This window comes from Streptomyces sp. Act143, assembly GCF_003143935.1.
GTDB lineage: Bacteria > Actinomycetota > Actinomycetes > Streptomycetales > Streptomycetaceae > Streptomyces.
On record NZ_QFRX01000001.1, the window covers coordinates 5,312,724 to 5,368,692 of the forward strand.

Here is a 55,969-nt window from a genome sequence, read left to right on the forward strand (position 1 = left end):
CCGCTCAACCAGGTCTCCCACGAAGCATTCAACGACCCGCAGGTACCAAAAGAAACGGCGTCTTAGAGAGGGAAGCCGCGTCGGCGCCACTCCTGCGTCCCGGCTCGGCTCCCCGTCCGGCCGGCCGCCGACGAGAGGCTGCCGACCGTCCTTGCGTCCGCGTTCCTCGTCCTCCGGGTCGGCAGGCCCGTGCCGCGCCGTGTGCCTCGTACGTCCGTACAGGCGCCAGCGCGCCGCGCCATGGCCGACCCGTGCCGAAAGGTGTCACAGTTCCCGTGTCCCAGCACCAGGTCACCGAAGCCCACCGCGCGTCGGCACCGCCGTACGCCTCACACCCGACGCGCCGGCCGGAAGACCGGCACCTGTCCGACCGGGGCCGCACCGGATCGGCACCGCACCGCGGGGAAGGAGCGCCCGAGAACAGGCCCGGTGGCCGACGCGGGCGGCGCCGGGCACCCAAGCGCGCCCCGCTGCTCGGCGACTACCTGGGCTACGCGGCGACCTTCGTCGGGGCGGGCCTGATCAGCGGCGCGATCGTGCACCACCCGCTCGACCCGGCCCGCTACACCCTCATCGCCGTCATAGGCGCGGCGGTCTTCCTCTGCGCCACGGTCCTCAACGAATTCGTCCTCACCCGCAGCCGCCCCGGCGCCGCGAAGGTCTGCGGCGTCGTGGCCGCCTCGCTCGCGCTGTCGTTCGGCATCGGCATGCTCAGCGGCGGGCTCCAGCACTTCGAGGACTTCCCCGAACGGGCGGCCATGCTCATCCCCTTCGGCCTCGCCCTCTCCTTCGTCGCCTATGTGCTGCGCCACCAGCCCGCGCGGTGGCGCGGCATCGCCGGCCCCGCCGGGATCGTGGTCGCGGTTACTGCGGCCGTCGCCTTCGTGGGACTGAAGGGCATCGCCCAGGAGATGGCGGCCCAGCCCGCCGGCGACGGCCATGGCCACAGCCACGGCGCGGAGCCCGCCACCGAAACGGGGCCGGCGACCGACGCCCCGAAGGACCACGAGCACGAGCACGGGTCCTCCCCTTCCGAAAGCGCGGAGTCGCCGACCGACCCCACCCCGGCCGCCGAGGAGCACGGCGAAGCGGGACACGACCACTGACGGCGGACGGGTGCGCTCAGTGCCCTTCGGTGGAGGACACGGGCAGGCGTTCGGTGAACGTCCGGCCGCCGTCGCGGGACTCGTACACCCCGTCCTGTGTGGCGGCCAGGACGCGCCGGGCGTCTACCGCGGTCAGAGCCTGGGGCTGACCGCCCGGCACGGTGCCCGTCCGCTGCCAGGTGGTGCCGCCGTCGGTGCTGCGGTGCAGACCGCCGCCGAGGTCGAGGCCGTACAGGGCGTCGGCGGCGGGCCAGGACAGGAAGGCGAGCACCCGGCCGGAACCGGCGCCGAAGGTGCGGCCGCCGTCGGTGCTCGCGGCGAGGCCGTCCTCGGTGGTCGCCAGCACCACGTCACGGTCCTTCGGGCTGACGGCGATGTCCAGGGCGGCGAGCTCGGCGCGGTTGTCCCAGGTGGTGCGGTCGGTGCTGACGCGCAGGACGCCGTGGGCGCTGTCGTAGCCGTAGACGGTGCCGTGCGCGTACTTCAGGGCATGGAAGTCGCTGGTGCCGTCGAGGGAGAGAGGCTTCCAGGTCCTGCCGGAATCGGTGGACCGGATCAGTCCGCGGTTGCCGTGACCGCCGCTGCCCTCGGCCGGGTGGCCGCTGCCGAGGAAGGTCTTCGGGCCGATGACGGTGAAGCCCATGTAGTCGGCTCTGTCACCCACCCGCCGCGCGGTGCCGTCGTCGGCCACGGCGATCACGCCTTCGTGGGTGGCGACGTACAGGCGCCCGTCGGCCGGGTCGACACCCAGGCCGTGGACGTGGCTGACGGCTCGGCCGCCGGAGCTGCCCGCCGAGCCCGTGCCGGACGGCGAATCGGCTGGGGAGGTGCATGCGGCCAGTACGGCGGCGAGCAGGGCCACCGGCGCGACGGTGGCCGCGCGGGAACGAATCTTCATACCGAGGTCTTTCGGAGGGCGCGAGGAGAACGGGCAAGGGGGCGACGGGATGTGAGGGCACACCCCGTCGCCGGTGGGACCGGACGGGTCAGCTCTTGCCGAGGAGCTTGTTCATCTCCTCGATCTCGGCGGTCTGCGCGGTGATGATGTCGCCGGCCAGCTTCTTGGCCGGACCGTACTGACCCTTGTCCTTCTCCGTGGTCGCCATCTTCACGGCGCCCTCGTGGTGCTCGACCATCATGGTCAGGAACATGGTGTCGAAGTCCTTGCCGGACGCGTCCATGAGCTTGTCCATGTCCTCGGTGCCCATCATTCCGGGCATGTCGGAGGAGCCGTCGCCGTGGTCCATGCCGGGCATGGAGGAGGGCACGTCCTCGCCCCACGTCTCCAGCCATCCGGACATCGTCTCGATCTCCGGGTCCTGGGCCTTCTCGATGCGGGCGGCGAGGTCCTTGACCTCGGCGGAGGACGCCTGGCTCCTGGCCATCTTCGCCATCTGCAGGGCCTGCTGGTGGTGGGGAATCATGCCCTGGGCGAAGTCGACGTCCTGGTCGTTGTGGGCGCCGGCGGTGTCCTCGGCGCCCGCCGAGGCCGAGGTCTGCGTACCGGAGCCGGTGTCGGAGGAGCCGTCGTCGCTGCCGCACGCGGCGAGAACGAGGGCGGCGGCCACGGCCGTGGTGCCCAGCGCGGCACGGCGGATGAGGGAACGGGTGCTGTTCATGGGTGTTCTCCTGCGATGTGCGGGGGAGGGGGCGCCGATCGGCGCGGGACATGACTGAGTGCCGTAGCCGCCCTCGACGACGGGGCAGGCACGGCTCGGTCTTGTCCTAGATCCGCAGGAGTTGCAGTTCGGCCAGGGTGGGCGGGGCGCGGCCGCCTTCGGACGCGGCGGCGAAGGCACCAAGCAGACGGTCGGCGGGAGAGGCCGGGCCGACGGGAGCGGGCAGCGGCGCGTGCAGTACCGGTCCCGCGCCGAGAGCGGCGGAGGCACATGCCGCATCGGCGTGCTGCGCGTGCCCGCCACTGCCGCTGTCATCACCGGGACAGACGAACTCGACGCCACCCGGTCCCATGTTCATCGCTGCCGAGGCGGCGGAGGAGTGAGAGGCGTGAGCGGAGTGATGGGAAGCATGGCCGACTGTTGCGACCGCTCCGGCGGGAGCGAGGACGTGCATGGCGAACAGCCCGGCCAGCAGCCCGAGCAGCAGCAACCCGCGCCGCCTCGCAAGGGGCGATCGCGCACGGCGCAGCTGTGTACGGGCTGTCACATCCCTCATGCTACGGAATCCCGCCTGCCGCAGGTGAGCGGACCGCTGCGAAAGCACCGACGGAATGCGATCACCGCTGGTGAGGGAACCATGGAAGAAGCACCCCCGGACGGCGCGGCCCCCTTTCCTCACTACCGGACGGTGTCGCGCGCCGCGCCGCGCGGTGTCGATGGGTAACCCATCGATTGCGGTGCGAGTGATTCCGTGCGACGGCCGGCATCCGCACCCGGCGCCACCGCCGTGCTCATCGGCCTCATCCATGTGGTCGCCGCCCCCGAACTGGACCAGACAAAAAACAACCCCCGGGCCGACGGCCTGGGGGTTCGAAGTGGAGCGGGTGACGAGAATCGAACTCGCGCTCTCAGCTTGGGAAGCTCGGGTCTTCCGGGGGCAGGCTCCGCACTGACCTGCGGCGGAGCGGTGTTTCGTCCCTGGTGGTCCGTGGCTGAGACCCCACTGTTCCCCGGGAGTCCCCGCAGGATCTGGCACGCAACTGGCACGCCTCGAAGCACCCTGGGGCGAGAGGCTGACCGTGGGGTCGTCTGAGCCTCAGCCGACGACAGTCAGCCACGGTGGCGGTGCGCCGACCGATCAGGTGCGCGTGTGCCTCGCTGCACCCCCGCTGGCCTCAGCCACGCTGCTGGTGCTGTCGAAGAGAGCAAGCCACGACGGCCTGCCCGTGATGACCTTGCTTCGGCCTTCAGTTTGGTTCGTACGACGGAACAGCCACGGGCCTCGGTGAACTGCTGAACTGATCCCCGTTAATACCCATTGCCCGCCTGGCTAATTGAAGCGCTTTGACGCGGCAAGCGCCTCATTAGTCTTCATTTTGCGAAGGTCCTCGCCATCGCGCACATAGTACTCTTCATCGAAGCTGGATAGCTCTGCCTGGGCTGGAATTCTAATAATCACATATGACCTCCCAGAATAAGTAACGGTGTCCACGTTTGCCAAAACGGCACTCTTTAGCGGCTCGCTCATAGGAGAACCTTGAATGGCTCCCAATATTTTCCGCGTGTAATCGCTAAGCTGGATTCCTAGAACTCGGCATTCTCGGTCCACGCCGACGAGAAGTTGACGTCCCATGCGAAGAGCCATGACGGAATCAAGCTGCTCAACTCGTTCCGCATCCTTGTCGGTATCTGCTACACCGAAGACGATGTAACCATCCGCTTCGGGTCCTACATTTGCAATGGCTGAGATGATTTTTGGCATCTTTTCGAGAAAGGTCTGATTGATTTCTCGTTTGCCGTACAGTGACGCTATTCCTTGTTTAAATTCATAGCGCGCACTCTCTATTGGGGCTCGCCTAATGATGTTAGGGAACTCAATCTCCATGGCGGGACCGTGAGTGAGCGCTGGTCGCGGTGCACTGGCGAAATGCTTCTCCAAGAGGCCGCGAACAATGTCAATATTCTCCTGGCGCTGCTGCTCGGTCGTTGTATTTCTGCTGGGAGTCAGCCTAGCGGATACCTTTCGAATAGAAGCAAATGCGGATTTAGGGTCTGCGAGCTGCTTCTGTTGCCTGATCATCAGATCGTAGAACGCCATAAATATTGCATAGAAGGGAGTTTTGGCGGAGGTGAAGCTACTAGTGCTGACGTGCGATCGGAAGGCTCCGCTGACGCCTGGCCGCTCGGACTCCACCATGGTTTTCATGGCGCCAAGCACGTCCTTGACATCGCTGGCTAGAGTCTCGGTGCCATAGGTGTTCAGGTCAATGGCAAGCGAGTAGCTCTCAGGGGTAGTTGGATCGAAATATTTATCAAGCACATCAGAGCTGACGCTAAACGTGTTGCCCCTGACAACTGAAATGCAGATATCCGCTAGAAGCTGCTCATCTTCGCTTTGCTGTAGCTGGCGTGGATTCAGGACGCCCAAACTGCACCAAAATGTCTCCTCTGCCGCGATTCCATACCCGAGTCTTTCACGTGCAGAATCGATGGAGACGACCGGCATCTTGGTGAGCGGAAGTATGTCGGGTGAGCCGTCGTATCGAAAATCGGAGGCAAGCTTCCTAACCATCCGAACGAAGTCGCTGACGACACCTGCCTGCCGTTTCTCCTGCGCGCTAAGTTGGCGGCCTCCTGAGTTGATGCGCCGGAATACTTCGGTGACTTGCGTTTCCTCTTTCGAATCGAAGATGGTTACCGCTAGCTGGTAATCAAGCAAGTCGGCGCACTTGCTTGCTGGAAGAAGGTCAGGGTTTTCGGTTTCGGCTTCGAATGCTCCAGCCTCTGCGAATTGTCGCGCTCGCGAAAATTCTTTCAGATCGAAGAACTGTCTTGCGTCACCCTCTTGAATGGCGTACTTGTGTTCAATGAACCCGAAGATCGCATCTAGCCGCTGCATGCCATCGATGATTTCAAAGTCGCCGTCCGCTGTTTCGGCAAAGAGAAACAGCGGGATCGGGAAGCCCTTTAAGATGCTGTCAATCAAGTGGACCTTTTCATCTACCCCCCAGACGAGTTTTCTTTGATAGTTGCGATTCACGATAAGCTTTTCACCTCGATAAAGGCTGTAGGCTTCTTGGATCGACATTCCTCGGGGGGTAATGGACATTGATGGGCCTCCTGCCGGTCAACTCTGGTAACACGTTAGGTGCAATTTCTACCTACTGCTCATCGATCAAGAGGTAGGTGTTGGATCTTGTCGGAATTTGTAGGAGTATGCTTGATGGAGTCGACCGCCCCAGCCTCGACATACCCCTTCTCTGGCATCAGGCGACTGATTGCCATGAGCGCGGCACGGGCGCCGGCCGGGCTGGAGCGGGGCGGAGACAGGAGCGCAGGCCCGGCCGGGGGCCGGGCAGCGCGCGGGGAGCGGAGCGAGCCGCCTTGAACTAGTAGAGAAAGTTGTAACTCAGTCGGGCGTGTGGGGCTTGAAGTCGTGTGCGCAGGCTGGGAGTTCGGTGCCCTGGCGGTGGGCGAGTGGTAGGAAGATCGCTGGTCGGATCGTCCAGGTGATGCGGGTCTGGTCCTGGGTGATCGTGACCGTGCAGGGCTCGGAGCGTAAGAGGGGTGTGTCAAGTTAACAGCTGATCTTGGTTGTTGAGTTATCGCTGGTCGGTGGGGGTCAGGCGGCCATCGAAGGCGATCTGGAAGGCGTTCAGGGGTGCCTTCCAGCGCATCGTCCAGCGGCGCCGGCCCTTGCCCGTCGGGTCCAGGCTCATCAGCGCCATGCAGACGCACTTCAACGCGGCGGCCTCCGAGGGGAAGTGCCCGCGGGCCCGAACCGCCTTTCCGTCGACCTCTACGAAGATCTCCTGCGGCTCCACATCCTCCCGGCCTTCGGTGACCTCGACCTGGACGAGATCACCGTGCCCCGTGTTCGCGAATGGCGCGCCGAACGACTCCGCACCACCAAAGCCAAGACGACCATCGCTAAGGCGTACCGCCTCCTCAAGGGCATCCTGGAGACAGCGGTCGACGACGACCTGATCAGTCGCAACCCGTGCCGAATCAAGGGCGCGGGCAAGGAGTCAGCCGCCGAACGTCGTATCGCCACCGTCGCCCAGGTCGACGCTCTCGCCGAAGCGATCGGCATCCGCTGGCGCCTCATGGTCTACCTCGGCGCGTACGGTCCGATGCGCCCCGAGGAGCTGGCTGGCCTCCGCCGCCGGGACGTCGACGTCGACAACCTCGTGATCCGAGTCCGTGTCGCTGAGCCTGAGCGGACCAACGGCAAGCGGGCTCCCGGCGAGACCAAGTCCGAGGCGGGCGTCCGTGTCGTCGTCCTCCCGCCGTTCCTTCACAAGGAGGTGAAACAGCACCTCGCCTGGTTCGCCGAGAAGGGACCCGACGGGCTCGTCTTCGTCGGGGAGAAGGGAGCGCCCTTTCGGCGCACGTCGTTCGGCCGGAAGTGGCGGCGCGCCCGTATCGCTGCCGACCTTCCGGACGGCTTCCGCTTCTACGATCTTCGCCACACCGGCCACACCCTCTCGACTCGCTCGGGTGCGACCCTCAAGGACACGATGGTTCGCGCCGGGCAGTCCTCGGAGAAGGCCGCGCTGATCTATCAGCACTCCGACGAGGAGCGTCAGCGCGAGGTGGCCGCCGGACTCGACGACCTGGTCCGCGCCGAGCGTGCGAAGCACCACAAGAACCATCCCGCGCACCACAGCGAGGAGGTCGCCGAGGGCTAATGGTGCGCTTGTGGTGCGCACCCCTCGCACCGGTCTAGACAACAAAGAACCCCCGGGCCCATGGCCTGGGGGTTTCACATGGAGCGGGTGACGAGAATCGAACTCGCGCTCTCAGCTTGGGAAGCGACGGCGCTTGCGGAGGCGAAGGACTTCTGACCTGGGCGTATGTGCTCTGGCGTGTCGGCTGAGCGAACTGGATGGCACCGGTGTTGACCGTGGTTCGCCGGTCTTATGGGCACGCTATGGGCACGCGGTTCGCTCGGAGGCGCGGGCAGCCCTTTCGGGCGTCTGACCGCTGGCCGGTGGCGGAAACGACTGGCGGCGGGAAGGGGCGCCGTTGCAGGAGCACATTGACTTGGATGCCTATGTCCGGCCCGTCAGCCTGGGTTCATGCGCGGAAGGGCAGCCGTTCCTGATCAGCCCGGAGGGCGAGCACGGCATCTTGCAGGACGCGCTCGGTGGTCCGGCTGCGGCACACATCAAGATCGAGCGGTCAATCCGCGCGAACTCGTCGGCGAACTGTGCGCTCTCAGCGGCGAGTTCCGCACTATGCGGGCCACCCACGACGTACGCACACACCACGGCGGCACCCAGCGGATCGAACACCCCGAGGTCGGCACCCCGGAACTGGCCTATCAGTCCATGGCACCCAGTCGGTGAGGAAGTGGAGGCGAACGAAGTTGGCGTGAGCGCGTGCAGGGCGGTGGTGTCGCTGGTGAACAGCGACGCGTGCAGGGCGGTCGCCGTCCGTCACGTCCTCTCGCCTCGGAGAACAGTCATGTCCCGCAGACGACTTGACGCATCAGCGCCCGATGCCGGTGCAGGTCCTGCTGAATCCGTCCCCCGAGCGGGCGTTGCGGCGGAGTCGTACGAAGCGGGCCCGGCGCCCCCCGACGCCCGCAATCGGGCCGGACGACAACGCTCGCGCGGGTCGGACTGCGCTGCTGTTGACCATGGTTGTCCGCTCCGCCCGCGGGTGCTGCCGCGCCGTACAGGACGTAGGCAGGCCGTCGTCGCGGCGCTGGCTCCGGGCGTCGCGACGACGGTGATCACGTGCCGGCCGCCGTCCGTGGAACATTGCCGACGGCCTGGCGGCCGTTGCTGAGGGTCTGTCATGCGATGGCAACTGCCTGTGGCATGCATCTGGATCGGACGTGCGGAGTTGCGACGCGTCCGGCTGTCGCTGCCGCCCGGTATTGGGGAGTTTTCGACCGGTTCGTTGGTGGGCCCGCCCGGCGTTCCGGGGGCGGGCTAGTTTGGGCGGTCATGACCGGCCGTCCTGGCCGGTCATGCGGACCGTCTTCCCGGTGCGGTCGTTCGGGCGGAACGGCGCGGCGGATCTATGCGGTAGTGCGCGGTGGTGTGGCAGTGACGGGACGGGAGCAGCGCGGCGGATCCGGGCAGGCGGGCGAGCTGAGGCCGGCGCGTCGGCCGCACGGCGGTGCGGCGGAGCCGTTGGAAGAGGAGGACATGCCCTTTCGGGCCTGGACCGTCGAAGCCGGACTGAGGGCAGGGCGGGGGGCAGCGCTGCTCGCTGGGGCTCTGGCGGTGACCGGTCTGGCGGGGTGGGTGCTCGGCAGCGAGGCGCTCAAGAGCGTGCTCCCGGGACAGAGTTCCTCCATGAAACCGAACACCGCGGTCGCTCTGCTGTTCGGGGCGGGAGCACTGATGATCAGGCTGTCGCGGGCGGTTTCGCCCCGCACTCTCACGGCGGCGCGGGCCGGGGCCGCAGGTGCGGCCGGGATCGGCGCACTCACCTTGTTCGAGTACGCCGCCGGAATGGATCTGGGTGTCGATCAGCTCCTGTTTCGCGACACGGCCCGACCACCGCACACGGTGGCGCCGGGACGGATGGCACCGAACACGGCGCTGGCGCTGACCCTGACAGGGCTGGCCGCTCTCACCCCCCGACCGCGGCGGCGGGGAGCCTGGGCGGGGCAGCTCGCGGCCCTGGCTGTGGTGTTGCTGGGCATGCTGCGTCTGTACGGTTTCGCCTTCGGTGTGCCGGATCTGGGCGCACCGCGTGAGTACACCGGGATGGCCCTGCACACCGCGCTGGCCCTGGTGCTGTTGGGCGGTGCGGCATTCCTGATCCGGCCGCGGGAGGGGCTGGCCGGGCTGCTGGTCAATTCGGGTACCACCGGGGTGCTGGGCCGCCGGATGGTGGCCACCGTCGTGTTCGTGCCGCCGGTACTGGGCCGGTTGACGCTGGCCGGGCAGGACGCCGGCTGGTACGGGACCCGGATGGGGGTGGCGCTGCTGGTGTGCGGGCACGTCCTGGTCTTCCTGGTGCTGACGTTCATCGCGCTGGGCACCGGACAGCGTGCGGAAGTCGCCCGCGACCGTGCCGAGTCGCAGTTGCGTCGGCACCGGTGGCTGCAGGCGTTCATGGACCACACCCCGGCGATGATCTTCGTCAAGGACCGCCGGGGACGCTACCTGAACGTCAACAGCGGCTTCGAGCAGTGCACGGGCAAGAGCCGCGAGCAGGTCGTGGGGCGTCGCGCCGAGGACGTGCTGCCCGGGCCGCTCGCCCGCCGGGTCTGGGCCGACCAGCGTCGGGTGCTGGCCGACGGCGTATCCCGCCAGCGTGAGGACATCCTCCCCGTGGGCGGGGTCGAACACTCCTATCTGACCACCCTGTTCGCCCTGCCCGATGACGAGGGCGGGCCGGTCGCGGTGTGCGGTGTGGCCACCGATGTCACCGAGAAGGCCGCGGCGCAGCGGGAGACAGAGCGGGCCCGCCGACTGTTCTCCGCGTTGCTGGAGTCCGCTCCCGAGGCCACCGTCATCACCGACCGTCACGGCATCATCGTCATGGTCAACGACCAGGCCAAGCACCTGTTCGGCAACCCCCGCCGTCCCCTGATAGGCAGCGACCTCGCCCAGTTGGCCCCCGTGGACCGCCGCCGACACCAGGCCGCTCTGCTGCGGGCCTACCTGCACCGTCTGCCTCGCAGGCCGACAAGTTTCGACACCGACCTGTGGGCCGTGCGCGGCGACGGCGGGGCCTTCCCGGCCGAGGTCAGCCTCAGCGCCTTGCAGGAAGAAGAGCAGGTGCTGGTGGTCGTCACGGTCCGTGACATCACCGACCGGCGGCGGGCCGAGGCCGACCGCGCGGCGCGCTACGAGCAGCAGCGTCGCATCGCCTATACCCTCCAGCGCAGCCTGATGGGCGAACCACCGCAGTTACCCCATCTGCCCACTGCCCGCCGTTACGTGGCCTCGGCCCAGGACGCCGGGGTCGGCGGCGACTGGTTCGACATCATCGCCCTGGACGCCGATCACACCGGCGTCGTCATCGGCGACGTCATGGGTCGCGGCATCGATGCCGCCGCCGTCATGGGCCAGCTGCGCGCTGCCGCCCACGCCCTGGCCCGCACCGGCACTGAACCCGTCGACCTGATCACCGGCCTGGACGCCTTCGTCGCCGACCTCGACAACCAGCTCGTCACCTGCTGCTACCTCGTCATCGACCACATCGCCCGCGAGATCACGCTCTGCTCCGCAGGCCACCTTCCCCTGCTGGCCGCCACCCCCGGCCGGCCACCCCACCGCATCGACGCACCCGTCAGCGTGCCCCTCGGCATCGGCGGCATCCCCCACCACCAGACCCGCATCCCGCTGCCTGCCGGCGCCACCCTCGCCCTCTACACCGACGGACTCATCGAACGCCCCGGCACCGACCTCGACACCCAGATCGACCACCTGGCCGACACCCTGCGCATAGCCCTCAAGAACGGCCCCACCTGCCTCGAACAGGCCGCCGACCACATCCTGGGCACCCTCATTCCGGACCCCGCCGCCCACGATGACGACGTCACCCTGCTCCTGCTTCATCTGCCGGCGGACGACACCGCACACCTCATCCTGGACGCCCGCCCCCAATCCGTCGCCGAGGGCCGCCGCTTCGTCACCTCCACGCTCCGCGACTGGGGCTGTCCCGACCAGCTCATCGACATCTGTTGCCTGCTCGCCAGCGAACTGCTCACCAACTCCGTCCGCCATGCCCAGGGCCCGATGACCCTCACCCTCAGTACCACCGAGGCCACTCTCACCCTGCATGTCAGCGATCAGGACGCCACCCGGCCCCAGCCCCGGGACGCCGCTCCGGACGACGAGAGCGGCCGTGGCCTCACCCTTCTGTCCGCTCTCGCCGACCAGTGGGGCACCAGCCCCCACCCCGGTGGCAAGACCGCCTGGTGCACCCTGCGCCGCACAGGCCCACACCCCGGGCACACTCGTACTCACCACGATGAGCGATAAGGAATTCCGGTATCGTCGATCGCCCCTCGAAGTCTCCGTTCACGGAAGGCCCAGGGATGGCTGCCGAGGCGACAAACCGCTGGGACCAGCGGTAAATTTTTCTGACAAGTCACGCGCGGATGGTACGAACCATTGCGCAAGATCCAGCCGCTCTGCTGCGGGACATCGCCGTCACCTGCCAGCGGATCAGCTATGCCCTTGAACTCTGATGACCCCCTGCGGCATCCGATGGAAGCCCCCTAACGCTGCGCGCCCTCGTCGAACTCGCCCCACAACACGGCGGCACTCAGCCACCGGACACGGTTTCCGCAGCAGTGACGACGGCCCTGGCTCCCAGGGCCTGAGCCGCGCGGTCAGCGAGAACCCGCAATGGCTCGGCATACGGCGTGGGCGGTCTGCTGGAGACGGCGGTGCGATGAGGGGCCTTCTGGTCTGCTCCACAGCCGGCGTTCGGGCCCAGTGCCCTGTGTCAGACCGACATGTTCGACTGCGACCGGCCCCCTTGGGCCCGCAGCTCATCGTTGATCCGCTGAGCTTCTTCGAGCTGGTCTTCGAGGATGACGATCCGGCAGGCGGCCTCGATGGGGGTGCCCTGGTCGACGAGTTCGCGGGCGCGGGCGGCGATGCGCAGCTGGTAGCGGGAATAGCGGCGGTGGCCACCGTCAGAGCGCAAAGGGGTGATCAGGCGGTGCTCGCCCAGCGCACGCAGGAAAGCGGGGGTGACGCCGAGCATCTCGGCGGCCCGGCCCATGGTGTAGGCGGGGTAGTCGTCATCGTCGAGATTGTCGACGGGGCGGGTACGGGCAGGGGGCATAGACCTCTTCTTCCGGGACATGTCGGGGGGCCCGGAACGCCGTACTGGCGCCCGGGCCCCGAGCTTTCCACACCATCTACATGCCGATCATGTCGGCCTTCTATGTCCGCAACGTCTGCCCGGGAGGGGCGGGCTGCGGGGATCGCGGATGCGTGACCGGGGACCACCTTCCAATCCGGGGTCTTGCGGTACCCGGGCCGACGCACTCCTCGCCCGGGCGATCCTGATGGCGCTCTGCTCCTCACCTTCAGTTACTTGCTTGTGCTGCTGGATATCGCGGGTACTGCGCACGACCCCTAGGGCCGTGTCCTTCTAGACCTGATCGCGTGCAGTTCATGTCTGCCGCGCTTGCTTCGACTTTCTGGGTACGACACGACGATAGCTCCACGGAAGACGAATGTCTATCGTCAGTGCGATAGTTTTTCTTCCTCGACGCTGTCATGACTTCTGCTCCGAATACCCTCATAAGAGTGATGCGCCTGGTTGGGTTCGGGCGCGGCGGGCAGACGCTGAACCCGGCGGTACAACCGAGCGAAGCGGGGTGCAGCGCATGACCGACCTGGAGATGGCTCGCACGACGGCCTCGGCCGCAGCTCAGGTAGTGGTGCACGGCGACGGCCCCGCCGACATAGCGCGGGCCCGCGCCGCGGCTCGCGACTTCATCGACAGCCTGGAGCCGGCCCCGGCCCCGCAGACGGCACAGACCCTCGCCCTGGTGGTGTCCGAGCTCACCACCAACGCCCTGCGCCACGGCGGCGGCCGGTACACCCTTGAGCTCGGGGCCACCCCCGACGCCGTGGCCGTCGCCGTCAGCGACCTCAGCTCCGAACCCCCGCACGAACGCGCCCCCGACCTCGACGGCGGCACCGGAGGGTTCGGCTGGCCCATGGTGCGCCGCCTCTGCGAGACAGCCGTCACCCGGGGCCCAGGGCGGAGGAAGACCGTTCACGCCCGCCTCCCCCGGTAGACACACTGAGAGCCGTCGGTCAGCCGTGCGGCCACTGAGGCTGAAGTGACGGCAGCCCCCGCCCACGGCGGATGTCGGGTCGGTACGGTGCCCGGAAACGGCTCTCTCAGTGGTGACCGTGGTGTCCGCGGGGCTGCGGTCGGGGGTGTTGGCGTGAGTATCCGCGGCGCGGTGCTCTTCCCGACACGGCGGGGAGCACGCGCCGGGCGGGTCTCCGCCTTCCCGTGTCGGGCGCCGGGGGCGGCACGGGTACGTGGCGCTGTTTTCAGGGCCGGTGGTCGCCCGCAGGCGGGTGGTTGAGGGGCAGGAGCAGCTCGCGGGCGAGGATGGCGCGGGCGGTCTCCAGCAGCGGCCGACCGGTGTGGAAGGCGTGGGCGCGGATGCGGATGAGGGCCTCGGCGGGGCTGACGCTGAGCTGCACGGCCACCATGCCGGTGGCCTGGTGGACCTCGGCGCGGTGCAGGTGGCTGGTCTCGGTCAGCCAGGCGGAGGGGTCCTTCGGGGAGGAGGCTTGGTCGAGCAGCATCAGCGTCAGAATCTGCGCCAGGGCGCGGGCGTCCACGTCCTGCTCGACGGAGAGGGCGCCGGCCATGGTGCGGTAGCCGGTGAGGACGCCCAGGCGGACGGTGCCCAGAGCCAGCGGGTAGGCGAAGACGGCGCGGACGCCGAGGCCGAGGAGTTCGGGAACGAGGCCGGGCCAGCGCCCGGAGTGGTTCGTGCTCAGGTCGGGTTCGGCGACCGGCAGGCCGGTGCGTGCGGCCTCCGGCCCTGGGCCCTGGCCTTGGGTGAACTGGATGTCCTCCAGCTGAGCCGCACGGGCTCCGGTGTGCCGCAGCAGTTCGGTGGAGTCGCCCGGCCGGGCGACGGACACGGCGAGGCCGTCCAGGCCCAGCACACTGGCGCAGGCCCGCAACAAGACGGGAGATACGGGCAGACCCGGCTCACGCTCGGTGGTGAGGTCGTGCAGGAGCAGAGCCATTTGCCGGCTGACCATGGTTCCTCCCCTCTTCCCCGCGCCGGTGCTCGGCGTGCCTCGTGCGGTGGTCACTGGTCCTGCGCGGGCAGACGTACGTCGATGCCACCGTCCATCACTTCCCGGGCGACGTCGGTCAGCCGCCGCCGGTGGTGGCGGGCGTACCGGCGCAACTGGTGGAAGGCTTCCTCCGCGTTGATCCCGTGCATGTGGGCGAGGGCGCCCTTGGCCTGTTCGATGATGATCCGGGAGTCGAGGGCGGTCTGCAGCTGGCTGGTCACGGTGGCGTGTTCGTGAACGGCGCGCTGCTGCAGGATGCCGATGGTCGCGACGTCAGCCAGCGCTTGGCCAAGGCGCATCTGAGCGGGTTCCAGGTGGCCTGGCTCCTCCCGGAAGAGGTTGAGCGAGCCGATGGTCTGTTCACGCAGCCGCATGGGTGCCGCGGCGACCGAGACGAAGCCCAGCTCCTGGGCCCTGTGGGCGAAGCGTGGCCACTTGACGTGGGCCTGGGGGTGACTCAAGGGGGTGTCGGGGACCGGATTGCCGCTGCGGTAGCAGTCCAGGCAGGGGCCTTCGCCCCAGTCGAGGCTGTCGGTCTCCAGCGCACGGGTGCGTTCGTCGGAGGCGGAGGCGTCGAGGATGTCGCCGTCGGGGGTGGCCAGCATGACGCCGGCGGCGGTGACGTCGAGCAGGTCGACACAGTGGTCGGCGAGGGTGTGCAGAAACGCGATGATGTCGAAGTCGCCTACCAGGGTGTCGGCCAGCTCGACGAACGCGGCGGCCAGCCGTTCCTCACGTGACTGCTCTGACATGGGGGTTCACCTCGATTCGGGGTGGGCCGCCAGCCGTTCGACCGGCCACCGGCGCTCGTGGGTCATGGGCGAACCCTGCCCACTGGTAGCCGACCCGTGCAGCTCTGGGGAAAGCTTTTCGGCCGCCACTTCACATCGGGGCTGTATGTCCGTCGCACGAACGGGACGATAGCGCGTGCAAGGCCCCGGCCGAACGGAAGGCCACGTTCTGCGCCGGGCCGTGACTCGTATCGATTCCGCCCGTGGCGAGCAAGGGAGCGACACGGTCGTAGAACGGCGAGCCGTGCCCGCCCGGCGTGACCAAGTCGGTGTACGGACGGGCGCCACGTCAGGAAGAGGAATCATGGTTTCCCCTTCTGGTCCGTGCCCATCCGTCCGACTGACCTCACGGCGGGAATGCCAGGGCTTACGACTCCTTGCCACATGCGTGACCCCGGCATCGCGGGGCGGGGGAGCTGAGCGCCCCCGAGATCCACGCGGGTGGCCAGTTTCCGCGAACCGGGCACCGGCGGTACCGGTGCTGCGCGACACGGCTGGCGGGAACGGCTCGTCGCTCCGGTGAGGGCCTTGCAGGGCAGCGCGTGCGAAGCCCGGGGCACCGCGCGGGCCGTGCAGCCGACCCGCGCGATGGTGATCGTGGCCGTACCGAAGGCCGAGTGACCGTGGCGGCGTCGGCCGAACAGACGGGCCGCCCGGGCCAAGGCGACGATCAGGAAATGCCGGGCGAGGACATCGAACACGTTGCAGCGGCAGGGCGCCACGGTTGCTGGCGAGTCCAGATGACCGGCAACGACGGACCGGAGGCTGGTTCCGCCATCCGCGGTAACCGTCAGGGCGCCTTCCACGGGCATCTCCTCCCCTGCGCGCCCCGCCAGGTGGCTGCCCTCGGGGCCAGATCAACGCTAGGGACGACACGGAGGCACACGGGAGAGGACAAGCGGACCGCGCTGAGGGGCCGTACGGCCCCTCAGCCTCATGATCCTGCGTCGTGGCGCGTTGACGTGGAGCGCTTTCTCTCCGCCCAGGGCGGCACTCCTGTCCCGCCGATACTCTCTGACCGCGTCACGGCACCTGGCGGCCCTGGCAGTCAACGCCGATCGGGGCCCATCGCCGGTGATGCCCCACGGCCACTCCGGCTGGCTGCTGATCGCGGTCCGGCAGAAGATCGACCCGCCCGCCGAACCGCATCTCGGCCCTCCTCCGCGCCGCGCTGTCCGCCCTGGAGCAAAGGCAACCCTGGCCGACCCGCGGCACACCGCCGATCCAGGTGTCGGCGGCGTTGGAAATGTTCCGGGCATGCACGCCCTGCCCTGGCGGCAACCGTCGTCCCGGCCGGACGCGGTCTCGGACTCCGGGCAGTCACCGCACGGCGACCGAGCGGCAGGCGACTCGAGGCCCATCCCCGAGCGGTGAAGCACCGTCGAGCTCGGACCGGGCCGGCTCAGTCGGAGACGTCCCCAGGGCCGGAGGCGATGCCGTCCTCCAGCCCCGGAATCATGGTGAGTTGCCTGCTCAGGCCCGAAACGCGCAGGATCTTCAGGATCAGCGGGTGCGGGCAGACCAGCAGCAGTCGTCCACCCCGCTCCCTCACCCGTCGCGTGGCTCGGTGCAGCAGCCTCAGCGCATAGCAGTCGAAGAACTCCGTGGGGGTGAGGTCGACCACCACCGTCCGCCCCGCCACCGCGGTGGCGGCGTCCAACTCGGGCCCGATCGACGGAGCGGCGGCGATATCGATCTCACCATGGAATTCGATCACGATCAGCCCATGGACCTCGTGAACCCGGATGTGCCCGACGGGCCATGCGTCAGCCCACCGCATGGCGGCCCCCCTGATGAACCGGACTCTCCGGTGTTCCCTCCGGAGAGCAGCGATTGGTACGGGTCACCGGGGACTGGGGTGACGGCAGGCGGCCAGCCTAGAACTGGACCGGTCACCTGCGGAAAGAAGGAATGATTCTTCGAGTTCGATTCCCTAAAACGGACTGTTTTTAACGTATTTCCTTTACACTCGCGCCCCAGCGAATCGATGTATGTGCACGTCATTGGGCCGACCCGCCCGCAGTCCGGGGAAGAGCGGCCCTCGTCAGGGCGAGTGACCCGCCGTAGACTCTCTGACCGAGCCCCGGACCCCGGCCGACGCAGCATGAGTGCAGTCGCGGAGGCGTTGAACTGGCCCCGTCTCCCGAGGACCTCTCTCCACCGCGCAAGACGTCAGCCGGGAGGCCACCGATGAGGCAGATCTCCTCTCCACTTCCCGCCGCTGCACGACAGCCAATGGGCGGTTGAGGCCGGCTGAACCATCCCCGCTCGCGATCATCCCGCGTGGCGGGCGGGGAATCCGGTGCCCGGCCGACGGGAAGGGGGGGCGACGGCCGGGCACAACCACCTTTCTGCGCCCACCAGCAGTTCCGGTACCACCCGATCCGGTACGCCGAGCAGCTCTACGGCGGCGACGCGCACGGTGGTGGCGTGGCGGTGGCGCAGGGACGGGGCGATACGACGGCCTCAGCCACGGCGACCAGGAGGCAAGATTCCTTGGTGCGGCATTAGCCGTCAAACTCCAGTGATGCGGCTTTGATAGGTTTTTCGAGTCGCCCCCCGGCACCCGCCCGGGCGTCTACACGGCGGCCGACCGCCAAGTACCCGTGAACAGCCCAGCGGGTCTAGGTCGTTCAGGGGCCCTGGTAGTACGTTCCAGGGAAGGGCCAAAGGGCATGGTCCGCGGCTGCCGTAAGGAACGGTCACGCACGACCGCCGCGAGCGCGGGGACAGCGCGGTCGCTCCCCAATCTTTGCCGCGCTGTCCCCGCGCAGTGCCGTCCCAGCGGGCCCGGGCGCGCGGGAGTGCCGGGGCTGGAAGACCGCGAGGACGGAGGGCAGGGCCGGGCCGCTGTGAGTCGGCGCACGGCGGCCCGGGCCACCTTCGGATGTGGTCCTCATCGAGACCCGGGGGCCGGGGGCCTGCCGCAAGCCCGCAACGGCACGCGCACAAGCACGGCAGGGGCTTCGACAACTGACAGCCTAGGCTCCCCGGCGCACGGCACAAGCCTGCGAACCGGACGTTTTTGCAAGGTCAGGCGGACGTCGAAGGCTTCTCGGCCGAAGGTGGGTCGTCCTCGTGCCGCGCGCAGCGCAAGCATGCGCGGGATTGCCCTCAGCCGTGGCGGATTCGTTCAGCGGTCAGTCGAGAGTGCGGTGGGTGAGAACGTGATCAGCCGTCTGCACCAGGGGCACGTTGTGGGCGAAGGCATGGGCTCGAAGCCGGGCCAGAGCATCTTCCGGGACGAGGTTGTCCACCTCTGCGAGGACGCCTGCGGCCATGTGGATGCTGGGTGGGTAGCCCTGAGGGCCGGGACGGGGCGAGCGGGGGGCACTGGTCGCCAGGTGCGGGTGCTCATCGAGGGCGAGGACCGCCAGGATCCGGGCGTAGGCGCGTGCCCGGTTTCTCTCACGAGCAGTGAGCAGGCCGGGCTCTGTGCGGTAGACATCCGCCACGCCGATGGCCAGAGTGCCGAGGACGAGGGGAAAGGCCATCACGCTGCGTATGTTCTGTTCGGCAGCGGCCTGCGTGAAGGCCGGCCACCGGTCGAAAGCTCTGTAGAGGTCCGCTTCCTCGACGAGTCCGCGGTAGCGGTAGGCGTCAGTGCAGGGGCCCTCGCCCGCCACCAGCTGGGCATCTTCCATGCGTTCGGCGCGCTCGTCCGTGGCACAGCCCAGCAGACGTACCTCCCCGGCGACGATCAGGGACACGCCGAGACAGTCCGCGTCCAGGTCCGTGGCGCACGCCTGGCAGGCCACGGCGAGCGAAAGCTCATCACCCGCGGCAGCGACGCGCCTCCAGGCGGCGGTGCGGTCGTCGTCGTGCATGATCATCCCAATCAGTAGGGGACAGCGTGGAAGAAGACGACGTGGTCAAGGGCGAGGAAACTCGTCTGTGTCGACTTCTCCGGCGATGATCTGCCTGCAGAGCCCGGTGAGCCCCAGCTGGCGGGAGCGGGCGTATCGACGCAGGGCGTCGAACGCGTCGTCGACGTCCACGTGCCAGCGTTCGGCAAGGATGCCCTTGGTCTGCTCGATGACGATGCGGCTCGACAGCGCGGCCCGCAACTGAGCACGCTCCTGATTGCCGTACATGATGGTGCGCTGCTGCAGAATGGCGATGGTCGCCACACTCGCCAGGGCCTGTGCCACCCGTGCGTCGGCGACGGTGAGGTCCTGCTTGCGCGTGTCGAAGAGATTCAGAGCCCCGATCACGTTGTCCCGCAGATGCATCGGCAGTGCGTGCGTCACGGCGAACCCGGCCTCGCGGGCGAGCTCGGCGAAGCGCGCGAAGGCGGCAGTCTCGACAGGTGAGCCGAGGTCGATGTTGAGCCGTACCAGGCCGTCCCGGTGGCTCTCCACGCAGGGCCCCTCGGAGTGCTGGAACGCGAAGAGTTCCAGCAACCGCGTGTGTTCGTCCGAGGCCGCGATGACCTGTAGCTCGCCGCTCGGATCGGCAAGCATGACCCCCACCGCCGACACGTCCAGCAGCTCGGTGCAGCGAGCACACAATGTGTGCAGAAAATCGATCAGGTCGAAGTCGTCGACCAGCGTATCGACGGCGTCGATGACGGCCCCAAGCAGCCGCTCCTCGCGAGTCATGTTCCTTCAGTCCCTTCACCGGTCGGCGTGCCTGGCCGATCCAGCTCGTTGCGAAACTGCACCCGTCGGCCCACCACGTCCTCGGCGACCTCCATTACTGGCCGACTGTGCCGAAAGGCATAGGCCCGCAACCGCAACAGTGCCTGTGCCAGGCTCACCCCTGCCTGCACGCTGATCATCCCGACAGCCTGGTGCACCCTCGCCCGGTACAGGCCCGTATCTTGTTCCAGATCGACGGAGGCATCCCAGCGCTCCGCGTTCTCCGCGATCACCGCGGTCAGTGCGTCCGCGATGATCCAGGCGTCCATCAGACGCGCGTCCTCCAGCGGGCCAGGGGACGAACGCTGCAGTGTCAGAGTGCCCAGGCAAGCGCCCCCCAGAAGCAACGGGAAGCAGAAAACCGCTTCGACACCGAGCGCCATGACCTCGGGCAGCAGCGCCGGCCACCGCTCACCCGGAACCCGTGCCAGGTCGGGCTCCAGCACAGCCACACATGATTCAGCCGCCTCCAGTCCTGGCCCGTGGCCCAGCGTGAACTGCAAGTCCTCCAGTTGCGCGCTGACGCCGGGAGAGGACCACACCAACTCCCACAGCCCGCCCTCCCCCGCCATCGACACCGCGACCCCGTCGGCGCCGAGAGCGCGCGCGCACGCTGCCGCGTCGGCATCGGCGAAGCCCCCCTCAACAGTCGCGGAACGCAGATACCCCAGGACGACGGCCAAGTCGCCTTTGGAGGCCACGGCTCTTACCTCCTGCCCGCCCAGACGTATAAGGGTTCGACCAGTTTAGTCGAGTGCCCGCCCAGCGCTCTGCGACAACGACGAGAAAACAGCAGTGGGAACCCCTGCCGACCTGCAGACAACAGGCTGCGGACGCGGAGCCCCAGACTTGCAGTCGCGCAGAGAGGCGCGAGCGGAGTGATGGGAAGCATGGCCGACTGCTGCGACCGCTCCGGCAGGAGCGAGGGCGTGCATGGCGAACAGCCCGGCCAGCAGCCCGAGCAGCAGCAACCCCCGCCGCCTCGCAGGGGGCGATCGCGCACGGCGCAGCTGTGTACGAGAGGACCGCTGCGAAAGCCCCGACGGAATGCGATCACTGCTGGTGAGGGAACGATGGAAGAAGCGCCCCCGGACGGCGCTGCCCCCTTTCCTCGCTTCCGTACGGTGTTGCGAGCCGCGCCGCGCGGTGATGATGGGTAACCAATCGATTGCGGTGTGCGAGTGATTCGTGTGATGGTCGGCAGCCGCACCCCGCGCCATCCGCCGTGCTCATCGGCCTCGTCCTCATGGTCGCCGCCCGCGAGCTGGACCAGACAACAAACAACCCCCGGGCGCACGACCTGGGGGTTCGAGTTGGAGCGGGTGACGAGAATCGAACTCGCGCTCTCAGCTTGGGCAGCGACGGCGCTTGAAGCGGCGCAGAGCATCTGACCTGCGCATACGTACTCGGGCCGACTGTGCGGAGTCATCGCGTGTGCACATGGATGGCTGGCCCTTCCTGGGGTGTCGCCTGCCCTCACCCGTGAGGTGGCGCTCTGGATCACCGACCGTCGCGCAGCTTCGTTTCTGTTCCGCCGAACAGGCCCCAGGGCACTCCATGGCAGCCCCCGGCCCGAGCTCCCCTGCTGTCGCAGGGGATCGACCGCGCTTGAGCTTGCACCAGGAAACCGATCGGTTTACAGTCTCTAGAAACCGATCGGTTTCTCGTTCTCCTGGAGAGAGTCATGACCGTTGTGAAGGGCGCGAACGTTTTTGTCACCGGCGGCAGCCGGGGCATCGGCAAGGCGCTGGTGGAGGACCTGTACGCGCGCGGCGCCCGCAAGGTCTACGCCACGGCCCGCGACCCGCGCAGCGTGACGCACCCCGACGCCGTCCCCGTGGCCCTGGAGGTCACCGACCCCGCCTCGGTCGCGGCCGCCGCCGCACAGGCGCAGGACGTGACCGTGCTGATCAACAATGCCGGTGCCTCGGTCGGCGCGTCCTTCCTCGACTCCCCGGTCGACGACATACGCCGGGAGTTCGAGACCAACTTCTACGGCCCGCTCCTGGTCGCCCGCGCCTTCGCGCCGGTCATCGAGGCCAACGGCGGCGGCCACATCCTCAACGTGCACTCCGTGCTGTCCTGGCTCGCGCTCGGCGGCTCCTACAGCGCCTCCAAGGCCGCCCTGTGGTCGCAGACCAACTCCCTGCGTCTGGAGCTCCAGCCGCGCGGCATCGCCGTCACCGGCCTCCACGTCGGCTACGTCGACACAGACCTCACGTCCGGCATCGACGCCCCCAAGTCCGACCCGCGCGACGTCGCCTCCCTCGCCCTCGACGGCATCGAGGCCGGCGCGTACGAGGTGCTCGCCGACGACATCTCCCGACAGGTCAAGGCGGGCCTGGCCGGCGACCTGGCGGGGCTGTACCCCCAACTCGCCGAGTAGGCAGGTTTTCTGAGACCGGAAAGGGCATTGCGATGAGTGCGAGTTCAGAGACGAAGAAGTTCTACGCCCTGAACATGTTCGACGTGGTTGACCTGGAGAAATACCTTGCGTATTTCAGCCGCTTGCCCGAAGCGGCCCCGCAGTACGGTGGTCGAATGGTGGCGTTCGGCCGCTTCCGGGACAACGTGGCCGGTGGCCTCACGCCACGGCAGGTGCTGTTCCTCGTTGAATGGGAGTCCGAGGAGGCGTTCAACCGCTTCCGGGACGATCCGGAACTGGCCGACCTGCATCCGCTGCGGGAGAGCGGGACGGCGTCCTACATCTGGCAGACGTTCGATGGTTCCGACATGAGTGACCCCACAGGCGTTTCGCTCGATGATGTCCTGGCGGTGCTCAAGCCTTAGCCTCGATCCTTTGTGAGGGCCCACCGGCGGAGTCGGTGGGCCCTTTCGCATCCCGGAGCGCAGGGGGGTGGGCCGGCGGCCCGGTGCCGACGGCGTCAGCCGGCCAGCTGGTTCATCTTGCGGATCTGCTTGTCGAAGACCGTGGCGGGAGCGAGGCGGCGCAGTACGCGTGCGCGTCCGGCCAGGGGGCCGGCGGTGTAGCGCGGCCTCGGCTTCGGGTCGGTCGCGGCCGCCACGATCGCCCTGGCGACGACGGCGGGGGCGTCGCCGCTCCTGACCGTTTCCGCCATCACGCGGTCGACGGTCTGCCGCTGCTTCGCGTACGCGTGCAGGGGCGTGTCGGGCTTCGCGCTGTTGGCCTCGAACCCCGTCCTTGTGTAGGCGGGCTCGACGATGAGAGCCCGGACGCCGTGGTCACGGATCTCGTGGTCCAGGGACTCGGTGTAGCCCTCGATCGCGTGCTTGGAGGCGGCGTAGGCGGCCATGTAGGGCTGGGGCAGGAACCCGAGCACGGACGAGATGTTGATGATGCGCCCGCGTCGCTGGGGGCGCATGTGCGGCAGGACCTCGTTCACCATGCGCATGACCCCGAAGACGTTGGTGTCGAAGAGGGACTGAGCTTGTTCGACGGAGGTTTCCTCCGCTGCTCCCACCGAGCCGACGCCGGCGTTGTTGACCAGGACGTCGATCCGCCCGAACCGCTCGGTGACCTCCTGGACCAAGGCGGTGACCGAGGCGTCACTGGCGACGTCGAGTCCGAGGAACGTCACGCCGTCGAGCGGGGTGACGCGTGAGGCGTCACGGCTTGTGCCGACCACGTTGAATCCGGCTGCGACGAGGGCGAGCGCGGTTTCCTTCCCGATACCGGAGGAGGCGCCCGTCACGAGGGCCACCGGCCGACCTGTCGTCATCATGGACTCCTGCATTCACTCGAAACCGATCGTTTTCCGCTACAGTAAACCGATCGGTTTCCGTGTGCAAGGTCAAGCAGGAGATGGAGCCATGGGCGGGATCAGTGCGCAGGGGCGACGTGAAGACGTCATTCGTGCGGCGATCGCCGAGTTCGCGCGCGCCGGGTATCGCGGCACCACCACCGCGGCGATCGCCGAACGCGTCGGCGTCACGCAGCCCTATCTCTTCCGGCTTTTCCCGGACAAGAAGGCGATCTTCGTCGCCGCTCTGGTGCGAAGCGCGGAAGACACTCGCCTGGCTTTCGAGAGGGCGGCCGACGGGGCGGAGGGAAGTGAGCGAGCTCGGCAGGCGATGGCGGACGCCTATGCGCAGCTGATCTCGACGCGCCCCGAAACGCTCCTGATGCAGATGCAGGGATACGCCACCGTGGCGGCCGCCGAGGCCCGTGGCGACGACCTGATCGGTCAGGTCGTCCGGGCCGGCTGGATGAAGATCTGGGACACCGTGCACCAGTCGCTGGGCGCCGATGCCGACAAGACCGCAAGCTTCTTCGCCTGCGGCATGCTCGGCAACACGCTTGCGGTCATCGGGCTGCCCTCGGCTGCCGGGCGGTGAGTGAAGAGCCCTGGACGGTGGTGCGTCAGCGCACGCCCGCCGCGTCGAGCAGCGTGGTGACCGTGGGTGCGACGAGCCCGGTCAGGTTGTCGGCCTGAATCCCCGCGCGGGCGCTTGCGCCGTCGAAGACCAGGATCAGCTGCCGGGCCAGCAGATCTGGATCGCCCGCCCCGCCCTGCTCGGCCTCAACGCGGAAGAAGGCCGTCAGGTTCGCCTTGACCTGGTGGGCCACGCGGCTCGCCGGATGGCTCTGGTCCTTGAGCTCGACCTGCACGGCCAGATACCGGCAGCCCCGGAACTCGGGCGCCCCTGCCTGCGATTCCACCTGCTCGAAGACATGCAGGATCCGCTCGCGGGGTGACCGGCCGTCGTCTGTGGCGGGCAGGAGAGTCGCCGCGTAGGCGGAGGTGCGCTCATTCAGGCTTGCTGCCAGGAGTTCGTCCTTGCTGTCGAACAGTTGGTACATGGAGCGCTTCGACACCCCCGCCGCCTTGCACAGCGCCTCTACGCCGATGCTGACGCCGTCTCGGTAGGTGAGCGTGGCCGCCGCCTCCAGTAGGCGCTCCCTGGGGCTCAGTTTCATTTCGGTGGTCATGCCGTGAGGTTAACCCGGAGTGGACGAAATGAAAACCGATCGGTTTCCGAAGGTCCTCGGAAGAAGCTCGGCGACGGCCAGGGGGAAGGGCCGTCGCCGAGCCGTGATGGTGTGCGCGCCTGCCGTCCCCGTGGGCGACGCACACCGGGGCCGCTCCGAGTAGTGGCCCGTCTTGGGAAACCTGCCGTTATGCCGGTACGGCGGTCTTCTCCGGCTTTGTCTCCGCTGGGATGTGGTGCAGTCTCTTGCGGTCGTAGAAGGGGTGACTGTCGCTCATGACGTATGTGTCTCTCGGCCGGTGGACGCGCCGCGTTTCGCCGGGGGATGCCAGCCACCGGTGACTTCCTTGACGGGTTTGTGCGGGAAGCGGCGCCGGGCGTACTCCTGCGCGTGGGAGCCCGGCAGGACGTACAGGGTCTCCTTCTTGTCCTGGAGCGGCCGCAGCACCGTGTCCATGAAGCTCTTGCGGTCGTCCAGGTACGGTCCCAGGACGTCCTCGCCGGCCGGGCAGACGGCGAGGCAGTAGCCGGACTTGTAGCCGGGCGGAGAGGACAGGCTCTGCCACATGGAGGCGTTCTCGGAGTCGCTGACCCGGGAGCGGTAGTCTGCGGCGTCCTCGCTGTCGGCCACGGTCTGCGCCCAGTCGGTGAACCCGCTCATGAACTCGCGGTAGTTGTGCGTGGTGCAGGCCAGGGCGTCGAAGGAGCCGTCCTTGGCGATGGCGCCGACCGGGCAGGCGGCGACGCACAACTTGCAGTCGATGCAGGGGTTGTAGTCCAGCGGCTGCCCGTACTCGCTCACCTCCGCGTCCACCAGGACGGTGACCAGCAGGACGAAGCTGCCGAACTTCGGGTGGATGACGTTGCGGTGCAGGCCCATCACGCCGAGTCCGGCGGCCACCGCGACCGTCTTGTGCGCCACCACCCAGATCCGTTCGCTGGGGAAGCGGTCCATCTCCTGGGGGAAGCCGACGGAGGGATTGAGTGCGCGGTATCCGGCGTCCTGGAGTGCCTGGGTGACGCTGCGGGCGGCGTGGTTGGCCTGTTCGTCGGTCTGGTGGAACTCCTGGTTGGCCACGCTGCGGGCGGGGGAGCGGCAGTTGTCGCGGTTCATCCGGACGGCCATTGCGATCAGGCTGCGGGTGCCGGGCAACGCGGACAGCGCGTGCTCGCGCTCACCGGCCAGGTCCGGGTGGTCGAGGCTGACGGCGGCGACGTCGTCAGCCCCGGCCGCCAGGCAGAGCTCGCGCAGCCAGGCCGCGTCGATCACCGCGGGCGGGCTGTCCGCGGCATCGACCCCGCGCCGAGCGAGTACGGCCCGTACCGACGGGTGGGCGGCCAGCTTCGCCGGAAGCCTGGGGGGCGGCGCTGTCGTCCGCTCGTCGGCGTCACGCGCGGCAGTCATCCGTACTCCTGAGGACTCGGGTGCGAGACTCGCCTGCACGGCGAGAAACCGATCAGTTTCACCACCGTAAACCGATCGGTTTCCGTGCGCAAGTCCCAGCGGCGGGCTGCTGGATGCCTGTGAGGCGGTGCGCCTGCGGCTGGGGCTTTTGGTGATGAGGTCGCGACCCTCGCGGTGGTTGGTGACGCCGGCGGATTTTCTCGGGTCGCCGGGGGTCGGCTGTGACTCGCCGGGTGCGTCGGTCGCCGCGGTTGTTCGTGAAACGCGATGCGTCAGTGCATGTGCGCCGCATCGAGCAGGGCGGCCACGGTGGGGGCGACGAGCCCGCCCTGCGTGTCGGCCTTGATCCCCGCGCGGGCGCTCGCGCCGTCGAAGACCAGGATGAGCTGTCGGGCCAGCAGGCCCGGGTCGCTCGCCCCGCCCTGTTCCGCCTCGGCGCGGAAGAAGGCCGTCAGGTTCTCCTTGACCCGACGGGCCACCTGGCTCGCGGGGTGGCTCGGGTCCTTGAGCTCGATCTGCACGACGAGGTACCGGCAGCCCTGGAAGTCGGGTGCGCCCGCCTGCGCCTCCGCCTGTTCGAAGACGTGCAGGATCCGCTCGCGGGGTGGACGGTTGTCGTCCGCCGTGGGAAGGAGTGCCGTCACGTAGGCGGAGGCGCGTTCCTCCAGGCTCGCCGCCAGCAGTTCGTCCTTGCTCTCGAACAGCTTGTACATGGAGCGCTTGGACACTCCCGCCGCCTTGCAGAGCGCGTCCACGCCGATGTGGACGCCGTCCTGATAGGTGAGCGTGGCCGCCGCCTCCAGCAGTCGCTCTCGGGAGCTTGGCATTGCTTCGGTGGTCATATGGCGAGGTTAACTCGATTCCGATGCATTGGAAACCGATCGGTTTACGATGGGTGTCGCGAGGAAGCGGGAGAAGCCGGGCGGCGCCTTGATGGGGGTGCGTCCGGACGTCGGCACCCCCATCGTGGTCCCCGGCTCAGTGAGCGAGCACAGGCTCGCCCTCCGACGGCGCCAGAGCCGAGTTCGGCATCAGAAACGCTGTGAGCACCGCACCGACCACGAAGATCCCGGCGCCCCACGCCAGGGTCGCCGTGTAGCCCTCGACCCCGGCCTGCGCTGCCGTCAACGCGCTCGGCTTGTGCGAGGACAGATAGTCGGTCGCGGCCGACGAGGCGACGGTGGTCAGCAGCGCCGTGCTGATCGAACCGCCCACCTGCTGGCTCGTGTTGATCAGCGCCGAGGCAACACCCGCGTCCTCGTGGTGGACGCCGGAGGTCGCACCCTGGAACGAGGTGGTCATCACCGCACCGATCCCGAGGCCCAGCAGGATCATGCCCGGCATGATGTTGACGACGTAGGCGCTGTCCAGCGTCAGCCGGGTCAGCAGGGCCATGCCGGACGCGGAGACCAGGAAGCCGGCGACTACCACGACCTTCGGGCCGACCCTGGGCAGCAGCAGCGAGGGCACCGTGGTCGACGAGGCGACGATGCCGCCGACCATCGGCAGGAAGGACAGCCCGGCCTCGATCGGCGAGTAACCGATGCTGGCCTCCAGGTAATAGGTCAGGAACAGGAAGATCGAGAACATCCCCATCCCCAGCACGAACACGGCCAGGAACGAACCACCCCGGGTCCGGTCCAGCACGACCCGCAGCGGCAGCAGCGGATGCGCGACCCGGAGCTCCAGCCAGGCGAACACCGCGAGCAGCACCACACCGCTGATCATGGAGCCGAGCGCGACCGGGTCGGTCCAGCTGGTGGATTCGACGTGCGCGAAGCCGTAGACGATGCCGAACAGCGCGGCGCTCACCACCACGGTGCCGGGAATGTCGATCTTGGGGCGCTCGGAGTGCGCGGGCTTGGCCAGCAACAGCAACGCACCGACCAGCGCGACGCCCGCGAAGACGACGTTCACGTACATCACCCAACGCCACGACGCCCATTCGGTCAGCATGCCGCCGAGCAGCAGTCCGACCGCGGCGCCCGCCCCGGACAGCGCGCTGAAGATGCCGAAGGCCTTCGGCCTTTCCGCCGGGTCCGTGAAGGTCACGCTCAGCAGGGAGAGGGCCGCGGGCGCGAGCAGCGCGGCGAACAGACCCTGCGCCACGCGGGCCGCGACGAGTATCTCGAAGCTGCCGGCCGCGCCGCCGACCACGGAGGCGGCCGCGAAACCGATCAGACCGGTCACGAAGGTCGTACGGCGGCCGAACAGGTCACCGAGCCGGCCCCCGAGGAGCAGCAGGCTGCCGAACGCCAGGGCGTACCCCGTGATCACCCACTGCCGGCTGCCGTCACTGAAACCGAGGTCGTGCTGCGCTTCAGGCAGCGCGATGTTCACGACGGTCGCATCGAGCGTGACCATCAGCTGCGCCACGCCCAGCACGACGAGCACCCACCAGCGCACGGCATGTGAGCCGCGGCGGCCCGATTCTGTTGTGCCGGAGGTGGGTGCTCCGCGGTCGAAGGTCGTAGTCATGTCTTCCCTTTGCTGCTGGTCGAGAGCAGGGCACCGGTCGGAAACCGATCTGTTTCCACCTAGGGAAACAGATCGGTTTCCTGTGTGCAAGTGAACGGGTTGCTTCTGGCCTGGGTGTGGCCCGTCAGGGTCGGGAGTCCGTGCAGGTCGACGCCGCCTCGACAAGTCATTGGCTGCTCCGCGTCGCGACACGGCTGATCGGTCGCCGGGATGGCCGACGCCTATCGGGCCGGGCAGGCAGGCGGAGAGTTCGCCATCCCCGGGATCCGCGGGTACGCAACGCCCCGATGGAAGCCGGTAGCCTGTCGGGCTTGCGCTCGGAAACCGATCGGTTTACTTTGGTGGAAACCGATCGGTTTCTCATTCTCCGGTGAGAGTCCTGACCGTTTTGATGATCCGCTCACACCAAAGGAGTCGGCGAGATGCCCAGCCAAGAGTCACGTCCCACGATTCACATCCCGGGGACCACCAGCCACACGATCCCCCCTCGCGGCGGCCGGGAAGGAGAACTGCGCTACCTCAAGGCGGGCACCGGTGCCCCCCTGGTCCTGCTGCACACCGTGCGCACGCAGGCCGAGCACTTCCGCCACCTCATCCCGCTGATCGCGGACCACTACACCGTGTACGCCCTCGACCTGCCGGGGATGGGCTACTCCGAGATCGTGCCGAGGGCGTCGTACGACGAACCCGCGATGCGCGCGGGCGTCGAGCGGCTGCTGACCGAACTCGACCTGAACGACGTGACGTTGGTCGGGGAGTCCATGGGTGCGGTGCTCGCCCTGACAGCCGCGGCCGATCTCCCGGAGCGGGTACGACGCGTGGTCGCGGTCAACACCTACGACTTCCCCGGCGGCATCGCCCGGTCGAGCCTCCTCGCCCGTGTGGTGGTCAGCGGAGTCCTCGCGCCCGGAGTGGGCCCGGTGATCGCGGGGGTGGAGCCCAGGCCCGCCCTCACCAAGATCCTTCAGGGCGGCCTGGGCGACAAGAGTGCACTGCGGGAGGACTATGTGGACGAACTCCTCCAGGTGGGAAGCCGCCCCGGCTACTCGACCGTCGCCCGTGCCGTGTATCAGGCCCTGCCCAGCCTCATCGCAGCCCGCTCGCGTTACCCCGAGATCAAGGCTCCCATCCACCTCGTCTACGGGGAGAAGGACTGGTCCCGCCCCTCGGACCGGGAAGCCAACCGCCGACTGTTGCCGGCCGCCGAGTTCACACAGGTATCGAAGGCCGGGCACTTCATCGCCTTGGAGCGGCCCGACGTGCTGGCCGACCTGCTGAACGCAGCGGCCTGATCACCACCGCGGCCCGATAAGCGGCGCATGACGGAAACTCAGGTCGAGTTCGACGTTCCGCCGGAGATGCGTGACGGCACCGTGCTGCGCGCCGATGTCTATCGGCCGGGCGGCATCGGGCCATGGCCGGTTCTGCTGAGCCGACTGCCCTCGGGAAGCGTGGGTATCTGCTCGGCGGGAAGACGGGACGCACCATGATCGCTGGTAGGTACGCGGGGCTAGAACAGGGCGATCTCGATCGCCAGGGCGCCGAGGGCTTCCTTCTCGGGTGGGTAGATGGCGCGGATGTTGGCCAGTTGCTCGTCGCGTGTGGCCGTCGGGTTGACGTCGGCCGGTCCCTCGCCGTCGAGCAGGGCCTCGAAGCCGGCGTACTCAGTGACCCTGATGACCCTGACTTCGCAGGTCTCGTCGCTGCCCTTGATGCGGAAACGGATCGTGTCGCCGGCGGCGAGGTCGGCGAGGTGCGGGTACTTCACGCGCACCTCGATGGTCTTGGTGCCCGCGGCGACGAGGTCGAAGTACTGGCGGTAGAGGTTGAGTTCGCGGACGCGGGCGGTGGTGTCGGTCATGGGGCGGGAACGCTCCTGGGGGTTGGTGCGGTCATCATGCGGCCGATCTCGGCTGCGGAGTACGAGCGGAAGAAGTGGCGAGGGTCGGACAGCATCGTCTCGGTCAGGGCCAGCAGTTGGTCGGCGTACTCGGTGACGCTGCCGGGCCACTGCCGGGTGTCGAGCATCCAGTCCGCCGCGCCGGTCGGCAAGGTGGCGTGTCCTTCGCGGATCAGGGACTTGGAGAGTTTGGCGCCGGTGTCGGTGACGACCTGGGGGCAGAACAGGCGGGCGGGGAGCTGGGCGCGGGTGAGGCCGACGGCTTGGAGGGCTTCGTCGATGAGGAGGGAACCGAAGATCCAGTCGCCGCCCTTGACCATGACGTGCAAGGTGCCGCCCTCGGTCGGGTTGGTCAGAGCGAGTTCCTTGACCAGATTGCGGTACAGGGTGGCCAGGTCGAGATAAGCGCCGGATGTGGGTGTGATGGCGGCCTGGTACGGGCCGTGGTGCAGGCAGACCGCGGCGACGGTGGCGCTGTCGCGTTCGGTGAGGTGTACGCGCGTGCGCTCGGCGTGTTTCTCGGCCCAGCCGCAGCCGGGCTGGGGGCAGGGGATGCGGAGGTGTGGGGTGCCGATGGAGGGGGACCAGCGGGCGGCGTCGAGGCGGGGGAGCAGTCGCAGCCAGGTGTGGCGGAAGTGCTCGGTTGCCTGTTGCTGGGTGTAGGTCTCGATGCGGTAGGGGATGCCCAGGCGTCGGGACAGGGCGGTGAACAGGGGCTGGTAGAGGGCGTCGACGAGGCCGGTGAGCGCCTGTGCGTCCACGGCCTGGGCGTAGGCGCGCTGGTAGTGGTGGCCGCTGACCGGGTCCGTGGCCAGCTGGTAGGGGGCGTTGTCGAGGGCGCTGAAGAGGACCTCGGTGCGGATGCCGAAGCGGTCGCACAGGCGGGCGGCCATCGCGAAGGCCAGGGACTGCACGAGGGAGGTGCCGATGTGCGGGGCGCCGTTGATCTGGGTGCCGACGACGAGCACGATCCGCGCCGGCGGGGTGGCCAGGATGCGCGGGGTCAGGACGTCCTCGGCGCGGAGCAGGGCGTTGGCCAGGACGGTGTTCGGGGAGACGGGGCGGGTCGTCACGGATGTCCCCTTGCGGTCGAGTCGGAACGGGGGCGTGGTCGCGTCCTATTGGGCGTCGGCCACGTACGGGTGTTGGAGGGCGGCGCGCAGGAGGTCCGGGTCGGTGAGGGTGTCGTCGTCCGGCAACTCGCACCAGCCGCCGAACCAGTCGTCCATCAGCTCCAGTCCGGGTGCCACGAGCCATGAGTTGGTGGAGAGGTGCCGGACCGGAAGGTCGCCCCAGTCGCTGTCGGCGGTGCCGGTCCGGATCACGTAGTAGAGGCGTTCGTGGGGGCCGTCGTAGAGCACCGGGCCGATGGGGGCGCCGATGGCGCGCAGGTGGGCCAGGGCCAGGAGACCGACCTCCGCGGACGTTCGTACGAGATCCCATTCGTCGCCGACTTGCAGCATGCGCAGTCCGGGAACGTCGCCGACCATCGGGGCCCGGCGCAGCGCCGTACGTACAGACATCAGGTGCCTCCCCGCTGCTGGAGGCGGACGAGGCGCTTGCTGCCCGCTTGCGGTCTCGCGGAACGAACCACGATCAGACGGACGCCGGTTGCCGCTATCTGCCCCTTGCGTTCGGCGGCGACGGGCCTGGGGCCGAGGTGACCGAGCGCGGGGACCAGGACGCCGTAGGCGTCGGGTAGTTCGAGGGCGTCGAGCAGACCGATGTAGGCGGAGGCACGGATGGCGACGGCCGGCTCGCGGTCGGTGAACACGCCGCACAGCGTCAGTTCGTGGCTACGACAGTACTCGGTGAGGCAGCCGGCGAGCGCAGTGTGGCGGGCCGCGCTGCCGGTGATGTGGCGCAGGTAGCCGAAGACGCGCGGGCCGGTGATGGAGCGGAGCTCGGTGATGGGTTCGTCGTCCATGACCAAGAGCGTCGTCCGTTGCGAACGGCCTTGAAATGACCTGCTGTTGTACTTCCGTTGCACTTCCCGTCCCACATGGTCACCGAGAGTGCTTCCATACGTGTCGGAGGGAGGTAATCCGTGGTCAGCGTGCAGCAGTGGAGTGGCCGCGAGGCCAGCGCCCTGCGTGCCGCTCTGCGCATGAGCACCCGCGCCTTCGCCGACCACCTCGGCGTGGCCCTGCGCACGGTGGCCAAGTGGGAGAGCCTGGGCGCCGAAACACATCCCCGGCCCGACACGCAGGCCATCCTCGACACCGCGCTTGCCCGCGCGGACTCCGCGGCCCATGCCCGACTCGAAGAGCTGCTGTTCCCGGAGCGAAAGAGCGTGCGCCCGGCCGACTACGAGACGTGGACCGAGGACATCGAGCGCGCCGTGGTCTGCGTGAGCCGCCAGAACTTCCCCTTCGCGTCGGCGCTGCTGAATCGTTGGCTGGGCCGCCACGACCCGCATGATCTCGACGACAAGGGCCTTTACTTGTACGGGCGTTCACTGGTGTTGCTCGGGGACGTGCAGCGGGACCAGGGAGCGATTCTCGGTCCGCTCTCTGCGCGCCAGTCCTATCTGACCGCCCGCGGCATGTTCTGTGAACTCGACATCCCGCGTCGGGCCGCCCAGATCGAGCTGTCCCTGGCCGTGGTGCAGGAGATGTCCGGCCAGCTGGAAGCCTCCGCCCGCCACTACGAGCAGCTTGCCCGGGACGAGCGACTGAGCCGGCGCGACCGGGCGCGTGCCCGGCTGTGGGTGGGTACGGCGCTGAGCAAGGAGGGTGACAACGAGTACGCCACCGAGGTCATGGCGGCCGCCACCTGCGAGTTCGAGGCTCTCGGTGAGCCGGAGGACTGGTCCGTGGCGAACCAGAAGCTGGCCCTGGCCCACCGCGGTGCCGGTCACCTGGACCAGGCTCTGCACTACATCGACATCGCCCGCACCACCGGCACGGTTGACTCCCCGATGCAGCGCGTGCGATTGGACACCGCTTACGGGCACATCCTTCTGTCGGATGCGGCGACCCGCAATGATGGGCTGTCCGTCCTCGACCAGGCGGCGCAGGTGGCCCAGCAGTTCGGGCTGAGCCACCAGCTGCGCAGCATCGAGGGCATCCGACAGGGCCAGCAAGGATGAGCCAGGGAGTGCCAGTGCCGCAGCACCAGCAGCGCCAGATCACCGACGAGCAGTTCCACGACGCGACGCTGATCTGGAACTACCACCAGATGGGCCACGACCTGCGCCCCTGCTCGGCGGCGATCGGCCTGGGCAGCCACGACCTGGGCGTCGCAACCACGGCCGCTGACCTCTACCGCGCCGGCCTCTTCCCGGTCGTAGTGTTCAGCGGCGGCAACAGCCCCACCACCCGGGCACGTTTCCCCCGCGGGGAGGCCGTGCACTACCGGGAACATGCGTTGAGCCTGGGGGTGCCGGACGAGGCGATCCTCGTGGAGCCGAAGTCCGCGAACACCGGCCAGAACATCACGTTCTCAAGGGAGTTGTTGGCCGTGGCCGGCGTCGAGGTCGGCTCCCTGCTGCTGATTTCTAAGCCGTACATGGAGCGCCGCTCCTACGCGACTTGCCGCAAGCTGTGGCCGGAGGCCGAGGTCATCTGTGGCTCCGAGCCACTGGAGTTGGACGACTACATCAAGTCGATCGGCGACGAGAAGCTCGTCGTCGACATGCTCGTCGGCGACCTGCAGCGGGTGATCGAGTACCCGAAGCTCGGTTTCGCCGTCGAGCAGGACGTACCGGGGGATGTGCATGACGCTTACGAGCGCCTTCTGCGGGCCGGCTTCGACAGCCGTCTCATCGGCACCTGACCCGCCCCGGGGCGGGGTGTGTGCGATCCACCAGCCGAACCGTGCGACACGAGGTCGCACCAGAGAAGTGAGGACAGCCGCATGAAGTAGGTACTGATCGGCTGAACTTCGGGCCAGTGTCCAAGGCCCGTCCCCGCGCTCACATGCGTCGCTGGTAACGGCGGGGTGTGAAGCTGAGCGTTCAAGTCCAAGAGCACCTCGGCCATCGAGGAGTCACAGGCGAGGGGAAGGCTGGACGGGTGAACGCAAGTGAACCCTTATCGATGCTTCGTGATGGTGAGACCGCTCGATGGCTTGCAAGCGGCGGTCGCAGGGCCCGGTGCTGGAAGGCACCAAGCGACCTCCGGGAAGGTTTGTCCGGGGGGAGGACACCGCTGGCCCCGGAGTGAAGAGGGCGCCCACCCCGGCCGCGTCTTACTGGTGTGGAACGTGGAAACCCCATCGAGGTCCAATCCATCCGGGTTGGTAGGCCGACCGCAAGGAGAGCTGAAGTCCTCGGTGGGAGAAGGACGATCCAAGAAGCGAAGGCCGGCAGGCCGAAAGGCCAGAGGAAACCGGGAGTTGGGGCCTTCACCCGCTCTCGCATAACTCGCCGGATACGGGCTCTGGTGGCCCGGCCCGAAAGGGTGCCCACGTGGATCAGGTGAGCCTTTGAAGTCACCACTGCAAGGAAGCCCGAACCGAGGGACAAGTTAGACACCGGAGGCGAACATGGAGGTCACGGCATCTGCCGCGATGTCCTCGCCTGCGGCGAACGGACCCGAGGACGCCCTACTCGACTGGCACGGCATCGACTGGGCCACCTGCGAGGAGAACGTACGGCGGCTGAGACAGAGGATCTTCAAAGCAACGCAGGAAGAGGACTGGAAGAAGGTCCGAAACTTGCAGAAGCTCATGTTGCGAAGCCGTAGCAACACGCTGGTCAGCGTGAAGCGGGTAACGCAGCAGAGCAGTGGTCGCATGACCGCTGGCATTGACGGGGAACGAGCCCTCCCCCCCAAGGCGAGAGGCGAGCTGGCGGCCGAGATCCATCGGTTGTCGAACCCTTGGAAGGCCAGGCCGGTCAAGCGAGTGTTCATCCCCAAGAGCAACGGGAAACAGCGACCACTCGGCATCCCGGTCATCCGTGACCGAGTCCTCCAGGCCCGCGTAAAGAACGCTCTGGAACCCGAGTGGGAGGCGCGGTTCGAGCCGAGGTCCTACGGCTTCCGGCCCGGCCGCAGCTGCCAGGACGCGATCGCAGCGATCTACTGGACGTCGAAGGGCAAGAACCCGAGCCGTCTGTGGGTCCTGGACGCGGATCTGTCGGCAGCATTCGACCGCATCAACCACGACCACCTCATGGCCCTGCTCGGCCAGTTCCCCGCAAGGGACTTGATCCGCGGCTGGCTCAAGGCGGGTGTGATGGATCGCGGTCGGTTCGCGCCAACCGAGGAGGGGACTCCCCAGGGCGGCGTGATCAGCCCTCTGCTGTTGAACGTCGCACTACACGGGCTGGAACAGGCCGCAGGGTGCCAGTACCGGGCCCGCTCAACGCGGGGGCCCCGGATCAAGACAGGTGCTCCGGCGCTGGTGAGATATGCCGACGACTTCGTCGTGCTCTGCCACGACGAAGCCCAGGCACACGAGGTCAGGTCCCGACTGGAGGACTGGCTGGAGCCGAGAGGTCTTCGCTTCAACGAGGAGAAGACCAAGGTCGTTCACCTCGAAGAGGGGTTCGACTTCCTCGGATTCACCGTCCGCCGACTGAGAGGCAAGCTGATCATCAAGCCGAGCCGAGCGGCCTGCAAGAGGCTCCGGGCGCGACTGCGGACCGAGATGCAGGCCCTTCAAGGGGCCAACGCAGCGGCCGTGTTGCGCAGGCTCACCCCGATCATTCGCGGTTGGGCGGCCTACTACCGGGCGTGGGTGTCCTCATCGACGTTCTCGTCCATGGACACCTACATGTGGCGGCTGGCCTACAGATGGGCCAGGCGACGCCACGGCAACAAGTCGAGGCACTGGGCTAGGGCCCGGTACTTCGGCCAGTTCCACCCGTCTCGGCGCGACCAATGGGTGTTCGGTGACCGCAACAGCGGCGCCTTCCTCATCAAGTTCGCTTGGACGGGCATCGCCCGCCACCCTCTGGTCAAGGGCGGAGCGTCCCCGGACGACCCGGCTCTGGCTGACTACTGGCGGGATCGCCGTCGCAGGAAAGCGCCACCACCGATGGACAAGACCAGTCTTCTCCTCGCGGTGAGGCAGAGAGGGCTATGCCCTCTCTGCAAACAGGCGCTGATCGCCGGAGCCGAGTACGAACCCGACAGTCCACGCGAGTGGATCAACTGGTTCGCGGCCTCGAAGAAGATGCTCCACAAGCATCACTTCACCTACCGGCGAGACGGCGGCACAGATGAACGGAACAACCTCCGCCTCGTGCACTCCGATTGTCATCGCCAGCACCATGCAGGCGACGGGAAACGGACCACGCAACCCTGCTGACCTGCGAAGCTCTCGGGGCTTGCTTGAGCCGGATGCGCTGAAAGGTGCACGTCCGGTTCTGAGGGGGCCGGGCCACGGCAACGTGGTCCGGCTACCCGACTCTTCCCGAGGCTGTCCACGCTGGCCAAGCTCTACGCCGCTGACCGGTGGATCGTTCTGGACGACGTCCAGTTCGCGCGCCGCGACTACCAGCACCGCGCACGCCTGGCCGATCTGGACGAGCCCGCACGCCAGCAGTGGCTCACGCTGCCCACGCATCTTCCCCAGGGACGCTCGACGTTGATCAACCAGGCGCGGCTCGTTGACCCCCAGCGCTCGCGCAGAACGGTCCATCTGCTGGTGCGGCAGTACTACGGCCGAAGCCCCCGCTGGAGAGCCGTGTCCGATGTCCTCGACGCGGTCCTGGACACCCTCGATACCTCCGACCGCCTGGCTGACGTCGCGACAGCGTCGACTATTGCCCTGCTCACGGTCCTTGGCTGGTCAGGGACCGTGTTGGACAGCAGTGAGATCCCGACCCGTCCAGGTCGTTCCGAGCGCCTGGCGGATCTCGCGGCAGCCACCGGCAGCACCCACTACCTGTGTGGCACCGGCGGTCTGCGCTATCTCGACGCCGACCCCTTCGATGCCCACGGCATTCCCGTTCTGCCCTTCCACACCCCTGTGGATGACCTGCTCTGGCTGTGGGCCCGCCGAGCGAGCAGCCTCTGGGCGCTGAGCGCGGTCGGCCCCGGTGAACTGGCGAGCCAATTCGCCGCCCCTCGGATCGCGCCCCTTCAGTCAGGGAACGAGCGGAGCGTTTCCTGAATAAACGCTCGAACTGTTCACTCAGGAAACGCCCGCACCGCCTGTTCCGGTTCGAAACGGGCGGCACGCTCACCGCAACGGCTCTGGTGATAGTTCGCTGCGGGTCATGATGTTGTTGACGGTGGGTTTGGGGCGGTCGGCGGGGCGGGATCGGTTGTGGACGGTCTGGCGCGGATGATGGCGTGGTCTCCTCGTGGACCGAACAGGTGCAGGATCTCCACGGTGCTCGTGTCCGCGGGGCCGAACCAGTGGGGCTCGGTGGTGTCAAACTCGGCCACTTCGCCGGGCCGCAGCGTGAAGTCCTGCGCCCCGAGGATGAGGCGTAGCCGACCGGCGAGTACGTAGAGCCATTCGTAGCCCTCGTGGGTGACCAGTTCCGGCTGGCGGGGTGCCAGTACCTGCTTGAAGACCTGCACTCGGCCCGGGTACTGCGTCAGGGGCACGAGGACGCTGCCGCGCTCCTTGTGCAGGGGCCGGAGGTGCACCCGAGGGTCACCGCTGGCCGGCGCCGCCACCAGCTGGTCGAGTGCAATGTGGTGCGCTCGTGCCAGCGGGATGAGCAGGTCCAGAGTCGGGTGCCGCTTGCCTGATTCCACCCGGGACAGTGTGCTGACCGAGATCCCGGTCGTGGCCGCGAGTGCCTCGAGGGTGAGTCCTCGTTCCCGGCGCAGCCTGCGCAGCCGGGGCCCGATGCCATCGAGAATCTGCGCCAGCTCCGCGTCCCTGGATCCTGTGTTCATCGATCCAGTTTTGCAGAGTTCGCAAAATTGATGGCCTGCGGCCGTCGCCCGGGCCGAGCCTTGCCGGGCATTGTTCCCGGACATCAGAGGTAGACCGTGACCGCGACGACACACCCTGTTCAACCCATACTGAGCGCGCGCAGACGCTGGACGGTACTGGCCGTGTGCTGCCTGAGCATGTTCCTGGTGGGCCTGGACACCACCATCGTCAATGTGGGTCTGCCTGCCATCGGGCGTGGCCTGCATGTCGACACGCGCGGTCTCGAATGGAGCGTGGACGCCTACACCCTCGTCCTGGCCAGTCTCCTGATGTCCTCCGGCGCACTGGCAGATCGTTTTGGACGCCGCCGGGTGTTCCAGTGCGGGCTGGCCGTGTTCGGCGCGGCCTCTCTGGTCTGCGCGCTCGCCCCGTCGGTGGGCGTACTCGTCGCGGCGCGCGCCCTGCAGGGCGTCGGTGCCTCGATGCTCAGCCCCGTGGCGCTCGCGATCGTGGTGAACGCGATGCCGGACCCGAAGGAACGGGCGCAGGCGATCGGCATCTGGGCGTCAGTGTTCGGACTGAGCATGGCCGCCGGACCCGTCACGGGCGGCGCGCTGCTCGCATGGCTCGACTGGCGGGCGCTGCTCTGGATCAACGCACCCGTCATCGTTGCCGCTCTGCTGTTCAGTGCGGTGTTCGTGCCGGAGTCCCGGGCACCGCGGGCCCGGCGGCTCGACCTGCCCGGTCAGGTCCTGCTGACCATGGTCCTCGCAGTCGTGGTCGGCATCCTGATCGAAGGGCCGCGCTTGGGCTGGACGTCGCCTGCGGCACTGGCGGGATACGCATGGGCTGCCGTGGCGACAGCCGGATTCGTGTGGGTCGAGTCCCGCCGACGTGATCCGCTGATGGATCTGCGGCTCTTCGGGCGCCCGGTCTTCAGCGGTGCCGTCATGGGCGCGGTGGCGGTCTTCGTCGCCCTGAACATGACGCTTCTGCTGAACACCCTCTACCTGCAGCACACTCGGGAATGGACGCCGCTGGCCGCCGGTGTGGCGACCTTGCCCCTGGCCGTCGGAGCGACCGTGTGCGCCCCCTGGTCCGGCCGCATGGTCGGCCGCGCGGGACCGCGGCTGCCGCTGCTCCTTGCCGGCGGTTTCATCACGGTCGGCGGGCTCTGCCTGGTCCGGCTCACCCCGCACACGAGCGTGCTCCTGCTTCTGGCCGCGTACTCGCTCATCGGCATCGGGTTTGGCTTCGCCAACGCCCCGATCACGAACACCGCGGTCAATGGACTGCCACCCGCCCGTGCCGGCGTGGCCGGGGCGATAACCTCCACCGCACGGCAACTCGGCGCCGCCCTCGGCATCGCTCTCGCCGGCGGCCTGGTCACGGCCGCCAGCCCGGCGGCGCTCGCACACGCGTCCCGCCCGGGCTGGATCCTGGTCGCCACCTGCGGCGTACTGCTCTTCCTCGTCGCCCACGTATCACGGCCGAAGGAGGCCACCACGGGCCCCACCTCCCCACAAGCACGGTGAGCCGCGTGACTCACCGCAACGCACCGTTGTCCGTTGAAGAGCGCCGCCGCCTCGTGGAGCGCTGCCGAACTCGCCCCATTGCTCACGTTGCCGCTGAGATGGGAATCTCCCGGGCCTGCGCCGAGAAGGCAGCGACAGCGGTCGCGTTCCTGCACCGGGCCCGAGCGTGGTTCGCCGCTCACGGAATCACCCGAATCGAACGGATAGTGACGGACAACGGCTCCTGTTACGCGCTGACGCCTTCGCCAGAGCCCTGCTCGAGGCCCGGCACCAGTGGATCATGCTGTACATCCCACGGCACAACGGCAAGGTCGAGCGCTACAACCGGATCCTGGCCGAAGAATTCCTGTATGCCCGGGCATGGACCTCAGAACAGCAGCACGCAGAGGCCCTCGCACCGACCCCATGCGGCCGTTGAGAACAGGCCCCCGGCAGCTCAACTACGTCGGGCGTCACCAACGTCATGGCCTCGTACAGCTGGGCCCAGATCTCCCACTGACTTAACCCATTGGCCTCGGCACGGGGGCTGTTCGCATGTCCGGAATCATCGCGCCCTGCGGGGTTGATCGTCTCGGCCCGCCAAGGGGTGGGTGACGCGGCGGTTGCCCGGGTCCGCAGTGGAGGCGCGTACGGGCATCGAGGTGGCGTCGGCGGGCAAATCGGCCATGCGGCGCAGCCGCCACACCAGGACGTCGGTGATCGAGTCCGCGGTTGCGAGCTCCCGCCGTTTCGCGGCTTCGGCCAGGAGCCCGGCCGGGTCGTGTCCGGCTGCCTCGGCGTCGGCGAGTGTGGCGGCCAGCGCAGACCAGCCCGGCTCGGCCAGAGCCTGTTCCGCCAGCTCCGGCACGGCGTGGCGCAGGTAAGCGGCCTGTCTCTGACGAAGCGGCTGGGACAGGTGCCGGCCTCGCTGGTACAGCACTGCCAGTGGGATGCCGGCGGCGGCTTGGTAGGCGGCGCGCAGGTGCTCGGCGGCCTGGCGTGCGGCAGCGGCCTGCTGGGCGTGGTTCTTCTTGGCGTGCCAGTGGGCGGTGGCGGTGACGAGGAAGAACAGCATGTCTATGGCCATGGCTGTGGTGGCGCAGTCTTCTCCGCGGCCGAGGGCGGGCCCGCTGTGGACGAGGTCACGGGCGGCCCGGCGCAGGGCACCGTCGTGCCCGCGTTCGGCCTGGACGTGGGAGCGGGTGGCCCGCTCGAACACGAAAGCTGCCTCGCGAAGTTCGGCGCGGGTGTGGGCGGCGGAGGTCTTGGCGAGCGCGTCCAGGACCTCTCCGGCGGCGGCGATGTGCGCGGCCACCTCGGCGTCCCCACCGCGATCGATGACCAGCATCGCCTGCCATGCGGCTGTGGCCGTCCGGCGTCGTGCCGTCGCGGGTCCGCTCAGGGCCGGGGCGGAGGGCGTGGTGTCCGCGCCCTGGTTCGGAGTGCTGTCGGAGAAGCGCTTGCGGATGCGGGGCAGGGACAGGTCGGGGGCGAGGGTGGATCCGGCGTAGTAGACGGGCTCGTTGTCCCCGTTGCGGTCGTCGGGCAGGGCGACCTTGTAGCCCTGCAAGTCGCCGGAGGGCAGCACCTTGGTGCGTACGAGAAGCCCGGCGCCCTTGAGACGGTCGAGGAACTCCTCCTCGCTGCCCGCGCCGGCCACCGCGCGGCGCACGGTCTCGCGCAGCTCCTCGCGGGCAGTACGGTCCCGGCCCTCGCGTTCGGCCTTGTGCCGTTCGGCGCTGCTCGGCCGCTTGGCAGCGGTGCCGTCCCCGGCCGGGACGCGGCGCAGGTCGTAGTCGGCTTCGATGCGGCGGCATTCGGCCTGGGCACGGCGGGCCTCGTTGTGCAGGCGAGGTCGGCGGCCGTCGTCGCGTACGAGGGTGGCGATGATGTGGATGTGGTCGTCGGCGTGCCGGACGGCCGCCCATCGGCAGGCGGCTTCGTCGCCGTCGGGAGCGATGCCGGTGGCGGCGACCACGCGGCGGGCGATGGCCGCCCAGTCCTCGTCGGACAGGACCGGGTCCTCCGGGGCGGCCCGTACGGACAGGTGCCATACGTGCTTCTCTGGGCGCTTGCCGGCGGGCAGGGCGTTGACGGGCTGGTCGAGGAGGCGTTGGAGCTGTTCGTAGGTGGTCTTCGGGTCGCGGCCTGGGTCGGGGGTGAGCGGGTCGAAGGCGGCCACCAGGTGCGGGTCGATGTGCTCCTCTTTGGTGCCGGGGCCGTAAAGGTAGTGGATCAGGCCGATCGTCTCGCTGCCGCGATCGTGGATGCTGGGGATCACTCAGCGGCACCGCCGTCGCGGTGGGCGAGCAGAGCTTCGGCGGCGTCCTCCATACGGTGGGCGGCGTTGCGGACGGCCTCGGCGGCCGCGTCCAGGTGGGGCGCGTCGGCGCCGGAGTTGAGGGCCTTGGCGACCTGGTTGAACAGGCCGTGGATGCGGCCCAGGTGCCGGCGGGCGGCGAACAGTTCGTTGATGACTTCCCGTTCCGTCGCGATCTCGGCGGCGGTGCGGTTCAGGTCGCGGGCGGCCTTGTCGGCGGCGTAGGCGAGGAAGGCGGCGTTGGACATCTGGCAGTGGGCGGCGGCGTCGGTGAATCGCTGGAACTCGCTGTCGTTCATGCGGCAGCTGGGCTGCTTCAGTCGCTTGCGGGATTTCGGCAGACGAGCGCGTTGACGTCTGGTCGACACCGCCTCGGCCTGCCTTCCTCCCCGCTGCGGTCCGCCCTCGGTCGCAGTCTGACTGCCCAGTGCCCCCTGGCGCCGGGCTGTTCCGGCCACCCCTGGGGCGGGAACTCCGGAAGCATCGCTTCCGGTACAACTTGCTGCGCTGTTGTGGCTGGTGGTCATCGTCTGATGGGGGATGGGGAGTTCGTGGTGCGGGTTGTGCATGGGGCGGTTCTCCGTGGGGCGTTGGGGCTGTGAAAATGACGCTACGTGCCTTGGACGAGCCGATCGGGGTGCCGGCGGGCGGGGTCAGACCGTGCCGACGGGGGCTGTGCTGAGTTCCATCTGCTGCTGGGCGGCGGCTTCGTCGAGTCCGTCGAGGGCATCTGCCTCGGCGCCGTCATACGTGTCGGCTTCGGCCTGGGCGGTGCGTTCGGCCTGCAGTTGGTCACGTACGGCGCGAGCCCGCTTCTGGCCGATGCGCAGTTCGTTGCGCAGGCGTTCGGCGGTGAGTTGGTCGTCGCTCCAGTCGGCGGTCAGCAGTCGGGCCTTGTCGAGGACTTCGGCGTTCGTGCGGGTACGGTCGGCGGACGACTTGGCGGAAGCGGGGCGCCGATTGGTCGCCCGACTCGGGGCGGCTTCGGTCGGCCTCGTCACGCGCGCCTGGTCGGCCCCCTCGGGGGTCGACTCCGGTGGCCGAGCGGTGGCCGGTTCGTCCTGGTCAGACCCCGACCGTGCGGCGGCTCCGTCGGCTCGCCGATCGGCCGACCGGGCGGAGGCAACCTCGGCAGAGTCTGCCGACTCGGGGGTGTAGTGCAGCACCTTCGCCACGAGGTCCGACCCGAAGTAGATCGACCCGACCGGGAGCGAGGTCGCCAGCAGTACGAGGGCCCAGTTCGCCGGGTCCCAGTCAGTGAGCCGGCCCTGCTGGATCGACGTGGTGTGCAGGGTCGGGATGAGTCCGTGCACGTAGTTCAGCAGGAGGCTGGCGATCGTGTAGGTCGCCAGGACCCGCAGCGCGAACTTCCGGTCGGCGCCGGTCAGCACGAGCGTGGCGACCAGCGCGAGGGCCATCAGCCCGTCGACGACGATCGGGTAGAGCAGGGCGGCGGTGGAGTCGGCGCCGATGGCGCGGGCCACGTCGGACAGGGCGTTCCACGAGACCCGGAAGGCCATGAGCACTACAGCCACCAGGCCGAGGACGAGACTGCCGCGTCCCACGCGGTTCACGCGACCACCCTCAGCGCGTGCGCCTGCTCGGAGGTTCGGGCGAGCCCGGAGCAGGGCGATCCCGGAGCGGAGGGTTCGGCCCCCGGGAACGTCGGCTGGGGATATCGGGGCAGGGGAGTGCAACGGGCGGGCTCCAGGGGAGGGGAGGTGGGGCTGACGAGGTGGGGTGGCCGGCGCGGGCGGAGGGGCCCCGCGCCGAGTCACGCAGCTGGGTGTCGGTCCGTCCGAGCAGCGGCGAGGTCGACACGCGACGGATGGGGAGTCGCCCGTACGGCATTACCGCGGGCGGCTCCGTCAGGTCTCGCCCTGCGCTGACGGCACGGGACGCCCACAGGCGCATGGCACCAATCGCATCGGACGCCGAGCGCATCGGGAACACCTTCGGCGACGGCGGCCTCGCGCGCGGCGCGGGTCGGGCGGTAGCGGGCCAGCTCGGCGCGGACGGCCGGCGGGATGCACGACCCGACCTCGCGCAGGTGCTCCTCGACGTTGCGGGGCTGGCTGCCGCTGGAGATCTGCCGGTGTGTCGAAGGGGCGGCCACACCGGCCGCGACCGCGTGCCGGGCGCGGAGCAGCTCGGCTCGCCAGGCGGCCGGGTCGTAGGGATCGGCGGCTGGGGTCGGGTCGATGTGCCGGTCGAGGCGGTCGCGTCGGTGGGCACGCCACCTGCGGACGACATCCACGGGCAGGATCGGGTATGGCGAGTCGAGCACGTGGGCCCGTATCGCCTCGCGGACGTCCCAGCCGTGGGCGGTGGCGAATGGCACGTCGTCGAGCAGTTCCTGCCACTGGGCGATCTGGTCACGGGCTTCGCCCGGGCCGGTGCGAATGGTGCGGGGGTCGAGGCGCCCGGTGTAGGCGAGGACGGCGGCGACTTCGCGTCGGTCCAAAGGCGGGTTACTCCGTTCCTGTCGGTTCGTCGAGGGCGGCGAGCAGCGCGGCCATGTGCGCCTCGGAGCGAGTCATGCCGGTGCTGGAGGTGCCGGTGGGGGTTCCGCCGGGCAGGGCGTAGAGGTTGGGACGGCCTGGAGTGGGGGTGTGTTCCCGGGCGATCCACGCGCGCCAGTCGGCGGCCCACGCGGCGGCCGTGCGCGGTGCCCAGGCGGCCCGGTAGGTGCGCCACTTCTCGTCAGCGTCTTGCAGGGCCTCTTCGCCGAGTCGGTCGAGATGGCCGTGGTGCCGCAGCCAGGAGTGCGCGTCATCGTCGATCTCCCACTCGCTGGCGGAGATGAGCGGGGCAGAGCTGCTGCTGCTCTTACCGTTCACCTTCGGTTCTCTTCTGTTCTGGGGGTCGGAATCCGCACCCCCTCCGGGTCGGAATCTGACCCCCCTGGGGGCCGGATTCTGCTCCCCCGGGTCGGATTCCGCCCCCCCTTCGAGGTGTTCGGCAGGGTCGGATTCTGACCCCCCGAGGGTCGGATTCTGACCCCCTTGCAGGGCCGGATCCCGCTCCCCCTCCAGAGGCTGATCGGCGAGGAACCGGGCGGCGACCGGCAGGACGTAGTACGTCTCTCCTCGTGGCCCCTTGCGGCCGGGAAGCTGCACCAGCTCACCGCTGGCGATCAGCTTGGCCAGCGCATCACGCACGGCCGTACGGGAGGCGTTGGCACGCTTCATCAGGGTGGGCACGGACGCGTACGCGACGCAGTGCCGGTCGCGGCACCGGTCGGCGATCAGGGCGAGGACCATACGAGCGGTGCCCTTGTTGTCGCTGTGGTCCCACACCCATTCGCGGGCGTCGTAGCTCATCGGGTGGCGGCTCCTAGGTGAGGGCGTGGAGGTGCGGTCGCCCCTTGTCGGGCGGTGCACAGGGAGGGGGTGGCACACCACCCCGGACCGGAAGCGCGGGGGAGGGCTGGTGGCGTCTTATAGCCAAGACGGCCACATCCATGCCGCACAAGTCCAGCATTCCGCCGGGAAATCAGACAGCTGACGGCGAACACCTATTGCGAGCAAGGCATCCCGAAAACTGTAAACCCGAATCGCCGGTTGCCGAAATAATGCCCCGTCAGATGAAGCCAGAAGGATCACATCGGTAGACCGTTGACCTTCGCTGCGACGTCAAGCTACAACACAACACCCCACGTCAGAGCAGGCCGCCGAGCCGATCGAGGTAACGCGCGACGGGCACCAGAACCCCAGCGCAGAGACAACGCACGCCGGTCCGCCGGGCCGCAACATAGCCGACGATCGCCGGTTACCGAAACCGGCGAGTGCAATCTACAAATGGAGCCATGGCAGCACGATCCCTGGAAATCGGACCGGCCGGAATACGGACCGCCCGCATCATAGAAATCCTCCGCACCGAACGCGGCCTCGCCCAGCGCGAGCTCGCCGCCCGCGTCACCGCCCTGGGCCGTCCGATGACCAACACCATGCTGTCCCGCATCGAACGCGCCCAACGCCGCTGCGACATCGACGACCTCGTCGCTCTCGCCCAGGCCCTGCGGGTCTCGCCCCTGGATCTCCTCCAAGGGATCCGAGCCGCGTAGCCCAGACGGCTCCCGCCGAACCAACCCCCCGAGTAAAGGACTTACCGCCCTTGCGTCGACCCGCAATCCCCCGCGCCTTGATCCGATCCCTGCGAACCACCGCGCAGGAGGTGACCGCGCATGGCTGACCGCCTCCTGACCGTGGCTGAGGCCGGCGAAATGCTCGGCACGGGCGAGCGCTTCGTCCGCCGCCTGATCGCCGAACGCCGCATCCGCTACGTGAAGCTCGGCCGCCCGGTCCGCGTCCCCGAGAGCGCGATCACCGAGTACGTCGCGGCGCGCACCGTCGAGCCGGTCCGCCGTGTCCGTACCCGTTACGGGAAGGCGGCCTGATGGCGGGACGCAAGCCGCAGCGGCGGCGCGAGTTCGGCACGACCCGCAAGCTCCCCTCCGGTCGGTGGCAGGCCCGCTACATCGGCCCGGACGGGCAGCGGCACACCGCCCCGGAGACGTTCGAGATCAAGTCCGACGCCCAGGACTGGCTCAACCTCGTCCGCGCGGACATTGAGCGGGACGTATGGCGCGATCCGGACGCCGGTGCGGTCAACTTCGAGAAATACGCGTTGCGTTGGATGGAGGAGCGCGGCCTGGCCCCGACCACGCTCGACCGCTACGACGGCCTCCTCCGTCTCCACATCCTGCCGACGTTCGGCGCCAAGGACCTGGACGGGATATCCCCGCCCGCCGTCCGCACCTGGCGAGCCGAGCGCCTGAAGGCGACCGGCGCCACCACGGTCGCCAAGTCGTACCGCCTGCTGAAGGCCATCCTTCAGACGGCGGTCGACGACGACCTGCTCCGGAGCAACCCGTGCCGCATCAAGGGCGCCGGCAAGGAGGAGGCCGACGAACGCCCCACCGCCACCATCGAGCAGGTCTTCGACCTCGCCGACGCCATGGGCCCACGCTGGCGCCTGATGGTCCTGCTCGGCGCCTTCGCCTCCCTCCGCCCGGAGGAGCTGGCGGAACTGCGCCGTCGCAGTGTCGATGTTGACGAATGCTCCCTGCGCATCACACAGGCGTCCCCGGAGCTGACTAACGGCAGGCGCGTTACCGGCGACCCCAAGACCCGGGCGGGCAAGCGCACCGTCTACCTGCCCGACTTCCTGCTCCCGGAGCTTCGCCGCCACCTCCAGTGGTTCGCCGAGAAGGAGCGGGACGGCCTCCTCTTCGTCGGCGAGAAGGGTGCCCCCTTCCGCCGCTCGACCTTCGGCCGCAAGTGGCGCAGGGCGAGGACGAAGGTTGGCATGCCGGAGAACTTCCGCTTCTACGACCTCCGCCACACCGGCAACACCCTGGCCGCCGACACCGGAGCCAAGCTCAAGGACCTCATGGTCCGCGCCGGCCAGTCCTCGGAGCGGGCTCAGCTGATCTATCAGCACTCGACGGCGAGGCACCAGCGCAGGCTGGCTCAGGGCATAGATGCCGAGGTACGCCGACAACAGAAGGGAGCGAACGGCGGTACGGCGGTTCGTCGGGCGTGACCGTGAGGTCCGTGTGTGGGTCCGGCGAGGTCAGTCGTCGACGAGTTCCGCGAGTTGTTCGGCGGCAGTGGTGTTGCCCTGGGCGGCCAGCCGCCTCAGCTCCTCCAGGTTCTCCTGCTCGGTGGCCAGTTGGATCAGCTCGTCGGTGGCCGTGGCGTTGCCGCCGTCGGAGAGCCGCCGGAGTTCTTCGAGATCGCCTTGCTCCGAGGCGAGTTGGACGAGTTCGTCGGCGGCGTCAGAGTTGCCCGTCTCTGCGAGGCGGCGCAGTTCGTCGAGGTCGCCGTGTTCCGCGGCGAGCTGGATGAGTTCGTCGGTGGCGTCGGTGTCACCGTTCTCGGCGCGTTCCCGAAGGTCGGACAGGTCGGGTTCAGGCATGGCGGGCAACCTTTCCGCGGTGGTGGTCATGGGCCGGTCGACCCTGCTGTTCGCTGGGGCCGTCCGAGGCGTCCCGAGGCGCGTAGTTCGTCGCGGTGTGCCTGCCACTCGTCCACCAGCTTGGGCAGGCGTTCCGCCAGGAACTCGGCCAGCGCGATCATTTCCTCGATCGGCGCACGGCGTTCCGGCGGAGCTTCGGAGAGGAGGGCCAGGCCCTCGCGGAAGAGCGCGGCGTGTTCCTGGTGGACGGCCGCGTCGAAGTTCTGCGGCTGGTGGCTGTCTGGGTTCAGGCTCACGCGGTCCATGCGCTGACCGGCGGCGCGGGTGCGCCGGGCGATGCCGTAGTTCTCCAGCAGTTTGACCGCCCCGGTGATGGCGCTGCGGCTGGCCAGCAGGGCCTCGGTCAGCTCGTCGATGGTCTGCTGAGGCGGATCGCATACGAGGAGGTGGCCGAGCAGCCGCCCGGCCATGGGCGGGAAGCCGTACTGCCGGGCGTAGAAGCGGCCCACGTGCTCCGCGAAGAGTAGTTGCGCGTCGTTCGGCACGCTCTCGACCGTAGCAGGTTTGGCTGAGATGACGAATATTTCTGTCATCTCAGCCATGGGTCGTCTCACTCGGCCAGGAAAGCGGATCAGGAAGGAGGATCAAGAAAGCGGGTCAGGAAAGCCCAGACGCCTTGAGCACCGCCCGAGCGGTCTCGCCGTCGATGTCGCGGCCGAGCCGGTCCAGGACGTCCCCGCCGTGCAGCAGGGTGCCGTGTGCGACGGAACGCCGGACGCCGGTGTCGAGTTCGTGCCAGATCAGGGGGTTGGCGGCGAGGACGCGAGGGTCCAGTTCCAGGCGGTGGCCGTACGCGTCCCGCAGGACCAAGCGGGGCGAGACGCCGTCGTACCGCCATACGGTGGTCAGCGCGTCCGTGCGCACCATCTGCCGACGCCACGGGCCCCGCACCGCCAGCCAGCCGGTGCCCGCCGTCACCCGGGCCGGCAGCAGGACGATGAAGAGGGCGGCCGACAGGCCGAGCCACAACAGGGCACGCGGGGGTGACAGTGTGCCGGCGTCCCAGTCGACCAGCAGGGACGTGGCGCCGAACAGCGCGGCGCAGCCCGTCGCGAGCATGGCGCCGCCACGCCAGTGGCGGTCACCGGCCCGGGCCCACCGGTCGTCGGGACGTCGCATGTCGTTGACGTTAGGCGGCCCTGCGGGCTCGGCGGCTGTCACTGACGGGGCCCTGACGCCGCACAGGCGAATCCTGACGCGATCCTTACGCGGGCGTCGGACTCAGCCGGTGTGGACGCGGGGACGGCGGGCTCGGTCCGGTTCCGCCTCGCGCAGGACCTCTCGGGTCACCGGGGCCACCTCGCCCTGGCCGAAGAGGAAGAAGCGGAGGAAGTTGGCGAAGGGGCTGCCCTCGGTCCACTCGAAGTAGATGTGCGGGGTGCACTTCGTCGTGTCGCGGACGTGGAGGAGCAGCGCGGCCAGGGCGTTGGGGATGGAGGACGACTCCAGGGTCAGGACGCGGTAGCGGTTGTGCAGGACCTCGCCGCGGACCGTCAGGCCCGCCTCGAACTCCGAGGGGTCCAGGACCGTGACCTCCACGAAGACGAAGTCCTCCTGCTCCGGCATGTCGTTGTCGGCCCGGATCTGCTCGATCTTGTCGCGGTACTCGGCCTTGTCCCGGTTGTCGGGCTCGTTGGCGATGAAGCGGATCTTGCGGCTGGCCATGTCCCTGATGAATCGTTCCGCCATGGGGTCGAGACTCACGCTCGTGACGCGGAGCTCGAAGGCGCGGGCCAGCCGGGAGAGGAGGGAGACCAGGATGATGCCGGCGATGAAGCAGGCGCCGATCTTGACGCCGTCCGGGCGCTCGATGACGTTGACGACCGTCGTGTAGAGGAACACCGCGGAGATGACGGCGAAGCCCCACGCCCAGTTGCGCTGGCCCGCCTTGCGCGCCGCGATCGTCACCGCGATCGCGGCCGAGCTGATCAGCACGAGGACGCCGGTGGCGTACGCGCCGCCCTGGGCGTCCACGTCGGCGTCGAAGATCCAGGTGACCAGGAAGGCGATCAGGGTGAAGACGATCACCATGGGGCGGATGGCGCGGGCCCAGTGCGGGGCCATGCCGTAGCGGGGCAGGTAGCGGGGCATCAGGTTCAGCAGGCCCGCCATCGCGGAGGCACCGGCGAACCACAGGATGGCGATCGTGGAGACGTCGTAGACCGTGCCGAAGGCGCCGCCGAGGTAGTCGTGCGCGAGATATGCCAGGGCACGCCCGTTGGCCGGGCCGCCCTGCTCGAAGTCCTTCTCCGGGATCAGGAGGGTGGTGATGAAGCTGGTGGTGATCAGGAAGACGCTCATGATCAGGGCAGCCGTGGTGAGCAGCTTCTTGGTGTCCCTGATACGGCCCTTGGGATTCTCCTCCGTCTCGCCAGGGTCGCCCTTGACGTGCGGCATGACCGCGACGCCGGTCTCGAAGCCGGACATGCCCAGGGCGAGCTTCGGGAAGACGATCAGGGCCACGCCGATCATCACGAAGACGTTGCCGTGCTCGGCGGTCAGGGCGGTCGACCAGTCGGTGACCACATGTCCCTCGGTGATGACGTGCCATATGCCGACGATCACGACGACGACGTTGAGGCCGAGATAGACCGCCACCAGGGCGACCGCGACGCCGATCGCCTCCAGGAAGCCCTTGAGGAAGACCGCGCCGAGCAGTCCCACGAGAACGAGCGTGATCAGCATCTGCTTGTCGTGCAGGGCGCTGTTCAGGTGCGGGTTCTCGACGAGGTGGGTGGAGGCGTCCGCGGCGGACAGGGTGATGGTGATCAGGAAGTCGGTGGCGGCGAAGCCGAGCAGGGTCAGGACGAAGAGCTTGCCCTTCCAGAAGGACAGCAGGCGCTCCAGCATCGCGATCGAGCCCTCGCCGTGGGGGCTCTCCTCGGCCACCCTGCGGTACACCGGCAGCGCGCCCGCCAGGGTCACGACGACGAGGACGATGGTCGCGATCGGGGACAGCAGGCCGGCCGCGAGGGCGGCGATGCCGGGCTGGTAGCCGAGGGTCGAGAAGTAGTCGACACCGGTCAGGCACATCACCCGGTACCAGGGCTGCCCCTTGTGCTCAAGCGCGGACTCCTGCTGCTGCGCCGGCTGCCCGTGGCCCTTGCCCATGTCGGACAGCCCCTCCAGCATCCAGGCACGCAGACGACTGGGCGGGGGGTGTTCGGTGGTGGCCATCGGAGGGCTCCTGGTGTGCGGCTCGTGTGCGGTCCGGCCATCACACGGACGGCGGGATCAGCGTATGCAGAGCGTGACGTCAGGGCCCATGGATGGTCCGCACGACCGCGTCAAGCTTGCGTTAAGACCGGCAGGCGGAGCGCTTGTGGCGCATCAGGGTGTGCGTATTTCGGTCGCGCGGGTACGGGTTGGGCCGTATGGGGGGCCGGCCGCCTCGGTGGTTCCTAGGCGCTGAGCCGGCGATCGCGCGCCACGGGGCTGCCGACCGCGTAGTGGACGTGCTCGCGGACCAGACGGAAGCCCGCTCTCCATGCGAGGAGACGACTGGCACGGTTGTGGACCGAGCAGTTCCAGCTGGGGGTGTGGCTCCGGGCCGTGATGTCCGCGCAGAGCGAGGTGACGCAGGCCAGGGCGAGGTGGTGGCGTCTGCGGTCGGGGACGGTGTAGACGGCCACGTCCTCGTAGCGGGTGCCGCGGAAGTACGTGCACGCCACCGCGAGGATCCGGCTGGTCCGGCCGACGGCCGCCCAGGCATGGCCCGAGGCGGCGAGCCCGGCCGGGCCGCCCCAGCTCGCCGAGAGCCAGGAGGCGTCCGGGCCCAGCGCGTGCACCGCCTCGGTGTCGGTGGCCTCCAGGCGCCTCACGGTCACGGCCATCGGGAGCGACGCGGGCAGCGGTCCGGCCTGGAGGGTCCAGGTCATGCGCTCCCAGGGGGTGAGGCGTTCGAACGCGGAGCCCAGCGCCGGGAGGAAGCGGGGCGGTGCGTCGATGCGGCAGCCGGCCAGTGGCGCCAGCGTCTCGGGGGTCAATGCGTCGGGTACGCCGCGCAGCACTACGTAGCCGGCGCAGGACGCGGCGACGGAACTCGGCCGGATGGCGCGGTCGGCCCACCAGCGGCCGTTGCCCGTGGTCAGCACGTGCTCGCCGATCGTGGCGGGGCCGGAGGACCCCGTGGGGAACCGCCGGCTGAGGGCGGGCAGATCAGGGGGGTGTATCTCGATCATCGGCACCTCGGAGCGGAGCGGAGTGGGGTGCGGGAGGGGCGGGCGGTAGGAAGCTTGCCGTCCTCGTCACCCGCCCCGTTCGTGCTCGGTCAGCGTTGGCCGGCCTTGCGGCCGTGGTTGGCCTTCTTCTTGCGGCGGTCCTTCTTCTTGCGGGCGCGCTTCGACATAGGGCTCAACTCCCTTCAGGAAGAAAGAACTTCAAGCGGTACGGCCGACCAGCAGGTCTGCGAGCCTGCTGAGGCGCCGCACCGTGCGGTCCTCGGCCGCGGCCGGGGCCGGGTCGACGCGCTCGGTGCGGTCGTAGTAGGCGCCGTTGACGATCTCGACGGCCGGGTCGCACAGCCGGACCACATGGGTCGCGCCCTCGGCGGGCGTGCCGCCTTCATGGGCGTACAGCGGGAGCATGGCGGTGTCGCAGACCCCGGGATGCACGGAGACGGCGGTGACGCGCGGATCGGCGGCGAAGACCGTCAGGGCCAGCTGGGACTGGGCGTACGCGGCGAGCCGGGAGTAGCGGCGGGCGCGGTTGGGATCGGCCCAGGAGATCGACGCCGTGCGGTGCAGCGAGGAGGACACGTTGACCACGCGGCCGCCCGGGTCGCTGGTGAGGGCCGGCTCCAGCAGACAGGTCAGCAGGTAGTGGGCGAGAAAGTTGACCTGGAAGGCGATCTCGTTGCCGTCGGCGGTGACGGTATGCCGCTCGGGCGCCGCCATGCCGGCGTTGTTGACGAGGGCGTCCAGGTGCGGGTGCTCGACGACGACCTTGTGGGCGAGGCTCTCCACCTGGTCCAGGCGCGTGAAGTCCGCGCCGTAGGTGCGCAGTCGGTCGGCGTCGACGCCCGCCTCGGCGACGAGCCGGTCGGCGGCCGCGAGGGCGTCCTCGGCGGTGCGGCCGTGCAGCAGCACGGTGGCGCCGCGCTCGGCGAGCTGCCGAGCGGTCTCGTACCCGATGCCGGAGGTGGCCCCGGTGACCAGGACGGTGCGGGAGGAAGAGGGTGAAATAGGCATGTTTCCTTCAGGGGTGTGGGCACGCTGCAGCACGGCCCCCTCTCGGGCGGCGAGCGTGCGAAGGCGAAGGGTGAGGGGCGCCGGACGGGGGTCACGGCGCCCCTCGGGTCGCTGAGCGCGCGTCAGCGGGACGCGGGCGCGTGTGGACAGCGCTGCTCACGACGGGGCGGCCGAGACGGACTCGGCGGCCGGTCGAAGAGGAGCCAGGCGCTGTGCACGGGAACCATCGAAGCCGTCCCGCAGGGTCCGGGCAAGCTCAAGTCCCCTTCTCTGACGGGTCCCTGATGAGGAGATACGGGGTCTTGACGGGCGCGTCCGTGGCCCTGGCGAGCGAGAGGGAAGCGGGGGCCCGCTCCGGAGCGCCGGGGATCACGGAGACCTTCGTGACTCGGTGGGGGACGGATGGCGTGCGGTGCCGGGGCCCCGGCACCGCACGGCCCGCACACGGACGCGGGCGACAGGACGACGACCGGCGTGGTGTGCGGGCACACGCCCTCGGACGTGCACCGGCCGCCTCCAACCGCCGCGGAGTGGGGACTCCGGACAGCCACCGAGGCCGCTGACGCCCACGGCCTCAGCGGCGGCCGACGGGGAATCTAGCGGCCGTAGAAGCCGGAACCGCCCTGGTCAGGAATTTGCGGCACTCATACGGCCGTTGCGGCGACGCCGTCAAGGTCCCGTCAAACCGACCTGAGAAAGCGTCAGAAGAGCGTCAACGCCGGCCGCCGGTGACCGGATCCGGCCGCAGACTGGCCGACAACGGGGGGCGGGCGACCGTCCGTGGCGTGATGTTGGAGGAACCGTGACGATCACGGCCGGCACGGCGCAGACACCGCGGAAGCCTGACTCACGGCCGACAGGGGTGATCCCGCCGGACGGCAGCCCCGGACCTGGGAGTGGCGGGGGATCGCGGACGGGCGATCCGGGTCCGGGACGGCCACGCCCGAGACAGCAGGCCGTGGCCGCGCGGGCCGCTCTGCGCCGCCGCCTGCGGGCCACCGTGCCCGCGCGGCTGCGCCTCCTGCGCGCGGCCACGGTCCTGCTCACCGCCGCCCTCACGGTGCTGCTCCTGCTGGCCGGACTGGCCGCGAACGGCACCTGGGACGCCGTGGCCGACCAGGACGCACCCCGCACCATCAGCGCCGCCGACCTCAGCCTCGCCCTCGACGACATGGATGCGCAGGCCGCCAACATGCTGCTGGCGAACGGGGCACGGCTGCGGACGCCGTACGACAAGGCAGTCGGCTTCTACGGCGACGCCCGCCGCGACATCGGGCACGAACTGCGCACGCTCGCCGTCGCCGCCCAGGGCGACCGTGGCGACGAGAAGAGGGTCGAGAACCTCACGGACGATTTCGCCGAGTACCAGGAACTCATCGGCCGCGCCCTGGAGAACGACGGCCGCGAGGGCGGCAGGACGGCCGCCGTGGCCGACTACCGGAGGGCGACGGACCTGTTGCGGACGCGGCTCCTGCCGGCGGCGGCGAAGTTGGTGTCGTCGAACGACGCCGCCTTCGAGGAGCGGTACACCGCCGCCCGCTCCACCCTCACCGCCCAACTCGTCACGGTCGCAGCGCTGGGCCTGCTGCTGCTCGCCGTGCTCGGCGCCCTCCAGTGGTACCTGGCACGCAGCTTCCGCCGCATTTTCAACCCCGGCGTCCTGGCCGCCACCGTCTGCGCCCTGACCGCCGTCGTCCTCGGTACGGCGATGCTGTCCGCCTCCGCCGAGCACCTGCGCGGAGCCCGCCGCGACGCCTTCGACTCCGTCGTCGCCCTCTCCCGTGCGCGTGCCGTCGCCTACGACGCCAACGCCGACGAGAGCCGCTACCTCCTCGACCCCGAGCGGCGCGAGCGGTACGAGCGGTCGTTCCTCGCCAAGTCCCAGGAGCTGTACGGCATCGAGGGCGCGACCCTGTCGTCGTACGACTCCCGGCTCGCCACCACCTGGCAGGCGTACCGGTCGGACCACGGCGACCTGCGCTTCACCGGCGAGTTCCGCCGAGAGCTCGACAACATCACCTTTGTGGGGGAGCGGGACGCCGCGGAGCGGACCGTCGAGGCGTACGCCGTCTACCAGCGCGACGACCGCAGGATCCGGGCACTGGTCGCGGCCGGGAAGGAGCGGGAGGCCACCGAGTTCTGCATGGGCTGGGAACCCGGCACCTCCAACGCGCACTTCGGGGCCTGGATGACCGCACTGGACAAGGTCACGGACATCAACCGGGCCCACTTCACCGCCTCCGTGCGGGCGGGCCGGTCGTCGGTGAGCGGGCTGCTGCCGTGGGCGATGGGACTGCTGCTCGCAGCGGCGGTCCTCACCATGCTCGGGCTGCGGCCGCGGCTGGCGGAGTTCCGCTGAAGGGGAGCGGTGCTGCTCGACGTGCGGCTCCCGGGCCGAAGAACGACCCGTCGCGGCAAGAGCCGGCGCGGCGCTCAGGCGCCGGCCAGCCGTGCCTCCTCCAGGTCCAGGGACCGCTGGAGCCTTCTGCGGGTCGTGTCGCTGATGGTGTGGTTGTCGTAGAGGCGCTGCAGTTCCGACGCCTCGACGGCGATCAGGT

At 68.8% G+C, this 55,969-nt stretch carries 52 protein-coding genes and 2 pseudogenes (1 of these 54 running past the window's edge); 19 read left to right on the forward strand and 35 right to left on the reverse strand.

The window, feature by feature from the left end:
* The first annotated feature begins 275 nt into the window (after positions 1–275).
* Positions 276–1,106, forward strand: a complete 831-nt coding sequence (locus DI272_RS24050) for a hypothetical protein (RefSeq protein ID WP_109497358.1) — start codon at positions 276–278, stop codon at positions 1,104–1,106.
* A gap of 16 nt (positions 1,107–1,122) precedes the next feature.
* On the opposite strand, the gene DI272_RS24055 is transcribed toward DI272_RS24050, so the two are convergent.
* From DI272_RS24055 to DI272_RS24075, 5 genes and pseudogenes are all read right to left on the reverse strand, one after another.
* Positions 1,123–2,004 (reverse strand): F510_1955 family glycosylhydrolase, encoded by an 882-nt coding sequence (locus DI272_RS24055; protein WP_109497359.1) that lies wholly within the window; start codon positions 2,002–2,004, stop codon positions 1,123–1,125.
* A gap of 88 nt (positions 2,005–2,092) precedes the next feature.
* Positions 2,093–2,725 carry a DUF305 domain-containing protein gene (locus DI272_RS24060; protein WP_109497360.1) on the reverse strand — a complete coding sequence of 211 codons (633 nt, stop codon included), beginning with the start codon at positions 2,723–2,725 and terminating at the stop codon, positions 2,093–2,095.
* A gap of 106 nt (positions 2,726–2,831) precedes the next feature.
* Positions 2,832–3,272, reverse strand: coding sequence for a DUF6153 family protein (locus tag DI272_RS24065; protein WP_181387305.1), 441 nt, complete (start codon positions 3,270–3,272; stop codon positions 2,832–2,834).
* Positions 3,273–4,055: 783 nt separating this feature from the next.
* The gene (locus tag DI272_RS24070; RefSeq protein ID WP_109497361.1) at positions 4,056–5,834 is read right to left on the reverse strand and encodes a DUF262 domain-containing protein; all 1,779 of its coding nucleotides are present in this window, start codon (positions 5,832–5,834) and stop codon (positions 4,056–4,058) included.
* A gap of 493 nt (positions 5,835–6,327) precedes the next feature.
* A pseudogene (locus DI272_RS24075) lies at positions 6,328–6,513 on the reverse strand (IS256 family transposase); the annotation flags it as partial.
* Between DI272_RS24075 and DI272_RS24080 the strand changes: the two are divergent.
* The 3 genes from DI272_RS24080 (at position 6,490) to DI272_RS24085 (ending at position 11,682) form a co-directional block, all read left to right on the forward strand.
* A complete protein-coding gene (locus tag DI272_RS24080; RefSeq protein ID WP_258314647.1) occupies positions 6,490–7,416 on the forward strand; it encodes a tyrosine-type recombinase/integrase in 927 nt (308 codons plus the stop codon). The pseudogene DI272_RS24075 and the gene DI272_RS24080 overlap by 24 nt on opposite strands.
* Before the next feature lie 390 nt (positions 7,417–7,806).
* Positions 7,807–8,076, forward strand: coding sequence for a hypothetical protein (locus DI272_RS44620; RefSeq protein WP_181387306.1), 270 nt, complete (start codon positions 7,807–7,809; stop codon positions 8,074–8,076).
* A 960-nt stretch (positions 8,077–9,036) separates the two neighbouring features.
* A complete protein-coding gene (locus DI272_RS24085) occupies positions 9,037–11,682 on the forward strand; it encodes a SpoIIE family protein phosphatase (RefSeq protein WP_146238384.1) in 2,646 nt (881 codons plus the stop codon).
* A 469-nt stretch (positions 11,683–12,151) separates the two neighbouring features.
* Here DI272_RS24085 and DI272_RS24090 read toward each other — a convergent pair whose 3' ends face one another.
* A complete protein-coding gene (locus tag DI272_RS24090) occupies positions 12,152–12,496 on the reverse strand; it encodes a MerR family transcriptional regulator (protein WP_109497363.1) in 345 nt (114 codons plus the stop codon).
* Positions 12,497–13,046: 550 nt separating this feature from the next.
* Here DI272_RS24090 and DI272_RS24095 point away from each other — a divergent pair.
* Positions 13,047–13,463, forward strand: coding sequence for an ATP-binding protein (locus DI272_RS24095; RefSeq protein WP_109497364.1), 417 nt, complete (start codon positions 13,047–13,049; stop codon positions 13,461–13,463).
* Between the two features lie 265 nt (positions 13,464–13,728).
* Here DI272_RS24095 and DI272_RS24100 read toward each other — a convergent pair whose 3' ends face one another.
* The 6 genes from DI272_RS24100 to DI272_RS24130 all read right to left on the reverse strand — a co-directional run bounded on the left by DI272_RS24100 (position 13,729) and on the right by DI272_RS24130 (position 20,628).
* The gene (locus DI272_RS24100; protein ID WP_109497365.1) at positions 13,729–14,457 is read right to left on the reverse strand and encodes an ANTAR domain-containing protein; all 729 of its coding nucleotides are present in this window, start codon (positions 14,455–14,457) and stop codon (positions 13,729–13,731) included.
* A 50-nt stretch (positions 14,458–14,507) separates the two neighbouring features.
* Complete coding sequence (locus tag DI272_RS24105; RefSeq protein ID WP_109497366.1) at positions 14,508–15,248, reverse strand: GAF and ANTAR domain-containing protein; 741 nt, start codon at positions 15,246–15,248, stop codon at positions 14,508–14,510.
* Between the two features lie 1,441 nt (positions 15,249–16,689).
* Positions 16,690–17,067: an STAS domain-containing protein gene (locus tag DI272_RS24115; protein ID WP_109497368.1), complete on the reverse strand. Its 378-nt coding sequence runs from the start codon at positions 17,065–17,067 to the stop codon at positions 16,690–16,692.
* A gap of 1,360 nt (positions 17,068–18,427) precedes the next feature.
* The gene (locus tag DI272_RS24120) at positions 18,428–19,120 is read right to left on the reverse strand and encodes a GAF and ANTAR domain-containing protein (protein ID WP_109497369.1); all 693 of its coding nucleotides are present in this window, start codon (positions 19,118–19,120) and stop codon (positions 18,428–18,430) included.
* 39 nt (positions 19,121–19,159) lie between these two features.
* Positions 19,160–19,888, reverse strand: a complete 729-nt coding sequence (locus DI272_RS24125; RefSeq protein WP_109497370.1) for a GAF and ANTAR domain-containing protein — start codon at positions 19,886–19,888, stop codon at positions 19,160–19,162.
* The gene (locus DI272_RS24130) at positions 19,885–20,628 is read right to left on the reverse strand and encodes an ANTAR domain-containing protein (protein ID WP_109497371.1); all 744 of its coding nucleotides are present in this window, start codon (positions 20,626–20,628) and stop codon (positions 19,885–19,887) included. Before DI272_RS24130 ends, DI272_RS24125 begins: the two co-directional genes overlap by 4 nt.
* Positions 20,629–21,611: 983 nt before the next feature.
* Between DI272_RS24130 and DI272_RS24135 the strand changes: the two genes are divergently transcribed.
* Both DI272_RS24135 and DI272_RS24140 read left to right on the forward strand, forming a co-directional pair.
* The gene (locus DI272_RS24135; RefSeq protein ID WP_109497372.1) at positions 21,612–22,313 is read left to right on the forward strand and encodes an SDR family oxidoreductase; all 702 of its coding nucleotides are present in this window, start codon (positions 21,612–21,614) and stop codon (positions 22,311–22,313) included.
* Between the two features lie 32 nt (positions 22,314–22,345).
* On the forward strand, positions 22,346–22,717 hold the full coding sequence (locus DI272_RS24140; protein ID WP_109497373.1) for a DUF1330 domain-containing protein: 372 nt from the start codon (positions 22,346–22,348) through the stop codon (positions 22,715–22,717).
* Between the two features lie 95 nt (positions 22,718–22,812).
* Here the strand turns inward: DI272_RS24140 and DI272_RS24145 are convergent, their stop codons facing one another.
* Positions 22,813–23,628, reverse strand: a complete 816-nt coding sequence (locus tag DI272_RS24145) for an oxidoreductase (protein ID WP_219933904.1) — start codon at positions 23,626–23,628, stop codon at positions 22,813–22,815.
* A 91-nt stretch (positions 23,629–23,719) separates the two neighbouring features.
* Between DI272_RS24145 and DI272_RS24150 the strand changes: the two genes are divergently transcribed.
* The gene (locus DI272_RS24150) at positions 23,720–24,244 is read left to right on the forward strand and encodes a TetR/AcrR family transcriptional regulator (RefSeq protein ID WP_109497375.1); all 525 of its coding nucleotides are present in this window, start codon (positions 23,720–23,722) and stop codon (positions 24,242–24,244) included.
* Between the two features lie 25 nt (positions 24,245–24,269).
* Here DI272_RS24150 and DI272_RS24155 read toward each other — a convergent pair whose 3' ends face one another.
* From DI272_RS24155 to DI272_RS24170, 4 genes are all read right to left on the reverse strand, one after another.
* Complete coding sequence (locus tag DI272_RS24155) at positions 24,270–24,839, reverse strand: TetR/AcrR family transcriptional regulator (protein ID WP_109497376.1); 570 nt, start codon at positions 24,837–24,839, stop codon at positions 24,270–24,272.
* Positions 24,840–25,112: 273 nt separating this feature from the next.
* Positions 25,113–26,243, reverse strand: a complete 1,131-nt coding sequence (locus tag DI272_RS24160; RefSeq protein ID WP_109497377.1) for a 4Fe-4S binding protein — start codon at positions 26,241–26,243, stop codon at positions 25,113–25,115.
* Between the two features lie 272 nt (positions 26,244–26,515).
* Positions 26,516–27,085: a TetR/AcrR family transcriptional regulator gene (locus tag DI272_RS24165; protein ID WP_109497378.1), complete on the reverse strand. Its 570-nt coding sequence runs from the start codon at positions 27,083–27,085 to the stop codon at positions 26,516–26,518.
* Between the two features lie 136 nt (positions 27,086–27,221).
* On the reverse strand, positions 27,222–28,721 hold the full coding sequence (locus tag DI272_RS24170) for an MFS transporter (RefSeq protein WP_109497379.1): 1,500 nt from the start codon (positions 28,719–28,721) through the stop codon (positions 27,222–27,224).
* Between the two features lie 422 nt (positions 28,722–29,143).
* On the opposite strand from DI272_RS24170, the gene DI272_RS24175 reads away from it, so the two are divergent.
* Positions 29,144–30,013 (forward strand): alpha/beta fold hydrolase, encoded by an 870-nt coding sequence (locus DI272_RS24175; protein ID WP_109497380.1) that lies wholly within the window; start codon positions 29,144–29,146, stop codon positions 30,011–30,013.
* Between the two features lie 218 nt (positions 30,014–30,231).
* Here DI272_RS24175 and DI272_RS24180 read toward each other — a convergent pair whose 3' ends face one another.
* The 4 genes from DI272_RS24180 to DI272_RS24195 are packed head-to-tail and all read right to left on the reverse strand — an operon-like array spanning position 30,232 to position 32,548.
* Entirely contained in the window at positions 30,232–30,582 is a 351-nt protein-coding gene (locus tag DI272_RS24180; protein WP_109497381.1) for an ASCH domain-containing protein, read from the reverse strand.
* On the reverse strand, positions 30,579–31,694 hold the full coding sequence (locus tag DI272_RS24185) for a hypothetical protein (RefSeq protein WP_109497382.1): 1,116 nt from the start codon (positions 31,692–31,694) through the stop codon (positions 30,579–30,581). Before DI272_RS24185 ends, DI272_RS24180 begins: the two co-directional genes overlap by 4 nt.
* Positions 31,695–31,739: 45 nt before the next feature.
* The gene (locus DI272_RS24190; protein ID WP_109497383.1) at positions 31,740–32,144 is read right to left on the reverse strand and encodes a hypothetical protein; all 405 of its coding nucleotides are present in this window, start codon (positions 32,142–32,144) and stop codon (positions 31,740–31,742) included.
* Positions 32,144–32,548 (reverse strand): hypothetical protein, encoded by a 405-nt coding sequence (locus DI272_RS24195; RefSeq protein ID WP_109497384.1) that lies wholly within the window; start codon positions 32,546–32,548, stop codon positions 32,144–32,146. The genes DI272_RS24190 and DI272_RS24195 overlap by 1 nt, the downstream gene beginning before the upstream one ends.
* Before the next feature lie 120 nt (positions 32,549–32,668).
* Between DI272_RS24195 and DI272_RS24200 the strand changes: the two genes are divergently transcribed.
* From DI272_RS24200 to DI272_RS24215, 4 genes are all read left to right on the forward strand, one after another.
* Positions 32,669–33,712 carry a DNA-binding transcriptional regulator gene (locus DI272_RS24200; protein WP_109497385.1) on the forward strand — a complete coding sequence of 348 codons (1,044 nt, stop codon included), beginning with the start codon at positions 32,669–32,671 and terminating at the stop codon, positions 33,710–33,712.
* Complete coding sequence (locus tag DI272_RS24205; RefSeq protein ID WP_109497386.1) at positions 33,709–34,398, forward strand: YdcF family protein; 690 nt, start codon at positions 33,709–33,711, stop codon at positions 34,396–34,398. Before DI272_RS24200 ends, DI272_RS24205 begins: the two co-directional genes overlap by 4 nt.
* Before the next feature lie 711 nt (positions 34,399–35,109).
* The gene (gene ltrA / locus DI272_RS24210) at positions 35,110–36,879 is read left to right on the forward strand and encodes a group II intron reverse transcriptase/maturase (protein ID WP_109497387.1); all 1,770 of its coding nucleotides are present in this window, start codon (positions 35,110–35,112) and stop codon (positions 36,877–36,879) included.
* Between the two features lie 111 nt (positions 36,880–36,990).
* On the forward strand, positions 36,991–37,686 hold the full coding sequence (locus DI272_RS24215) for a WbqC family protein (RefSeq protein WP_109497388.1): 696 nt from the start codon (positions 36,991–36,993) through the stop codon (positions 37,684–37,686).
* Positions 37,687–37,790: 104 nt separating this feature from the next.
* On the opposite strand, the gene DI272_RS24220 is transcribed toward DI272_RS24215, so the two are convergent.
* Positions 37,791–38,426 carry a helix-turn-helix domain-containing protein gene (locus tag DI272_RS24220; protein WP_109497389.1) on the reverse strand — a complete coding sequence of 212 codons (636 nt, stop codon included), beginning with the start codon at positions 38,424–38,426 and terminating at the stop codon, positions 37,791–37,793.
* Positions 38,427–38,588: 162 nt separating this feature from the next.
* Here DI272_RS24220 and DI272_RS24225 point away from each other — a divergent pair, with 162 nt between their 5' ends.
* A complete protein-coding gene (locus tag DI272_RS24225; protein WP_258314648.1) occupies positions 38,589–39,941 on the forward strand; it encodes an MFS transporter in 1,353 nt (450 codons plus the stop codon).
* Positions 39,942–39,946: 5 nt separating this feature from the next.
* Positions 39,947–40,069, forward strand: a pseudogene (locus DI272_RS46250) (IS481 family transposase); the annotation flags it as partial.
* Positions 40,070–40,485: 416 nt separating this feature from the next.
* Here the strand turns inward: DI272_RS46250 and DI272_RS24235 are convergent.
* The 5 genes from DI272_RS24235 to DI272_RS24255 all read right to left on the reverse strand — a co-directional run bounded on the left by DI272_RS24235 (position 40,486) and on the right by DI272_RS24255 (position 45,563).
* On the reverse strand, positions 40,486–42,201 hold the full coding sequence (locus DI272_RS24235) for a relaxase/mobilization nuclease domain-containing protein (protein WP_109497391.1): 1,716 nt from the start codon (positions 42,199–42,201) through the stop codon (positions 40,486–40,488).
* Positions 42,198–42,539, reverse strand: a complete 342-nt coding sequence (locus DI272_RS24240; protein ID WP_109497392.1) for a plasmid mobilization relaxosome protein MobC — start codon at positions 42,537–42,539, stop codon at positions 42,198–42,200. Before DI272_RS24240 ends, DI272_RS24235 begins: the two co-directional genes overlap by 4 nt.
* A gap of 354 nt (positions 42,540–42,893) precedes the next feature.
* The gene (locus DI272_RS24245; RefSeq protein WP_109497393.1) at positions 42,894–43,814 is read right to left on the reverse strand and encodes a DUF2637 domain-containing protein; all 921 of its coding nucleotides are present in this window, start codon (positions 43,812–43,814) and stop codon (positions 42,894–42,896) included.
* A gap of 200 nt (positions 43,815–44,014) precedes the next feature.
* Positions 44,015–44,704 (reverse strand): hypothetical protein, encoded by a 690-nt coding sequence (locus tag DI272_RS24250; protein ID WP_109497394.1) that lies wholly within the window; start codon positions 44,702–44,704, stop codon positions 44,015–44,017.
* A 7-nt stretch (positions 44,705–44,711) separates the two neighbouring features.
* Positions 44,712–45,563: a helix-turn-helix domain-containing protein gene (locus DI272_RS24255; RefSeq protein ID WP_109497395.1), complete on the reverse strand. Its 852-nt coding sequence runs from the start codon at positions 45,561–45,563 to the stop codon at positions 44,712–44,714.
* Positions 45,564–46,048: 485 nt separating this feature from the next.
* On the opposite strand from DI272_RS24255, the gene DI272_RS24260 reads away from it, so the two are divergent.
* From DI272_RS24260 to DI272_RS24270, 3 genes are all read left to right on the forward strand, one after another.
* Positions 46,049–46,306 carry a helix-turn-helix domain-containing protein gene (locus tag DI272_RS24260; RefSeq protein WP_109497396.1) on the forward strand — a complete coding sequence of 86 codons (258 nt, stop codon included), beginning with the start codon at positions 46,049–46,051 and terminating at the stop codon, positions 46,304–46,306.
* 120 nt (positions 46,307–46,426) lie between these two features.
* Positions 46,427–46,639 (forward strand): helix-turn-helix domain-containing protein, encoded by a 213-nt coding sequence (locus DI272_RS24265; protein ID WP_109497397.1) that lies wholly within the window; start codon positions 46,427–46,429, stop codon positions 46,637–46,639.
* Positions 46,639–47,787, forward strand: coding sequence for a site-specific integrase (locus tag DI272_RS24270; RefSeq protein WP_109497398.1), 1,149 nt, complete (start codon positions 46,639–46,641; stop codon positions 47,785–47,787). Before DI272_RS24265 ends, DI272_RS24270 begins: the two co-directional genes overlap by 1 nt.
* Before the next feature lie 30 nt (positions 47,788–47,817).
* Here DI272_RS24270 and DI272_RS44625 read toward each other — a convergent pair whose 3' ends face one another.
* The 7 genes from DI272_RS44625 to DI272_RS24300 form a co-directional block, all read right to left on the reverse strand.
* Entirely contained in the window at positions 47,818–48,162 is a 345-nt protein-coding gene (locus DI272_RS44625) for a hypothetical protein (RefSeq protein ID WP_219933856.1), read from the reverse strand.
* 26 nt (positions 48,163–48,188) lie between these two features.
* Positions 48,189–48,707 carry a GbsR/MarR family transcriptional regulator gene (locus tag DI272_RS24280; protein WP_109497399.1) on the reverse strand — a complete coding sequence of 173 codons (519 nt, stop codon included), beginning with the start codon at positions 48,705–48,707 and terminating at the stop codon, positions 48,189–48,191.
* A 112-nt stretch (positions 48,708–48,819) separates the two neighbouring features.
* Complete coding sequence (locus DI272_RS24285; protein WP_109497400.1) at positions 48,820–49,341, reverse strand: hypothetical protein; 522 nt, start codon at positions 49,339–49,341, stop codon at positions 48,820–48,822.
* A gap of 102 nt (positions 49,342–49,443) precedes the next feature.
* Positions 49,444–51,399: an APC family permease gene (locus DI272_RS24290; RefSeq protein WP_109497401.1), complete on the reverse strand. Its 1,956-nt coding sequence runs from the start codon at positions 51,397–51,399 to the stop codon at positions 49,444–49,446.
* Between the two features lie 224 nt (positions 51,400–51,623).
* Entirely contained in the window at positions 51,624–52,403 is a 780-nt protein-coding gene (locus DI272_RS24295) for a GNAT family N-acetyltransferase (RefSeq protein ID WP_109497402.1), read from the reverse strand.
* A gap of 89 nt (positions 52,404–52,492) precedes the next feature.
* Positions 52,493–52,570, reverse strand: coding sequence for a 50S ribosomal protein bL37 (locus DI272_RS46255; RefSeq protein WP_375138118.1), 78 nt, complete (start codon positions 52,568–52,570; stop codon positions 52,493–52,495).
* A 31-nt stretch (positions 52,571–52,601) separates the two neighbouring features.
* The gene (locus DI272_RS24300; protein ID WP_109497403.1) at positions 52,602–53,411 is read right to left on the reverse strand and encodes an SDR family NAD(P)-dependent oxidoreductase; all 810 of its coding nucleotides are present in this window, start codon (positions 53,409–53,411) and stop codon (positions 52,602–52,604) included.
* A gap of 958 nt (positions 53,412–54,369) precedes the next feature.
* On the opposite strand from DI272_RS24300, the gene DI272_RS24305 reads away from it, so the two are divergent.
* A complete protein-coding gene (locus DI272_RS24305) occupies positions 54,370–55,770 on the forward strand; it encodes a hypothetical protein (RefSeq protein WP_109497404.1) in 1,401 nt (466 codons plus the stop codon).
* A 74-nt stretch (positions 55,771–55,844) separates the two neighbouring features.
* Here DI272_RS24305 and DI272_RS24310 read toward each other — a convergent pair whose 3' ends face one another.
* Positions 55,845–55,969 carry the 3' end of a Na+/H+ antiporter gene (locus tag DI272_RS24310; RefSeq protein WP_109501008.1) on the reverse strand. 1,441 nt of this gene lie beyond the right edge of the window, so 125 of the gene's 1,566 nt are visible here — the last part of the coding sequence; its start codon lies off the right edge, out of view; its stop codon occupies positions 55,845–55,847.

Excerpts from the sequence above, each read along its gene's own strand:
- DI272_RS24055 (WP_109497359.1), bottom strand. The coding sequence starts at position 2,004 with ATGAAGATTCGTTCCCGCGCGGCCACCGTCGCGCCGGTGGCCCTGCTC.
- DI272_RS24060 (WP_109497360.1), bottom strand. The coding sequence starts at position 2,725 with ATGAACAGCACCCGTTCCCTCATCCGCCGTGCCGCGCTGGGCACCACG.
- DI272_RS24070 (WP_109497361.1), bottom strand. The coding sequence starts at position 5,834 with ATGTCCATTACCCCCCGAGGAATGTCGATCCAAGAAGCCTACAGCCTT.
- DI272_RS44620 (WP_181387306.1), top strand. The coding sequence starts at position 7,807 with ATGCGCGGAAGGGCAGCCGTTCCTGATCAGCCCGGAGGGCGAGCACGG.
- DI272_RS24085 (WP_146238384.1), top strand. The coding sequence starts at position 9,037 with ATGAAACCGAACACCGCGGTCGCTCTGCTGTTCGGGGCGGGAGCACTG.
- DI272_RS24090 (WP_109497363.1), bottom strand. The coding sequence starts at position 12,496 with ATGCCCCCTGCCCGTACCCGCCCCGTCGACAATCTCGACGATGACGAC.
- DI272_RS24095 (WP_109497364.1), top strand. The coding sequence starts at position 13,047 with ATGACCGACCTGGAGATGGCTCGCACGACGGCCTCGGCCGCAGCTCAG.
- DI272_RS24100 (WP_109497365.1), bottom strand. The coding sequence starts at position 14,457 with ATGGTCAGCCGGCAAATGGCTCTGCTCCTGCACGACCTCACCACCGAG.
- DI272_RS24105 (WP_109497366.1), bottom strand. The coding sequence starts at position 15,248 with ATGTCAGAGCAGTCACGTGAGGAACGGCTGGCCGCCGCGTTCGTCGAG.
- DI272_RS24115 (WP_109497368.1), bottom strand. The coding sequence starts at position 17,067 with ATGCGGTGGGCTGACGCATGGCCCGTCGGGCACATCCGGGTTCACGAG.
- DI272_RS24120 (WP_109497369.1), bottom strand. The coding sequence starts at position 19,120 with ATGATCATGCACGACGACGACCGCACCGCCGCCTGGAGGCGCGTCGCT.
- DI272_RS24125 (WP_109497370.1), bottom strand. The coding sequence starts at position 19,888 with ATGACTCGCGAGGAGCGGCTGCTTGGGGCCGTCATCGACGCCGTCGAT.
- DI272_RS24135 (WP_109497372.1), top strand. The coding sequence starts at position 21,612 with ATGACCGTTGTGAAGGGCGCGAACGTTTTTGTCACCGGCGGCAGCCGG.
- DI272_RS24140 (WP_109497373.1), top strand. The coding sequence starts at position 22,346 with ATGAGTGCGAGTTCAGAGACGAAGAAGTTCTACGCCCTGAACATGTTC.
- DI272_RS24145 (WP_219933904.1), bottom strand. The coding sequence starts at position 23,628 with ATGACGACAGGTCGGCCGGTGGCCCTCGTGACGGGCGCCTCCTCCGGT.
- DI272_RS24150 (WP_109497375.1), top strand. The coding sequence starts at position 23,720 with ATGGGCGGGATCAGTGCGCAGGGGCGACGTGAAGACGTCATTCGTGCG.
- DI272_RS24155 (WP_109497376.1), bottom strand. The coding sequence starts at position 24,839 with ATGACCACCGAAATGAAACTGAGCCCCAGGGAGCGCCTACTGGAGGCG.
- DI272_RS24160 (WP_109497377.1), bottom strand. The coding sequence starts at position 26,243 with ATGACTGCCGCGCGTGACGCCGACGAGCGGACGACAGCGCCGCCCCCC.
- DI272_RS24165 (WP_109497378.1), bottom strand. The coding sequence starts at position 27,085 with ATGACCACCGAAGCAATGCCAAGCTCCCGAGAGCGACTGCTGGAGGCG.
- DI272_RS24170 (WP_109497379.1), bottom strand. The coding sequence starts at position 28,721 with ATGACTACGACCTTCGACCGCGGAGCACCCACCTCCGGCACAACAGAA.
- DI272_RS24175 (WP_109497380.1), top strand. The coding sequence starts at position 29,144 with ATGCCCAGCCAAGAGTCACGTCCCACGATTCACATCCCGGGGACCACC.
- DI272_RS24180 (WP_109497381.1), bottom strand. The coding sequence starts at position 30,582 with ATGACCGACACCACCGCCCGCGTCCGCGAACTCAACCTCTACCGCCAG.
- DI272_RS24190 (WP_109497383.1), bottom strand. The coding sequence starts at position 32,144 with ATGTCTGTACGTACGGCGCTGCGCCGGGCCCCGATGGTCGGCGACGTT.
- DI272_RS24195 (WP_109497384.1), bottom strand. The coding sequence starts at position 32,548 with ATGGACGACGAACCCATCACCGAGCTCCGCTCCATCACCGGCCCGCGC.
- DI272_RS24205 (WP_109497386.1), top strand. The coding sequence starts at position 33,709 with ATGAGCCAGGGAGTGCCAGTGCCGCAGCACCAGCAGCGCCAGATCACC.
- ltrA (WP_109497387.1), top strand. The coding sequence starts at position 35,110 with ATGGAGGTCACGGCATCTGCCGCGATGTCCTCGCCTGCGGCGAACGGA.
- DI272_RS24220 (WP_109497389.1), bottom strand. The coding sequence starts at position 38,426 with ATGAACACAGGATCCAGGGACGCGGAGCTGGCGCAGATTCTCGATGGC.
- DI272_RS24240 (WP_109497392.1), bottom strand. The coding sequence starts at position 42,539 with ATGAACGACAGCGAGTTCCAGCGATTCACCGACGCCGCCGCCCACTGC.
- DI272_RS24255 (WP_109497395.1), bottom strand. The coding sequence starts at position 45,563 with ATGAGCTACGACGCCCGCGAATGGGTGTGGGACCACAGCGACAACAAG.
- DI272_RS24260 (WP_109497396.1), top strand. The coding sequence starts at position 46,049 with ATGGCAGCACGATCCCTGGAAATCGGACCGGCCGGAATACGGACCGCC.
- DI272_RS24265 (WP_109497397.1), top strand. The coding sequence starts at position 46,427 with ATGGCTGACCGCCTCCTGACCGTGGCTGAGGCCGGCGAAATGCTCGGC.
- DI272_RS24270 (WP_109497398.1), top strand. The coding sequence starts at position 46,639 with ATGGCGGGACGCAAGCCGCAGCGGCGGCGCGAGTTCGGCACGACCCGC.
- DI272_RS44625 (WP_219933856.1), bottom strand. The coding sequence starts at position 48,162 with ATGCCTGAACCCGACCTGTCCGACCTTCGGGAACGCGCCGAGAACGGT.
- DI272_RS24285 (WP_109497400.1), bottom strand. The coding sequence starts at position 49,341 with ATGCGACGTCCCGACGACCGGTGGGCCCGGGCCGGTGACCGCCACTGG.
- DI272_RS24290 (WP_109497401.1), bottom strand. The coding sequence starts at position 51,399 with ATGGCCACCACCGAACACCCCCCGCCCAGTCGTCTGCGTGCCTGGATG.
- DI272_RS24295 (WP_109497402.1), bottom strand. The coding sequence starts at position 52,403 with ATGATCGAGATACACCCCCCTGATCTGCCCGCCCTCAGCCGGCGGTTC.
- DI272_RS46255 (WP_375138118.1), bottom strand. The coding sequence starts at position 52,570 with ATGTCGAAGCGCGCCCGCAAGAAGAAGGACCGCCGCAAGAAGAAGGCC.
- DI272_RS24300 (WP_109497403.1), bottom strand. The coding sequence starts at position 53,411 with ATGCCTATTTCACCCTCTTCCTCCCGCACCGTCCTGGTCACCGGGGCC.